Source organism: Rossellomorea oryzaecorticis, from assembly GCF_038405515.1.
Taxonomy (GTDB): domain Bacteria; phylum Bacillota; class Bacilli; order Bacillales; family Bacillaceae_B; genus Rossellomorea; species Rossellomorea oryzaecorticis_A.
The window spans coordinates 1-52964 of sequence record NZ_JBBYAF010000031.1; the positions used below are offsets into that span (position 1 = coordinate 1).

Consider the following 52964-nt stretch of genomic DNA (forward strand, 5'->3'; position numbering starts at 1 on the left):
GTAGCTTATGTGAGACCCCGCAGGAGCGAACGCGACGAGGAGGCTCACGGGCTACCCGCGGAAAGCGAAGTCTTGCACGGAAATCAATAGCGGTGATTAGAGGCTACACTTAAATGTTCGTCTTAAGGCAGTGGTTTTTTAGTTTTATCCCAAGTTCTTTTACCCTTTTAAAAGAAGTGCTTCCAGTTCCGGTTCGCCGTCAGCAAACCCCAAAGCGACAATCGTATATGCTTGATTGGCATTCAGTTTTACATTGGGTATATCCAGCACCTTATTTTTTGTTCCAGCGATTCTTGCCTCCAGGTTAACCGACATGGGGGTCAGATTTAAATACTCTGATGCCTGTTTGAAGGAGATGTCAGAAAATACGGTGTCTCCTCCTTTAACTCCAATATCGACTGCAGGGGCGTCAGGTGAAAGGTGAATGAACTTTATTTTTGCTTCTCCGCTTGGAACAGCCGGTTCATCAATGAATGGAAGCAGCTGGAGTTTTTTTGTAGTACCTACAGCTGCAAGCGTGTAAACTTTTCCTGGTTCGATGTTCACCTTTTTGCTGATCAGGGTGTTGACGCCGGTTCCGGCAGGATAAATATCGATATGATACTTGCCTGCCGGCAGTGTCAGGTAGTCACTGATATCTTTAAAGGCAACATCTCTTAATACACGATTTGCATTTAAATATACATCAACACTTGGGGCGTCAGGTACTGCGTGAAGGACTCTGACATAGGAAGGCTGGTTGGAAAGGTTCATCTCCCTCTGCTGGGCCTTGAGTGCAAAATTGATATACTTCAGATGTTTTTGATAATAATGGATATGCATGGAAGGGTGGGTGTACTTGTAATAATCAGCCAATAAATCGTATAAAGCCGCTTTATTTAAATAATCTTGTTGGTTCCTCATTTCGTTCTCCCCTTTAATCTTTCTCGCCACAATAGAATATGCAGGAGAGGATAATTGGTGAAAATACCTATTTTTATGTATACTTCTGAAAAATAGAAAATATTTCTTGTGTAATTGAATTCTTTAAGAGATAATAGACTTAACTTATTGAAAGCGGGTGATGTGATATGAAAAGACTTAAGAGCATGGTTAACCAAGAGTTGTATAAATCAAAAATAGTCTCTGCATGTCAACAAACCGCTTTATTCGGAAAATCATTTTAGAGGTCTCTTTATACCCTAGAGATAAAAATCCGTTGGCGTGCAGAGCGCAAATGGATTTTTTTATTTTAGGGAGGATTAACATTGAATACAATCAGAACACGTTTATTTAATAGCAAGCTTGAATCTTTAAGCAATGGAACCATGGAAGTAAATAAGCTTGGAAGAATCGTGACCGAGCAAAAGGGTTCCTATAGGGTTATGACTCAAACCGAAGAACTATTGTGTAAAATATCCGGAAAGTTACGCTTTGAAACCGTAAGCAGAGAAGATTTACCCGCCGTAGGAGACTGGGTGCAGATTAGTGAAGAAGGAATCATCATTGAAAAAGTGTTTCCGAGAACCAGTAAATTTTCAAGGAAAAAAGCAGGACAGGAAGCTGAAGAACAGATTATCGCTGCCAATATAGATACGATCTTCATCCTTTCCTCTTTAAATGATGAATTGAACATAAGTCGTATCGAACGCTATTTATTGCTCTGCTGGGAAAGTGGAGCAAATCCCGTAGTCATCTTGACCAAAGCAGACACTTGTATGGATGCAGTCGAGAAAAGGAAAGAAGTAGAAGGCAATTTGCATGGTGTGAAAGTTCTCACTATCAGTTCTATTACGAAAGAAGGAATCGAAGAACTAAGCCCATTTTTAGAAATGGGTAAAACAGTCGCTTTAGTCGGTTCCTCAGGGGTTGGCAAGTCGACATTAACAAATCTTCTCATTGATGCAGATGTCCAGAAAACGAAAGAAATCAGGGAAACAGATGATAAGGGGAGACATACGACGACCCATAGAGAATTATTTCTTTTAGAAAATGGGGCTTCCATTATTGATACACCCGGGATGAGGGAGATCCAGCTGTGGCAGGGGCAGGAAGGGTTGTCGACTCAATTCAATGATATTGAAGAACTTGCTTTGTCCTGCAGATTCAATGATTGCTCTCATAATGAAGAACCAGGCTGCAGAATTAAAGAAGCGATCCTTGCCGATGAACTTGACCATAATCGATTAAGTCAATACCAAAAGCTCCAAAAGGAAATCGCATATACAGAAAGAAGAGGAAACAAAAGACTTGAATCCTTAGAACGGAAAAAGTGGAAAAACATCGGAAAGCAAAGAAAACTGAAATAACGTTAAAAAGATTGATCCTTAGCCGTACAGGGTCAGTCTTTTTTATTTTCGAACTGCATTAATTTTATTTTTCCTGTTTATGAGTTAAAATCTCATACAAAGGGAAAAGTCTATATATCACTAAGAAAGGTTGATGAAGATGTCGAATGACCACACTTTTCAGAAAGCGACATTTGCCGGAGGCTGTTTTTGGTGTATGGTGAAACCGTTTGATCAACAGCCGGGTATCGAAAGTGTTACTTCAGGATATACAGGTGGCGCTACACCAAACCCATCTTATCAGGAAGTCTGTTCAGAAACGACAGGACATTATGAAGCAGTCCAGATTGTATACGATCCAGAAGTATTTCCTTACGATGAATTACTTGAAGTGTATTGGCAGCAGATTGACCCTACAGACCCCGGAGGCCAGTTTTTTGACAGGGGACATTCATATAAGACGGCTATCTTCTATCATGATGAAAAACAAAGGATACTTGCAGAACATTCAAAACAGGATCTCGAAAAATCAGGGAAATTCAATAAACCGATTGTAACAGCCATCCTGCCAGCCAAAGAATTTTATCCTGCAGAAGAATATCATCAGGAATACTACAAGAAGAATCCTGTCCATTACCAGCGCTATAGCCACGGTTCAGGTAGAGCGTCATTTATCAAAGAAAAATGGGGGGAGAATGATGAACAATAAAGAAGAGTTAAAGAAAAAACTATCGCCTGTCCAGTACGAAGTAACCCAGAATAATGGAACAGAACCTCCTTTTAGAAATGAGTATTGGGATCAGTTTAATGACGGTATATATGTAGATGTGGTATCAGGAGAACCTCTTTTCAGTTCGAAAGACAAATATGATGCCGGGTGCGGCTGGCCGAGCTTCACGAAGCCGATCGATAAAGGGGAAATAGAAGAAAAAGAGGACCGCAGCCATTTCATGGTCAGGACTGAAGTCAGGAGCAAGCATGGAGATTCTCATCTAGGACATGTGTTTAATGACGGGCCTGGACCAGAAAAATTGCGTTACTGCATCAATTCAGCCGCCCTTCGATTCATCCCTTACGATAAGCTAGAAGCGGAAGGATACGGTTCATTCAAAAAGTTATTTTAATATATTGTTTGTGTTGTGAGAAATTTCACATATGTGCTAAAATAAAGTCTCCATGTTTATTCATTTGTACATATGTGTATATACTTTATATAGGAAGGTGAAGATCTTATGCTAAAAAAACTATTTGGTAAAAAAGAAGAAGCTCCTAAAACAGTACTTGCAGCTGCACCGCTGACAGGAACAGTGAAATCGTTGGATGAGGTTCCGGACCCGGTGTTTTCTCAAAAGATGATGGGCGACGGAATCGCGATCGAACCCACTGAAGGAAAAGTGGTATCACCGGTAGATGGTGAGATCATGCAGCTTTTCCCTACAAAGCATGCTGTAGGAATTAAAGCCAAGAATGGAGCGGAAATCTTAATTCATATCGGACTCGAAACAGTGTCAATGGACGGAGAAGGCTTCGAAGCCCACGTTTCGGAAGGTTCGAAAGTAAGTAAAGGGGATGCCCTTATCACATTCGATTTGGATTTGGTTAAAGAAAAAGCTAAAAGCACGATTACGCCAATCATTTTAACCAACGGGGACAATATGTCTGAATTGGTTAAGAAAGATGCTGTTTCGGTAACAGCAGGCAAAGAGGAAATATTGGAAATATCAGCCGAATAGAGAAGAAGAAAAAGAGTATCCATAACGCTTTAATGCGATAGGGTACTCTTTTTTCATTTCTATTCTTTTTTTGAAGCCATTCCTCCTGATAAAATGAACTTCATCGCTTCCTCAGATTTTATATCAAGGATCTTGATATCCTCTTTAGGGATGAGAAAAGTGATTCCTGCTACCTGAAAAGTTTGAGGTATATATACGGCAATATGTGCGACAAGATCATTATGCAGATCACCCAAGTTTTCAGTAGTAATAAATCCAAGACATTTCATGTTGGTGCCTGGCATTTTTACCAGTGCAACCTTCGAAAAGGACTTCTTCTCACCTATGAATGAATGGATGGTGTCTTTGATTACTGAGTAAATGGTCTTTACAAATGGAATCTTGTTAAGCAGTACATCTACCAGGCTGATTACGGCACCTGTAATGAACTTTGTGGATAACCATCCCAGCAGGGTCAATAGGACGATGGTGGCCAGAAGTCCGACGCCCGGAATGTAGTGTTCGTTCAAATAAGGCTTCATTACATTTCCGAGCAGTCCATCGAGAAAGACAAACATTTTATACACAACATAAATGACCAAAGCAATTGGGACAATTGTTATTACACCATTTAATAATGACTTAATGAACCATTTCATCTTATATTTCTCCTCTTCAGTTGCCAGTTTCAAGATACATATTTTCAGTATATTAAAAAGAGTGCGTGGTGAAAAGATTTGTTTTTTGGGCAAAATGGGCAAATGCACAAACAGTGGCCGGGCAATTGACATACATTGAAGTGTAAATACAAAATGAGGAGAGATATGTATGTATAAAGGTGCTGTTGAACCAAGTTATACTCAATGCCATCCGGGATATGGATATCCGGTTGCTGGAGCTGCCTATGGCAATAATTTTGCGTTGATTGTCGTGTTGTTTATTTTGTTAATCATTATCGGAGCTGTATGTTACTGCGGTAAATAAATGTTTGGTGGAATATAAAAAGGTGCCGAAGCAAATGCTTCGGCACCTTTTTGAATGGAGCAGAGTCTATATTTTAAAACTTGATACAAGCTCCTTTAATTTTTCTGCTTGTTGTGAAAGTTCTGATGCGCTTGCCGTGACTTCTTCCATCGCAGCGGAACCTTCCTCAGAGGCAGCTGCGGTGGATTCTGTATTTGCAGCAGTAGCAGCCGCAATTTCGTTTACTTGGGCGAAAGAACTGGCTACTTCCTGACTTAGGTTGAGTGTTGCTTGAATATGATCAACCATTTCATTCACAACGACAGTCGTTTTATTCGTCTGATTTAAAATATCTTCAAGAGAAGCATTTGTTTCATTGGTGATTTCAACACCGGCGATGACTTCTTTCACACCCTCAGAGTTTTGTTTGATGATCACATTCACTTCTTCCTGAATGCTGTGAACGATTTCTGTAACACCTTTTGCCGCCTTTTGTGATTGCTCGGCAAGCTTCCTGACTTCATCGGCAACAACGGCAAAACCGCGGCCGTGTTCACCTGCCCGAGCCGCCTCGATGGCCGCATTCAGCGCTAATAGATTGGTCTGTTCAGCAATTTCTGTAATCGTACCGATGATCGTAGTGATCTGGGAAGAACGTTTTCCGAGAGCTTCGACTGTTTGACTGGTATTGGCCATGGTTTCTTCTATATTCATCATTTTAGTGGAAGAGGCTTGTACGGACTTGCCGCCTTTTTCAGCTACGCTCCTCATATCATTGGCCGTTTGCTTCACCATTTCAGCCTGATCGAATAGGAAACGGGCAGCTTCTTCCAAGCTGTTCATTCTGTCAAATGAATTGGACATTTTCATTGTTGTCTGATCGGTACCGGCAGCGATTTCACTTGAAGTTTCTGCGATGGAGTTAATTGTTCTCGATGTTTCCTCGGCAGAAGCCAATAATTGCTGAGAGCTGGCTGAAACATTTTCTGCCATTGCTGAAACTTCTTTTACAAGGACGGCTATCCCTTCGATAAGCTGGTTTGTATCAGATGCCAGACCTGCTAATTCATCTTTGGATTTAACCTTTATTCGTTTTGTCAGATCACCGCCCGCATTGGCGATTTCCAAGATGGAGTGGCTGATCTTCCTGACATTGGTTTTAATGTTCTTTGAAAGAATGAAGCCAAAGAATACAGCCAATAGTACGGCAAATGCAGATAAACTGATTGTCACGATCTTAGACAAAATGACTTGCTGATTCAATGAATCTATTCTCTCGTTAAGATCCTTCTGCTGATCAACTACAATCATATCGACATATGAGCGGATCCCGTCGAGATATTTCTTACCAGTGCCTGATTCTACGAGAGTGGCGGCTTTTTCAAGCCCGTCATCCTTCCTCGTTTCAATGACCCTATCAACAAATTGGATCCAGTATTGATACTGCTTTTCGATCTTATCAAGCTTATCAAGCTGATCACTGTCATCTTTCAACAGAATTTCTAAATCTTTAAAGTGGTTTTCAACCTGATTTTTCCCATTCCCGTATGGAGCTAAGAAGCCGGTTGCACCAGTAATGACAAATCCCTGTTCACCGATTTCAATGTCATTTAGTACCTTAGATAAGTCCTTTATCTTTGTATCCACCTGCATATCGTATTCTATTAATGTCTTAATTTCACTTTCTAACTTCATCATATTGTAGTATGAAGTAGAGGCTAGTATTAATAGGACTATGGTCAGTAAACCGAATGAAAGAACAACTTTTCCACGGATCGTACGAAAATATGTAAGGTATCCACGATTATTCTTCTTCTTTTCCCTGCTCGTTTTCTTTTTCTTGGCTATTGGCAATTTGATTGGTGACTTTAATTTCTTCTTTATCACTGCATCCCCCTCCTGGACGTGAAAAAAGTAGCATCAAAGGATGAACTTACCATTATATTACCTATATTATACTGATTAATCTAGTCAATTTGGTGACTTTGTGTCGATTTTTTTAGAATTTTATCATATTTTCATATATTCGAACGAATGTTGTAATTTTTTATATTATGTTCGTGTTTTTTGTTTTTTTTGGTTAAATAGGTTAAATAGTTTCATACTGTTAGATTAATGTTTATAAGATTTAAGCAGACCAGGGATAGAAATACTTTACTGCTTGCTCTCATCAAACACAAACATTGAACGGAGTATGGTCAATGGTTCTTGCTGTATGAGTTAGGTCTTTAGTAGTGTTTGTTTGGCTGCGGTAAAATCACTGGATCCGTTTCAGCAGTTTTTTTGAAATGCAAAGAAAGATTCCCGTTTCTAAACATATGAATGTAAGAAAGGGGATCCTTCAATTGTGAAACACAGGTTGATGATAAGTGAGAATGATATTGAGTTTTTAGGGGGGAGATTATGCCTCATTCACATTTAATTAAACCTTTAATCGGTGATCATTACCCAATGATTGACTATGGTAAAGGTGTGTATCTGTACGATAAGGAAGGCCAGGAATATCTAGATGCGTGTTCGGGTGCCGTCACTGCTAATTTGGGACATGGTATGGAAGAAATCATTCAATCGATTGTTGATCAGGGAAGCAAAGTGGCGTTTGTATATCGTTCACAATTCAGTAATCAGCCTGCAGAAGATTTAGCCGCTTTTCTGCATGAAAAGACGGGGTATCCCTGGAGTTTCTTTGTGAACAGCGGCTCTGAAGCAGTCGAAACGGCGATCAAAATTGCTCTTCAGCATTGGCAGGAAAAAGGCCGACCAGCCAAAAGAAGAATCCTGTCGAGGTGGTTAAGTTATCATGGAATAACATTTGGTGCTTTATCAGCTTCGGGTCATCCTGTCCGGAGGGAACGTTTCGATTCCGTGATAGGGGATTGGCCGACAGTCGAACCCCCGTATTGCTCAAAATGTCCTTTTGGCAAGACTTATCCTTCCTGTAATCTGGCTTGTGCAGATCAGCTGGAAATCATGATAAGAAGAATAGGTTCAGAAAATATCGCTGCGTTCATATCAGAACCGATAATCGGAGCGGCAGGCGGAGCCATCACTCCTCCCAAAGAATATTATTCTCGTATTAAAGAAATCTGCGGACGAAACAACATTTTATTCATTTCTGATGAAGTCATGACTGGATGTGGAAGAACCGGAACGTTTTTAGCTCTTGAACAATGGGGGATCGAAGCGGATATCGTGGCGGTAGGTAAAGGTATGAGTGCGGGGTATGCCCCAATAGCGGCAGCACTCATGTCCGATAAGGTGATGGATCCTATTATAAATGGGACAAGAATTATTATGAGCGGCCACACATATAGCGGTAATCCTCTTTCATCCGCAGCCGCACTGGCTGTTCTGAAGCTCATCGATTCAGAAAAAATCATCGAGGGAGTGGAAAGTAAAAGCATCTACTTAAGAAATTTATTGGATAAATTGAAGGCTGAATTTTCTTTTGTGCAGGAAGTAAGGGGAAAGGGCTTATTATTGGGATTGGAATTTGACATGAAAGGCATAGAAACAGGGGGGGCGTTTACTTCTGCTGTCGTGGCTGCAGGTGTCGATAACGGAATTCTTTTATACCCTGCGGCTGCAGGCATTGACGGCAGGAAGGGTTCAGCCATAATCATAGCACCTCCATTGAACATTACAAAAAGGGAACTGGATGAAGTATATAAAAGGTTACGTTCCACCTTTCAAACATTAGAAAAAAACTGGAAGGAGGATCATGATGATTGGACATCTAAATAAGATAAGCAGTTATGAGAGGATAAGGTCCCTGTTCTTTCATAATATGACCTTGATGTTTGGCGGTTTTGGCGGAGTAGGCTCCCCCCCGACGATCATTAAAAACATCCTGGATTGGGGGATAAGAGATCTGACGATTATCGGCAATGATACCGGCTTTCCCCATATAGGCATTGGGCAGTTGGTCGCTGATAACAGAGTGAAAAAAGTCATTGCCTCTCATATCGGATCAAATCCAATAGCCGGCAGGTTAATGAGTGAAGGAATGCTTGAAGTGGAATTTTCCCCTCAAGGCATACTGGCTGAAAGAATCAGGGCAGGAGGAGTTGGTTTGAAAGGCATCCTTTCTGAAATCGGTATAGATGATCCTTATTTAAACAAAGGGAAGAAAGTTATTGAAATAGATGGACATCCATATTTATTTGAGTCGGCCCTTGTTTCTGAAGTAGGGATCGTCTATGCCAAAAAAGCAGATCCATTTGGAAATCTGGTTTATGACAAAAGTGCAAGAAATACAAATCCGTTGGTGGCTATGGCTTCTGATATCACAATTGTAGAAGCGGAAGAAATTGTGGAGGCAGGAGACTTGGATCCTGAAGAAGTGGTGACCTCCGGAGTGTTCGTTGATCATATTGTACCTTCTGAAGGAGTCGACTGGAAATGGATATGGGAATAAAGAACAGACTGGCAAGGAGAGCTGCCCAGGAAGTAAAGGAAGGGATGGTCGTCAATCTTGGTATAGGAATCCCTTCACTCGTACCCAATCATCTTCCATCTGGGTACGGGGTTATTTTTCATTCGGAAAATGGAATTGTGGGCATAGGGGCGGCCACTCCGAATGGTACGGAGGATGAAAACCTGTGCAATGCAGGAGGATTCCCGGTTTCATTGATTAAGGGAGGGAGTTATACAGACAGCGCGGCCGCTTTCGCGATGATCCGCAGGGGGAAAATTGATTTAACCATCCTTGGTTCTTTACAGGTAAGCGAAAAAGGAGATCTGGCAAACTGGATTATACCGGGTAAAAAGGTGCCGGGTATGGGAGGTGCCACCGAGCTTGCTTCTAAAGCGAAAAAAGTGATCGTGTTGATGACCCACTTGGATAAATATCTTAATAGTAAATTAGTCAAAGAGTGTACACTGCCACTGACGGCAAAACAATGTGTGTCCATGATCATTACAGATCGCGGAGTGTTCTCAGTGAATAACGGTCAATTAACATTAATTGAAGTATTCCGTCCGTTTTCATTAGAGGAAATCAAAGAATCCACGGAAGCTGATTATATAATAAGTTCCGATTTGCATTATATCGAATAAGAAATGGGGAGGAGAGGAATCGAGTTGAATGATGTCCATCGTCTCATAAAAAGTAAGATAGAAGAAAAAAAAAGGAGCACAGTGGAACTTCTGCAAAAATTGGTTCAGGAAGACAGCACCAGAGGGAATGAATACAAGGCACAAGCGGTTATTATCGAAAGATGCAGGGAGCTGGGGATGGAGCTTGATATTTGGGAAGTACAAGAACAAGGATTGAAAGAACATCCCTTTTACCGCTGTGATCGTACGGACTTTAAAGGAAATCCCAACCTGGCAGCTTTATTAAAGGGGACAGGCGGCGGTAAGAGCCTTATATTAAATGGTCATATCGATGTCGTTCCTGAGGGAGACAGAACGGACTGGGAGTATGATCCTTATAGCGGCAAAGTTATCGATGGGAAATTATATGGCAGGGGTTCAACCGATATGAAAGGGGGAACTTCATCCCTTTTATTGGCGATAGAAGTGATCAAGGAGCTTCAGATTCCTTTGAAAGGGGACATCATCTTTCAGAGTGTAATAGAAGAAGAGAGCGGTGGAACAGGAACTCTCGCAGCATTGTTAAGGGGGTATGAGGCAGACGGCGCCATCATTCCCGAACCGACAAATATGAAGATTTTCCCCAAGCAGCAAGGTTCGATGTGGTTCAGGATTGCAGTTAAAGGAAAAGCTGCTCATGGCGGTACCAGATACGAAGGCATCAATGCGATAGAAAAAGGCTGCACTGTCATTTCGGCCTTGAATAACCTCGAGCATGAGAGAAACAAGAGAGTAAAGGATCCTTTATATGATAATGTCCCCATTCCTTTGCCAATCAATATAGGGAAAGTCGAAAGTGGAAAGTGGCCGTCCTCTGTACCCGATCTTGCCGTCATCGAGGGAAGGGTGGGAGTGGCACCATGGGAGACGATGGAGCATGTTGAACAAGAATTTGAACAATGTCTTGCAAGCCTTGGTGAAGAAGATCCCTGGTTTAAAGAACATCCTGTTGAAGTCGAGTGGTTTGGCGGCCGCTGGCAGCCTGGCGACTTATCACCCGATCATCCTATCATGAGCCAATTAAAAAACTCCTATAAACAGGTGATGACGTCAAATCCGGTCATTGAGGCTTCACCTTGGGGGACTGATGGCGGTATTCTTTCACAAGGCGGGGGCATCCCTGTGGTAGTATTCGGGCCAGGCATCACGGAAGTGGCACATGATGCCAATGAGTTCATTGAATTGAAACGAATATTTCAAACTGCAGAAATACTTACACTATTTATCATTGATTGGTGTAATAGTGAAAAGTAATCTGAAAGCTTCATAGCGAATGTCAGGAAAGTAAGCCCAGTGAACCCGGAACAACCATGGTCAAAGATTGGTTGTTCTTTTATTTAGGATGTTTGTTTCATATCCTTCTAAACACATTCATATGTTGATAAAAAAGGGTGCTTGTTATGCAGAATTATGAAGTGATTAAACAATCAAAACTCTCGGCTTCCATTTACAGGGATCGTGTAAACAAAAGGATTCGGGTGGATGATGTACGCGGGAATCTACCATCCTTACTACCTTATTTAGACACCGAAGTTCAATCTGCTCATTACGAAAAGCTTATCATCAAGGCAAGGGAGCATCAAGTGAGAACGCTGCTGGAAAAGGGCTACGTTCACGAAGCTGTGATCAACCATTATTTTAATGGAGACAGCGCCCATTTCATGTCCAAATTCATGAAGGAAGAACGCCGTACAAGCCATTATTGGTGTGATGAAGATGAGATTCTTTCTTCTGTACAAAAGCTTAGGGGATTCCCATCCATAAAGGAGGTGGAACCTGTCATCCAGTTGGCCGGAATTGAGCTTGCGGAAGAATTAGCCCATTTATACAAAGAGGTATTTCAGCTTTATCCCGTCCCGATGCATGATCCAGACTATATAAGAGATGCAATGAATAATGGGACAATCTTTGTTTGCATCCGGGAAAACGGTAAAGTGATTAGTGCTGCATCCGCAGAAATAGATTATCAATATAAAAATGCGGAACTTACAGACTGCGCAACCCTCCCTCAATACAGGAAGGGAGGTTACATGAAGAACCTGATTGCCAAGCTGGAGGAAGAATTAATGTCACGGCAAATATTTTGTGCATACACCATTGCCAGAGCTCTTTCATACGGAATGAATGCTGTATTTCATCAACGGGGTTATCGGTACAGGGGAAGACTCGCTAACAACTGTTATATTTACGACAAAATGGAAGATATGAATATATGGGAAAAGGATATGGGCAAATAAACGGAAAAGGGAATAAAACAATGCTGATTGAAAAGGCCGGTCATCCTATGGATCTTAGGGTTAAACTTTAAGAAAGATGGTGGATAAATTGAGGATGAATCTATATAAACCAAAAAGACACTGGAAAGACATTGAGCTTTGGAAAGACGTCACCGACGAACAATGGAATAACTGGCTATGGCAATTGACAAATACGATAAGAACACTGGATGACTTGAAAAAAGTGATGAATCTTACTCCCGAAGAGGAAGAGGGGGTAAGGATTTCAACAAAGACAATTCCTTTAAATATTACTCCTTATTATGCATGGTTAATGAATGAAGATGATCCCCGGTGTCCCATCAGAATGCAATCAGTACCGATCGGGAAGGAAATCAATAAAACCAAATATGACTTAGAAGATCCATTACATGAAGATGAGGACTCTCCTGTACCAGGATTAACTCACAGATATCCTGATCGTGTTCTGTTTCTTGTTACAAATCAATGCTCCATGTATTGCCGTTACTGTACTAGAAGACGATTCTCCGGTCAGATAGGCATGGGCGTCCCTAAAAAACAGTTGGATGCAGCGATTCAGTATATTCGTGAGACGCCGGTTGTCAGGGATGTATTATTATCAGGCGGAGATGGATTATTGATCAACGATCAGGTATTGGAGTATATATTAAAGAATCTGAGAGACATCCCACATGTGGAAATCATCAGGATCGGTACAAGAGCACCTGTTGTGTTTCCGCAGCGTATCACAGAAAATCTTTGCAGCATCCTTAAGAAATATCATCCTGTTTGGTTGAATACACATTTCAATACGTCGATCGAAATAACGGAAGAATCAAAAAAAGCCTGTGAAATGCTTGCAGATGCAGGAGTACCTGTAGGGAACCAGGCAGTCATCTTAGCCGGGATCAACGACAGCACCCCGATCATGAAAAAACTGATGCATGACCTTGTCAAGATACGGGTGCGTCCTTACTATATTTATCAATGTGATTTATCAGAAGGAATCGGACATTTCAGGGCGCCGGTGGCCAAGGGTCTCGAGATCATGGAAGGCTTGCGGGGACATACTTCCGGTTATGCAGTACCAACGTTCGTATTGGATGCACCAGGAGGTGGAGGTAAAATTTCGCTTCAGCCAAATTACCTTATATCCCAAAGTGCTTCTAAAGTGGTTGTGCGCAACTTTGAAGGTGTCATATCGACGTATCCTGAACCGCAAGGATATGTACCTGGAAGAGCGGATGATTATTTTAAAGAAATCTATCATGATGAAGAGATTAAAGATACAACAATCGGTATCGCCGGATTAATGAATGATACCCACGCTTCGTTGACACCGAGTGGATTAAAAAGATTAGAGCGGAGGAAAAAATACGAAGAAGATCCATCCCACCATTCACTGAAGAACTTCAGGGACAAACGTGATCAGCTTAAAGAGAAAAAACATAAAGCGATGCTCGCTAAAATGAACAAAGAAAAAAAGGAAGACTATGTTGATGGAAAATAAGCATAGATGCGAATGGTGCGGGGAAGCAGACGTAAAAGAAGGAAAAGGAAATGTGTATTGGGAACTGCCGGACGGTACGAGGGCCATTACAATAGCAGATGTCCCGGATATCAAATGCAGTGCATGTGGAATGGAATATCAGGAGGAATATGTGATTAATGAAATTGAAGATCAATTAATGTTAATCGAAACCAAAAAGCTTTCAGATGTGATTACCTATGAAGATCTCCTCAAGATTCCGAGATTCCTTAAAAAAAATTATTTTCGCTTTTGACATTTTGTATCCTTTACGGATTCTCCTCCATCCGCTATCCTTTATAAAAGACAATTCGTAAAGGATAGGTGATTGGATGAGAAAATCATTTTATCATTATTTAATGAAATACAGGCAGCCGACAGCCAAAGATAATATAACCAAGTTTGCTAATGCAGCCTACGATGATCACAGCTTCCCGAAACAATCCGAAAAGTACGATGAAATCAGTTCATACCTTGAAATGAACGGTTCCTACTTAGACAGCATGTCCATCTTCGATCAGGCGTGGGATCAGTATTCAATAGAAGAAAAAGAGTAAACGTAAAAGACTGACTGAAGTAAAGATTTTAACTGAAGTCAGTCTTTTTATTATTTGGCTATGTTAAAACTCAATATGTTTTAATTGGTTCCAGCTGTTGATTGGAGTGCAAGACGAAGACTCCTGCGGGAGAAACGAGACAGGTGTGACCTGTCCAGCTCCGGCGGCTAGAGGCTCGAGACATAAGCCATGCCATCCATAAAGGCAAAAACCGCGTTTATGGCTGCCCTGTCTTATGCTTGTCGCCTCTGGGCGAGCCGCCTCCGCTTTTCTGATAGGTATGAGTATAGATTTCAAAGGAGCGCGGAGAAACCGAATTCTTGTATCCCGTTATAGCGTTTTTTGCATATTATATAAAAAAGGCGATTAAGGGTGAGGGGAGAATGAAGAATCGAAAAGAGCCTAGATTCAGGGTAGGGGAAACAGTGGTCGTTACCATATACGGGACAGTTGGAAAAATCACGAATATTAAGAAACTGGATGGCGAGTTCCTATATGAAGTAAACGAAAGTGAAGGATTATTTAAAGAAAAGGCACTTGAACTGCTCGAATCATATGACGGATATATTTTTGAACAAGAACAAATCGATATAGAATATAAATTTCTTTTTGGTGATCTGGTCATTGTCAAAGGGTATGAAGAGGACTTATTCAAAGTAGTCGGGTTCAGGACGGAAATCTGGCGATATAAAGACGATGCATGGGAAGATGTCATATACGAATTAATGAGGATCACTGACGGGGAATGGCTGGAGGCAGACGAAGATGAAATCACTCTCGTAGCCGATGAAGAGCAGGCAGACGCGTTTATAAAAAAGTACGGCTTTGTGTTTCCGCAAAAAAAAGATGCAAAGACCAAACTCCTTAAGTCCCCCTCACATAAAACAAGCTGGGTAGACCAACTGCTTGATTACTATAATGACTATAAAGCTCTTTATCTTTTCTTTCAAGATAACACATATAAAAAGAAGATGGAGCATGTACTCGAACAATTAAAAAATCATGCGAATTCTCACTCTGCCGTCAAAGAGAAGGAATAATCCACATAATATACAAAAATAGCGGAACACTTATCAATAAGAAGGAAATTAATATTGCACGAAGAACCCATTGCATACAGGCTGCAATTTTCCCTTCCCCATTTTCTAAATCTTTAAGTGTGGATTGGCCTTTTTTAATAAACGTCAACATACAATCGCTCCTCTAATCTTAATGGTAAAGTGTATGCTTGTCCTAAATCTCTTATGAAAACTTTTTTCTACTGGCATAACTAAGCTGCCGGTGTCATAAATTGAGAATCAAAGGGGGCGATCAAATGCGGGAGATAGAAGTCTTTATCGACACTGAAGAAATTGCCGATTTCTTCATGAAAGAACTTGTGCAAAGAGGCTATGTACCTTCTGAAGATGAGTTGGAAGAACTAGCGGACATAACCTTCGAGTATCTGATTGCCAAGTGCATCATCGACGAAGAATGGGAAGAGGACGTATAAATCAAACGTAAGGTCCGTCACTCAGCACATAATAAAGTGCTGAGTGACGGACCTTTTTGTTTATTTCTAATTTTTGAAACCAAGGAAGACATCAAATCGTATATAGTGGTAGTGCCAGAAAGTTATTTTAGGCGAAGATGTATGGCCGCACGTTTGAAGATTTAATCTTTGAAGAAGGAAAAACCTATTCAGAAAAAGAATCTATAGAACTAGGCACCCGAAAACCAAGGTGATGATTCAAAAGCTGCTCAAGAATGAATCCTTTTGAAAATGCTTTGAAGATATGATGAAAATAAGATATCCATAAAAAAATAGGAGAAGCGGAGGAATTAGAATGTCATTTTTTAACAAAATTTTTGCATCAGTAGGGATTGGTGCAGCAACTGTCGATACGAAATTGGAAAAATCAAGTTATCAAGCTGGTGAAACAGCAAAAGGTGTGGTGGAAATAACAGGGGGGAGTACATCCCAGACGATCGATTCGATTTATTTAACTTTGTATACGACTTATATACGTGAATCGGATGATAAGAAATATACCGATTATGCCCCTATTCAAAAAGTTCAAATATCAGAACCATTCACTATCGGAGAAAATGAAAAGAAAGAAATTCCATTTTCCTTCACTCTGCCTTTTGAAACGCCAATTACGTATGGCAATACGAGAGTATGGGTGGCAACCGGCCTGGATATTAAAAATTCTGTAGATCCAAAGGACAAAGATTATATTGAAATACTTCCGAATAGTTTAATCAATGCGATTCTCCAATCTGTTCAAGAACTGGGCTTTAGAATACGCAAAGTTGAGTGTGAACAGGCTCCGCGACGTTTCAGAGGACGCTATCCATTCATACAGGAGTTCGAATTTGTTCCTGTGAATGGCCAGTATCAACGCTCATTGGATGAAATCGAATTGATGTTCCTTAATCAATCGGAAGATCAGACAGATTTACTGATTGAAGTGGATCGAAGAGCGAGGGGGCTTGGAGGATTTTTGGCGGAAGCACTTGAAATGGATGAATCCATGGTGAGAATAACAGTCCGTTCATCCGATCTGCCGAATTTATCATCTAAGCTGAAAGAAACCATCAGCAGGTTCGCTTGATTCTTTTCGACAAAGGTTCCTATTTTTTGATGAAGGATTCGACAAAGCCTTTGTTTAATACTATGAGTACAACTATAACCGGAGGGGTGCTCATGCTTTTACTTGAAAAAATCAAACGTCCAAGGATGCTGAGGTCCAAATATGATATTACCGTGTTTCAGACTCCCAAATATGGTGAAGAAAAGGGCTACCAGAAGGTGTATCGAATTTCGATAGAAGCGAATAACCATGATGAGGCACTTTATGAAACATTCAGGATGTTTAATGTTCCGGACCTTATGCCAGATGATTATAAAGGCCGTTATATTGCCACCCGGGATATTATTTTTATTGATGAAGGAAGAAGGGGCCATTTCTACTATCGATTACAGCCGAATGGTTGGAAAAGGGTAAATCGTATCCTTCTGCATTAAACCCTAAAATAGGAAAGACTCCGCGTACGCAGGGAATCTTTCCTTTTAATATTGATTAAATGTGGTGTCCGGGACCGTTTTTTCTATTTACAGTTGAATTTTCTTTAGCATGGGCATTGTGTTCTGCTTCGATTGCTTCTTTTGGAATATGATTATTTTTCTTTGGCGAATTGATTCTGTTTCTGTGTTTTTTACCCAAAATGATCCTCCTCGCAAAATTAAGATTTCAGCCTTTCGGTTCTTGAAGAGTTAGGTTGAGTTCTGGAACGGGTAGAAGGGTTTGTTTCATTTGCATGCTGGACTGCCTGCTGAAGTTTTTTGCTCATTTTTTCCTTCGTCATGACCATACCTCCTTCTATCTATAGTTTTACCAGTTGATGACTTCCTATCCGTGAACTTGTGTATCGTTGCATATGCTTACAAAAAGGATTACAATGGTACTTCAACAGTTTTTATTAGGAGGATTTTAAGATGAGCGTACATATCAATGCGAAAGAAAATGAAATTGCAGAAACGGTATTACTTCCTGGAGATCCGTTAAGAGCAAAATATATAGCTGAGACATTTTTAGAGAACCCTGTATGCTATAACGAAGTTCGTAATATGTTTGGATACACGGGAACATATAAAGGAAAAAGAATCAGTGTTCAGGGGACGGGGATGGGTGTACCATCCATTTCAATCTACATTAATGAATTGATGCAAAGCTATAATGTCCAGAATTTGATACGCGTAGGAACATGTGGTGCAATCCAGAAAGATGTCAAAGTACGTGATGTAATCCTTGCGATGACTTCATCAACTGATTCACAAATGAACCGTTTGACTTTTAACGGGATTGATTATGCTCCTACAGCTAACTTCGATTTATTGAAACGTGCATATGACAGTGGAGTCGAAAAAGGTCTCAGCTTGAAAGTCGGAAATGTATTCACAGCAGATATGTTCTATAACGATAATGCTGAACATGAAAAATGGGCTCAATATGGAATACTTGCAATCGAAATGGAAACTTCCGCGCTCTACACATTAGCTTCAAAATATGGACGAAATGCTCTTTCAGTTCTGACAGTCAGCGACCACATTCTCACTGGTGAGGAGACTACAGCTGAGGAGCGTCAGACGACTTTCAATGAGATGATTGAAGTAGCTCTCGAAGCAGCTATCAAAGAATAAATAATAAAGATAACGCTTACTTTAAACTGCTTGCTGACCCAGTAAGCAGTTTTATTATCGTTTAATACAGCATACAGTAGGATTATCCTGATTACACGATGCAGGTTTCGTGTTAATATGAACTGTGTAACATTATAGAGAAACTAGGTGAAAGTATGAAAAAGGTCATCCTGGTTATTGCGGGCTCCCTTATTGTTTTATCAGGGTGTCAGCAAGCACAAGAATGGTCCGAGAATTTACTAGGTAAAAAACAAACGGAAGAGACAGAGAGCAAGGAAGAAAATAACGGTCCAAGTGTATCTGAATCCCCAGAGGTTCCACCAGAGGAAGACACCAACGAACAAGTTCCCCCAGAAGAATCTGTGCCTCCCGAACTTCAATTGGAATCGAAATTCTTTAATCAGGTGAAGGCTGTGGATGGCAAGCAGGTGATCCAGAATCCTGCCAATATCCTTGCGCTGGTGAATAAAGAATTTGCGCTTGGTGAGTATAAACCGGAAGACTTGGTACGTCCGAAGGTTCCTTTCGTATTCGGGAATCAGGAAATTGAGAAAGCCTATATCCGTGAAGAAGCTGCAAGGGCATTGGAGCAGATGTTTGATGCAGCAAAGTCACAGCAGATCTTTCTCACAGCTATCTCAGGTTACCGCTCATACGAATATCAAGAAATGCTCTTAAATCGTGAAATTGAACAGTTTGGCAAAGAAAAAGCCGTCATGGCAGTTGCACCTCCAGGACAAAGTGAACATCAGTCAGGGCTTGCAATCGACATTTCAAGTAAGAGCAATGACTTTCAGGTCAATATTGAATTCGGTCAAACAAAAGAAGGAAAATGGCTTGCTGAAAATGCTTATAAATATGGTTTTATCCTCAGATATCCTGAGGATAAAGTGGATATTACCAAGTATCAATATGAGCCTTGGCACTTCAGATACGTTGGACCTGAAGCCGCCAAAGTTATTTACGAAAATGACTGGACCTTGGAAGAATATTTCCAGAATGTAAAAAAAATCTAATGATAGAAGGCAGGAAGCATATTTGAGCTTCCTGCTTTTTTTTATTTGAGCATGTTAAGTGTATTCTTGATTCTAAGGTATACTTTCAATTTATTATAATTTAATTATGTAAACTTAAAAGAAGGAGTGAATATTTGGAAGTAAACTGCAGACATTATACTAAAGACCAGGCTAAGGGGGGATAAAGGAATGTCTCCAATCAAAATCATACCAAAGAAGAAAAAAAACCCTAAGTATAAAAGGGAAGAGCCGATTGCAGTCGATGATTATATAAGCGATGAGAAAAATGAATTCATCAATCGGGATCTTGAGAGGAATGTCACTTATTTACGGAGTAAACTGGGTGATAGTGGAGATGTGATCATCAGGCACATCCAGCCCCATCCCCAACTCAAAATGGTTATTGTCTATATTGATGGGTTATCTGGTGCTCTGCAAATACAGGAAAGTGTTATTAAGTCAGTGATGGAATGGTCTGAAAAGTATATGGAAGAAGAGCATGGAAGTCACTTTATTGCAACAATGGGCGACTCAATCATGACGGTCGGGGATATCGGTTATTGTGAACATTATAGTGAAGTGTTTTCTGCAATTCTCTCGGGAGATTCAGTCATTCTAGTAGATGGCTATACTCGTGCAGTCATAGCCAAGACCAAAGATCCAAATAAAAGAGATGTAACCGAGCCGAAAACGCAAAGTGTGGTTCGGGGCCCGCAGGAAGGATTTACGGAAGATATCAGGACGAATACAAGTCTTGTCAGAAGAAAGATCAGGAGTGTGGATTTAAGGCTTGAATGCAACTTGGTCGGGAGATATACACAGACTGATGTAAGCATTATGTATATAAAAGGAATTGCAAATGATGAAATCCTGAATGAAGTGAGAAGTAGAATAAAAAAAATCGATATCGATGGAATTCTGGAAAGTGCATATATCGAAGAACTTGTACAGGACAGCACGCTTTCTCCTTTTCCTACTATATTTAATTCAGAACGGCCTGATGTCATTGCTGCCGGTTTACTTGAAGGCAGGATTGCGATATTAGTGGACGGAACTCCATTTGTGTTATTGGTTCCGGTTGTGTTCCCGCAATTTTTCCAGGCAGCTGAGGATTACTATCAGCGTTCCGATTTTGGTCTTATGAGGATGCTGCGCTATGTTGCCTTTTTCTTCGCATTATTGAGTCCATCCTTATTCATTGCCATAAAAACGTATCATCAGGAATTAATTCCTACACCTTTGATGATTACGTTGGCGGCACAACGTGAAGGGGTACCGTTTCCAGCCTTTGTAGAAGCATTGATTATGGAAATTACATTTGAAATTCTCAGGGAGGCGGGCATCCGCATGCCAAAGGCAGTTGGTCAGGCGATTTCTATCGTTGGGGCTCTAGTCATTGGACAGGCAGCTGTTGAAGCAGGGTTTGTCACTCCAGCCATGGTCATAGTTGTAGCTATAACCGCTATTTCGACTTTCGTCTTTCCTGCATACAACCTTGCCATTGCAGTTCGTGGTCTTCGATTTGCGTTTATGGTATTGGCTGCAACGTTTGGATTATTCGGGGTGACGGTTGGCTTATTCATGCTTGTCATTCATTTATGCAGCCTGCGGTCTTTCGGAGTTCCCTATATGTTTCCGATAGCTCCTTATAATTCTACAGACCAAAGGGACTCCATCTTTCATTTGCCTTTAAAATGGTTGCAGACGAGGCCTAGGCTCATCAATCAGACAAATTTGACAAGACAGCAATCAGTAAAAAAGTCTCCTGAAGAATAGGAATCCAGCGAGGTGAAAAATGAAGATACTCAAAGTTTCCATTATCCTATTATTAGTCTTAAGTCTTGTGTCAGGTTGTTGGAATAGGCGGGAGCTTAGTGAATTGGTCATCGCCTTAGCCATTGGGCTGGATAAAACGGACGATGGCTTTAGATTTACAGTCCAGTTGATCAACCCTACAGTTTCTTCAGAAGCCACTAAAAAGGGAGCGGTCGGATCCACGGTTCGTACCATTTCCGCAGAAGGGCAAACTCTATTTTCAGCCTGGAGGAAATTAACAAAGAAATCCCCGAGGAAAACCTATTTTGCACATGTACAGCTATTGGTCCTTCAAGAAAAGCTGGTGAAAGAGGATATTTCCAAGTTTTTAGATCCTTTGATAAGGGATCATGATTTCAGGACGGACTTTTATGTCCTGGTTTCCAAAGAAAATAACGCTAAGGAAATCTTGACGACTCTCACATTTCTGGAACCTATACCTGCCTTGTCATTAAAGTCCATGCTGGCAGCCTCTAACGAAAATCTCGGAACTGCTACGGTATATGAATTTGACGAAGTCCTTGAAGATTTGAAAACCAAAGGTAAAGAGCTGGTCATTTCAGGTGTCAGGGTGAAAGGGGATCCTGAAGAAGGCTCCATGGTACCATCTACTGAAACTTCAAATCCCAAATCCTACTTAATGCTTGAAGATCTGGCTGTATTTAAAGAAAGCAAAATAATTGGATGGTTTAACGAAGATCAAAGTAAGGGGTATAACTACTCCCAGGGGAGGATGAAAAGTACTGCCGAGGTGTTGTCATGCCCGATGAATAAAGAAGGAAAGCTTACCGTTGAAATCATTCGGTCAAATGCCAGCATGGATGCCAAACTTATCAAGGGTGTTCCGAAATTGACAATTGATGTGGAGGCAGAAGGTAACATTGTGGATGTAGAATGTAAATTGGATCCTTCTGATTTAAAGATTTTAAAAGAAATTGAAAAGGATTTAACAAAGAAGATTAAATCTGAGATCAAGGAAACGATACAGGTGTCTCAAGAAGAATTCCAATCAGATACTCTTGGCTTCGGAAGTGTCGTTCATCGAAAGGAGCCTGCATATTGGCGGAAAAACAAAGATAGATGGGCAGATTTGTTTCCTGAGATCCAATACGATATAAAGGTATCTGCAAAGGTAAGAAATACAGGTTCACTGGGGCAATCGCTTAGTGAAAAGGGGGGCTGATCTTGGTTAACTTACTCATCATCCTCGGTATATCGATACTGATGTTTTTCATTGATTTCAGGGAATTAAAGAAAAGCCGGAAAGAATTGATCGTCTATTCAGGCTTTCTTGCGTTCGGCATTGCCCTTTTTGCTGCTGATGCGCTTGGCTTGGAGATCCCCAATCCATTGAATGCTGTCATCTTTCTATTCAAACCGATGACACAATGGATAAACAGCTTGTTTAAATAGGACTAGGAGAGATAATATGGATCGTAATATTGAAAAGATATCGCCTCAACAGTTCAGACTTTTAGTCTTATTCTTTTCCATTGGCAGTTCCATTCTCTTAGTACCACCGGGTTTGATCCAGGCGAGTCAGCATGATGGATGGATATCTGGGCTCATAGGGGTGGCTTTTGGGGCTGGAGTCATGCTGATGTATATCAGCATGATTAAAGCTTACCCTGATGAGTCGCTGTTCTCGATTTTCGAGAAAGCATACGGAAAGGTCTTGGGAAAGGCGGTTTCTTTCTTCTATTCTTTCTTCATTTTCTTTTTAACATGTGAAGTGGTTAGTAATATGGGAGATTTTATGACGACTCAAATCATGATCGAAACACCTAAGATGTATATTCATTTATTATTTCTGGTACCGATCCTTTACGGGGTTTCAAAAGGTCTTGAAGTGATTGGAAGGTCTGCACAAGTGATGTTTCCCACCTTTCTGATATTGTTGACATTTTTGATCCTTTTCTTGATTCCGGAAGGGCAGCTAAGAAACATAGAGCCTGTACTGGGGGAAGGGATAAAGCCTGTATTGAATGGTTCTTTTTCGATATTGACTGTTCCATATCTGGAATTGTTCATCCTTATGATGATCGCCCCGCATATAAATGAGAAAAAGGAAGTAGGAAAGTCCTTTTTTATAGGAGGTTTAGTCGGCGGCTTAATTCTGGTATTCATGACATTCCTGATCCTTATCGTACTGGGGTATTCGTTTTCTTCCCTGATGCAATTCCCGACTTACGTACTTGCAAAGAAGATAAATATTGGTGACTTTTTACAGAGGGTGGAAGTGGTAGCTGCAGCCGTTTGGATCATCAGTCTTTTCTTTAAGGTGGCCATCTGCTTTTATGCTTCAATTACTGGTCTGAGTGAAGTATTCGGCATGCAAAATAAAAAGATCCTCCTTTATCCGGTGGGGGTAAGTGTGTTGTATTTTTCAGTCTACATCTATCCCAATACTGCATTTTTTTCAATGTTTGTCACGGAGGTAATCCTCTCATATTCTCTGCTATTTGGATTAGTCATTCCTTTGTGTACGCTTATGATGATCATTTTAAAGAAAAAAAAGCCTGCAAGGAAAGGGGCTGAAGGAAATGCAAGCTGAGAAACAATTCATTTCATCAAGACAACTTCAGATCCTTGTCATCATGTTTACGTGCGGCAGCTCCATTTTGTTAATTCCTCCTGCTTTACTTCAGGCAAAGAATGATGGCTGGATTTCAGGTCTCATCGGCTTGACGCTTGGTATCTTAATCATATTACTGTACATAAAAATGTCGAAGGTCTTCATAAACAAAACTATCTATGAAGCAAATGAACAGGTATTCACGACATGGATAGGGAAATTCGTAAATATTCTTTACTTTCTATATTTCTTTTTCCTTAGTGCACAAGTCCTTAGTAATATGGGAGATTTCGTTACACAATCAATCATGATTGAAACCCCGAAAGAATATATTCATCTGCTTTTTCTTCTCCCGATAGTTTATGGGGTGAAGCAGGGGCTGGAAGTAATCTCACGATTGGCGGAAACTGTTTATCCTACCTTTATAATATTGTTTATACTGTTTGTTTTATTATTAATCCCTGATATTGAACTCCCCCATTTTGAACCAGTCGGTGAAGCGGGTATCAAGAACATCCTGCACTTTTCGCTGCCATTTGTTTCTTTGCCATTTTTAGAATTTATTGTATTTCTCTTTATCATTCCTTATGTTAATACTAAAGTAAATGTAACCAAGGCGATGTTTAAAGGTTCGTTATTAGGAGGCGGATCATTAGTAGTATTGACTTTCCTGGTTATTGGCGTGTTGGGGGACGAGGTCGCTGCCATGTATGACTATCCTACATTTCTATTGGCAAAACAAATTAATATAGCCGATTTTATGCAGAGAGTGGAGGTAATTATAGCAGCCATATGGATAATCAGCTTGTTTGTTAAACTGCTTATTACGTATTACGTAAGCTGTGAAGCTATCTGTTATATTTTTTCGATTAAAAATGTTCATATAATTGCCGTCCCCCTCGGAATTGTTTTGTGGTTTTTAGGGAACATTGTCTATCCAAGCAATGCTTTCTTTGCTGAATTTATCAAAATATCGGTATCCTATAAAATAATATTCGGAATCGGATTTCCAATATTGACTCTTTTGGTTGAAAGGCTCAGAAGAAAGAAGATGAGATGAGTCCTCTGGTTAAAATAGTAAGACTTTTTCATCACCTCCCCTCATAAACAATAATAGTAGAGGCTGTCCTAAATGTTCTTATTGGGGGAAGATCGATGTTCAAGCGATTTATTATTCTGGTGATAGGAAGTATTCTGATAGGTATCGGGATCAATCTGTATTTTGTTCCGTATCATTTTCTTGATGGAGGCATGATCGGTATCGGATTGATCTTTCATTACTGGTTCGGGTTCAAGCCCGGACTTACAATCATCCTGTTGAGCATCCCCCTGTATGTGATCGCCTTTTTCAAAGATCGAAACCTCTTTTATAACAGTATTCACGGGTTGTGGCTGTCATCTTTCATGATCGACTTTTTTATTCAATGGTATGATTTTTACAATCTTCCACCTTTATTCAGCGCACTAGTTGGCGGCACATTGGTTGGAGTGGGGATCGGCCTGATGCTGAGAAGTGATTCAGCGACAGGAGGTACCGATTTGCTCGCACAGTTGATCAGTAAAGGCTTCGGCTTAAATGCGGGCAAGTTGATTTTCGCGATTGACAGCATGGTTTTGCTGGTCGGCTGGCCCATTATCGGAATGGAATCTTTTTTATATTCATTGTTTGCAATCAGTACTATAGGATTTTTTACGACGGTTTTGACGCATCATAAGGGTAGTGATGGATATTCCTTTCGCTAAGTGGTAAAAGCTGATAGAATAAAGTAGTTATCTGATTGCCCATAGTGGATATTCATGATATTCTTAACGAAAATTCTTTAGATACATAGCAATGAAAGTGGTGGAAGCCTTGGAACAGGATAAATCAACAGAACAATCAGTGACCGAAGAAGAAAATCAATCAAGTTATCTGAAAATAAAAAAATTCAAATTTGTGATGCTCCTCTTTTTTCTTGTATTTGCTACCGCTGGAATTACGACCTTCGCCTTGGCTTTTGGGGATGAGAAAGCAGTGAATGTCGGCGTCACCGAGCGATCAGAATTCAATAAACTTTATGAAGCATACGATAAACTAAATGAAAAATATTATAAAGATCTTGATGAGGAAAAACTGGTCAATGGAGCGATCAATGGTTTGCTTGAGAGCGTGGGAGACCCTTACTCAGATTATATGAATCAAGATGAAGCCAAGAAATTTCAGGAAAGTATTTCTTCATCGTTTGAAGGAATCGGTGCCGAGATTCAAGAGAAAGATGGATATATCTCGATTGTTTCCCCTATCAAGGGATCTCCTGCTGAAAAAGCAGGTTTACAGCCAAACGATAAAATCCTGAAAGTGGATGGGGAAAGTATACAAGGTATGTCGGTAACGGACGCAGTTCTTTTGATTCGCGGTGAGAAAGGAACAAAGGTTACCCTGACGATTCAGCGACCAGGTCAAGAGAAAACAACGGAAGTTACGATCACTAGAGATGAGATTCCGATTGAAACGGTTTATGCTGAAATGAAGGATAACGGAGTCGCTGAAATCCAGATTACAAGTTTCTCCGAAAATACGTATAAAGAATTGGTTAATGCTATAAATGAGATGCAGGATAAGGGCATGAAAAAACTCGTCCTGGACTTAAGACAGAACCCGGGAGGGCTTCTGGACCAGGCAATCAAGATTTCCAACCTTTTTGTACCTGAAGGGGAAGTACTCTTCCAGGTTGAAGACCATAATGGAAAAGTGGAGAAGTATGTGTCTGAAGGCGGCCAAAAGGTGAATGTACCAACAGCTATTCTAGTCGATGAAGGCAGTGCAAGTGCATCTGAAATTTTAGCCGCTGCTGTAAGCGAATCTAATAATATCCCGCTGGTTGGAACGAAAACCTTTGGAAAAGGGACTGTCCAGACTGCTGAGGAGTTTGAAGATGGTTCCAATATGAAGTTTACAACTGCCAAATGGCTGACACCAAATGGAAATTGGATTCATGAAAAAGGAATTACCCCGGATTATGAAGTGAAGATGCCTGACTACGCTCAGCTTCCTTACATCAACCCAGACAAAGAGTTAAAGGAAAGTGATATGTCTGATGCTGTGAAGACTGCAGAACAGATGTTGAATGCTCTGGAGTTGAATCCTGGAAATGTGGACGGATACTACGATGAAGATACCAAGAGTGCCGTAAAGCAATTCCAGGAAAAGAATAAGTTTGAAGCTACAGGCATACTAAAAGGCGAAACAACAGTAAAATTAATGGATCAGCTCCGTCAAAAACTAAAAGAAAACGACCCTCAATTCAAAAAAGCTGTTGAGGTACTAAAATAATAGGTGAATGAATCAAAAGATCCCAGGGATGCATCCCTGGGATCTTTTTGATTTCCCTTTTACTTACTTGTATATAAGAAATCCATATGACCAACAATGATAATAAAGTTTGAGGTGATAGTTGATGTTTAGAAAATGGACAGCAATTCCGTTGATATTGGTCATAACCTTCTCAATATATGCATTGAAGAATAACCCCTCCACACCTTCGGAAATGACAGAGATGACTGAAGCTACAGAGGTGAAAAGCACAGATGGGAGCCAAGAAAGAACCGATTCCATCTTTCCGTTAGGTAATAAAGAAAAAGACAAGCCCATCAATGTACTTATAATTGGTTCAGATCAGCGGAAGAATGAAGCAGAAAGAGCAGACGTATTAATGATTGCCCAGTATAAACCCGATCAGACCAAGTTAAAACTCATCTCCATCATGAGGGACACATACGTGGATATTCCAGGTTTCGGGAAAAGTAAAATAAATCATGCCTATTCCTGGGGGAGCAATGAACTAGTAAAGAAAACGTTGCACAAAAATTTCGGCCTTGAGATAAATCATACCGTGAACCTTAACTTTCAAGACTTTATTAATATGATGGGAATTATTTTTCCTGAAGGTGTCCAGGTCACAATCTCCGAAGGGATGATCAATCATTGGAAATGGACTAAAGAGCCTGGAAAGCAATTGCTCAAGGGAGAAGAAATCTTGCAGTATGTCCGTTTTAGGGGTGACATAACGAGTGATTTCGGCAGGGTGGACAGGCAGCAGGAAATCATCGCTTTAGCTGAAAAAAATATCATGGAACAAATAAAATCAGGTAAAGGGATGTCAACAGCAATTCAACTGATGCGTGAAAGTTTTAGGAACGTCGAAACAACTTTCTCGATTGATCAGGTAATGAAACACGGCCTATCTTTCATGTTTCACCCAATCGATACGGTTGAAACAATGCGAATACCTGTTGAAGGAAGTTATCAAAGTGTCACAAAACCAGGTTCAGGTGAGGTGTTGGAAATGGATGAACATACAAACCTCAATGCACTAAAAGAGTTTATACATTAACGTAAGCAGTTGTTTAGAACAAAGATTAAGTAGGGAAAAACTCTGATGTGTCCAGGTCCAGATAGTTTTCAATGCGCTTCATCTTCCTTAGTATCAAATGATATAAATACTTTTTGTATTTATCGTCTTCGGAATGATCATATTCATATTGAAGTATTTTCAGGTGTTCCAGGTGTTCCTGAAGAGTCCGTTCATCACTGTCGGACCCGCCTGATTGAACTTTCCTCAAGATCACATCTACCAGCTTTTCATTTGTCGCTTCGATTGTTTTAGTCCCTTGTCTGACATAAATGGCTCCATATCGAAGCTCTCCTCTTGTCACAATAGAGGTATAGGGAACATATCTGGGATCATAATCGATAATCAGCACTTGAAATGTTTTCATGCTTAAAAGGGGATGGATATTTTCCGTGAAGATAAAATCCTCAGTTCTATAACGTAAATACTTAGGGAGGAGATGCTGAAGTTTATTATCAACATCAGCTTTATCCAAGAATTCTTCATCAGATAATCCTTTTAAATCAACAGTCCCATCGTCGTTTTGCATAACACCGATAATGATACAGCCTCCGCCTGAATTGGAAATGGCAAGTACATGTTTGGCGAGCTTGGAAACTTCGATCCAATCTGATTTGAAATCGACGTAATCGGTTTCCCCTGTATTATGTAATAATAATTCCTTTAGTGTTTCATGCGAAGGATTTTTTAGAAAATCACGTAGTTTCAATGGCACAATATTTTCATAAAACAAAGGAAATCCCCGCCCCTCATTTGTGAAATCTACTCATTTAACTTCGTCGCCGCTGCTTTTGCTTGAATACCATCCGACAACAGGTTTCTACTATTATATAACGTTCCGGTCCAGCCTTAGAACAATCAATGAAGGTTTGTATGTCATTGTATTTACTTTGGATTTTATATAGAATGAAGAGACGAAGATTGAAGTAAAGAGAGGAAAAAAACAGATGAAGAAAGAAGTCTTTATTTTATCCGGTTTTCTTGGAAGTGGTAAAACCACATTATTAAAGGAAGTATTACAGGCATTAAAAAACGAAAATAAGAAACCTGCAGTTTTGATGAATGAACTGGGCAGCGTGTCGATTGACAGTGATGCAGTGGAAGAAGATACTGCCCTGAGGGAACTGCTTGACGGCTGTATCTGCTGTACGATTTCAGAAAAACTGGAGTCCCAGTTACAAGAGCTCCTCGTTAACGAACAATTTGATGTACTCATCATTGAAACAACTGGGGCTGCCCACCCTGTAGAAGTAGTGGATTCGATCCTTTCCCCGTTGTTTGCAGATAAATTTGAATTCAAAGGAATCATAACTGTAGTGGATGGAAAGCAATGGAACGAACGCTCACACTATAGTCCGTCAGTATTGCATTTGATGAGAGAACAAATCAAGCATGCTCAATTTATCATCGCGAATAAAATGGATCTGATGAATGAAATGGAACAGGGTATGTTCGTTTATGAATTACAACAGCTGAACCCAGATGCTAAAGTGTATTTAACGAATTATTCGAAAGTATCGATGGAAGATATTTTCTCAGCAGGACCAATAAGAGAAATAGATGAATACGACAAGGCATCAATTGGCCAGCACCTTTCTCTTCAAGCAGTGGTATATACGTTCACCGGCGAGGTTGAAGGTGAAGAGTTCGAAGAATGGGTTAGACAACAGCCCGAAACGATTTACAGAATGAAAGGGTACATCCCGCTCAGAGGCAAAAAGTATCCGACAATGTTTCAATATTCTTATGGAATGCCGCTATTCATGCCGGCTGATATGAAATATAAGACTAACTTTGTCATAATCGGAGAAGGGATACATAAAACAGATATTATACAATCGCTTGAAGAAATCGACCATTCATAAAAGAGCGGGGATCAAAGGATGGAGTATTGTTTAATTCTCACATGAGTTGATCCAGGTGATTTTAAGCGTATAACTTATTCGCATACCCTGCAGTCATAAAGGAGGGCTGACCATTAAATGGTCAACCCTTTTACTGTTATCGAGTACTTTCCCCGAACTTTTTGAAAGTCATTTCATCTTCTACCAGTCCGCATGCAGCGCATTGTACTTTAAGCTCGGGACCATTATAGGCGAGATGAAAGGGATCTAGATTCCCTTCCTCATACTGCTGGACGACTTGTCCTGACTGAGGATCCATTTTCACACTCTGCGGTACTTGTTGGATGATGTTAAACCTGGTTCGATTCGTTCTGCAATTAGGACAACGATAGGGTGTAGTCATAACAATCACCTTTCTTTGTTTTTTACTAGTTTGTTCGGGCTGAATGAAAATTATGTAAAGGAGTATCACTATGGGTGCCAATACTTATCAATTTCTCCTTGAGAAATATCGGACTATTTGGAAAAACAGAGTTTTGCATGCTGAAAATAAGTCTGAGGAAGAAATTCTAAAGGAAGCCATAAAGCGTGATCTGTTGGACGAAAACAGTCATCCGCGTGCCAGAAAGCCAATCCACCACAAATATGTGTCAGCCACAAAGCGTATTGCGGAGTCCGACTTAACTTCTCAATGTAAAATTGAATTGATACGGATACATATCGATCTGCTTGAGCAATTGAAAGAAAATTAGTAAATAGTCCGAAATTTTTGGTGTGAGACTTTTCCCTTTTCTTTATACCCATGAAGGTATATAATACTACGTAGATTATTGAAAAGGGTGATACAGTGTGCTGATTTTAACGTTAATCACTTTTAGTGTACTTTCATATATGATGTATTATCGATACGCACCGGTTCGTGTCAGAAAGTTAAGTGACAAGGAATTGGATGAATCTCATATTGTTGTGGATGTCCGGGATTACCAGGACTCATATAAATCAAACTGCGTTCAATCCCTGGCCATTCCATGTGGTTACTTGAAACGCTATTCCCATGAAATCCCTAAAGGTCGTATAGTTGTGATAGGCAGTTCTACAGTGGAGTGCAATGTAGGCATAAGGCAGTTAAAAGGTTTAGGATTCAATGTGGTGGGTTATATAAGTGTGGTAAGAGATGAACCATGCAAAGAAAGCTTTTCCATGGGATGAAATACCCCTTAATTATGATACCGTTTTGTAATATCCGTTACAAAAAGACTACCTTTTAAAGAGTGTCAAGAACCCTTTAACGGTAAATTTTAGTGTCTTGAGTCAAAATATTCTTTTGACGGAAATGTAAGTTAAACGTGCGAGTCCTTCATTTATCTGAGATTGCAAGCTTGCTAGATAAATTGTTTTTCAAAACTGAACAATTCTTGGTCAGTTACCATTTCCTCCCGTAAATGTAACAAAAAAAGGGTGTTATGATGAATGTGCAGCAAGAAACAACACATTCACTAAGGAGGAATTCATCTTTATGAACAAGAAAAAAATGTTATCAGCAGCAACAGCATTAACATTACTGGCATCACCACTCGCAGCAGGCAGTGCTGACGCTGCAAGTCCAGACCAAGTAAAAACAAAGGTTCAAACTCTTCAATTAAATGGTAATCATGAAGATTTAAATAAATATATTCAGGATATTCTATCAAACTATGGAGTGAATGGTCAGAATATCAATTTACAAGAATTATTGAAAGGCCAAGCACCCCAACCTCAGGAAGCACCAAAAGCTGAGACTCCTGCTCCTGAACAAGAAGCGCCAAAAGCTGAAACACCTGCTCCTGCACCTCAACAAGAGGCACCTAAAGCAGAAGCACCTGCTCCGGCACAGCCTCAGGCACAGGAAAAACAAGCACAGCCTCAAGCTCAAGAGCAGCAAGCAAAGCCTGCAGCTGAGACTGGTGATTTAAGCCAATATGAACAAAAAGTCGTTGAGCTTACAAACCAAGAGCGTGCTAAACAAGGATTGCCGGCTCTTGAAGTGGATGCCGAGTTAAGTAAAGTTGCAAAAGAAAAATCACGTGACATGCAGGCAAATAACTACTTCTCTCATGACAGCCCGACATACGGTTCACCATTTGATATGATGAAGCAATTCGGAGTTGAATATTCTGCAGCAGGTGAAAACATCGCAATGGGTCAGCCTACTCCAGAAGAAGTCGTACAAGCTTGGATGAACAGTGACGGTCACCGTAAGAACATCTTAAGCTCTAACTACACTCACATCGGTGTTGGTTATGTAGAAGATGGTCACTATTGGACACAACAATTCATTTCAAAATAAGATATGATTAGAAATCGAGCAGTCTCTGCAAAAGGGGCTGCTTTTTCTTATGAAGAGAAAGAGCCTTAGAATAAGAGGCTGGGGCAGAAGTGTTTGAATCTAAGGAAAAACTAAGAATATTTCTTGATATTTTATTTAGAATACCAATATGTCCGTGATTTTAAAATTTTCTAGTGAAAGCGTGGCTGCTGTTCTTAATTTGTTCCAGCTATTGATTGGAGTGCAAGACGAAGACTCCTGCGGGAGAAGCGTGTTAGGTGAGACCCCGCAGGAGCATCGCGACGAGGAGGCTCACCAACCGCCCGCGGAAAGCGAAGTCTTGCACGGAAATCAATAGCGGTGTATTAACCGTTTCTTGTCAACTTCAATAAACATACAGCTTATATTTGCAATTCACTGAAATGATTCATAGTATGGATATATAAAGATTTTCTGGAGTGGATTTTGGTGAACAAAGACAAATCAGTTCTGATAACTGGCGGCACGAAAGGAATAGGCAGCCGCACAGCGATTGAATTTTCGAAGAACGGATATAAAGTATTCATTAACTATAGAAGTGATGAAAGACGTGCCCAACATTTCGTTCAGCAATTGCGTAAAGAGTACCGGAATGAAGTTTATGCAGTCAAGGGGGACATTTCAATTCCTGATGACTGTGAAAGTATGGCGGCCGAAATAAGAGGGAATTGTGATGGGATTGATATTTTAATCCACAATGCGGGACCCTATGTCAAAGAAAGAAAAACATTCGATAAATATTCACCTGAAGAATGGAATTACATAGTAAACGGTAACCTGAACAGTGTATTTTATCTAACACGTTTAATGATTCCAAATATGAGGGAAAAGAAGTGGGGGAGAATTATCACTTTTGGATATGACCGCGTGGAAACCTCTCCTGGTTGGATATACCGTTCCGCTTTTGCAGCTGCAAAAGCTGGGCTTGCTTCATTTACGAAATCGATTGCCATCGAGGAAGCGGAAAATGGTATCACTGCCAACATGGTCTGTCCCGGTGATATCGTTGGAGAATGGAAGGAAAATGAAATTCATTATGCTCAAAGCAGCTGCGACCATTCAACTCCTGTAGGGCGTCCCGGTACTGGTGAAGACTTGGCAAGAGTCATCGAATTTCTCTGCCGGGAAGAATCGGACTTTATTACAGGAGCAGTCATACCGATTACAGGAGGCAAGGATGTCCTGGGGAAAATATTTCACAAATGATACGAAAAAAGATTCGCTCAGGTTAGAGCGAATCTTTTTTGTCATGCTTTCATTTCTTTCATATATTCTTTTCTGTATTTCTTTTGAATATGAAGCAGTCTTCCTGAAAGAGTAAGAGCGCCTGCTGTCAGTCCTGAAGTAAGACCGAGCCAGTAGCCATATGGACCGAATTCCGTAAAATTTGCCAATAGATAGCCTAATGGAAGTCCGATCACCCAATAAGAAATCAGCGCCATGACAAAGGTGATATTCACATCTTTATATCCTCTGAGGGCTCCCTGGACAGGAGCCTGGATTGCATCGGATAGTTGAAAGAATACCGCATACAATAGGAAATGGCCAATTAGTTCAAGCACATATAAATCATCCGTATAAAGATATGCAATTTCATTCCGGAAAAGGTATAAGATTATCCCATATAGTACGGCCAAAATTAGAGCGATGCTCACGCCCATCCAGCTGTAAACTTTTGCATCTTTAAGCCTTTTCGCTCCTACTTCGAAACCTACGACAATCGTCAGTGCCATTGAAATGCTTAAAGGAATCATATATAAGAAAGATGCAAAATTGAGCGCTGCCTGATGAGCTGCGATGACCGCAGTTTTGTATCCACTCATCAGCAATGTAACGGCTGAAAAGATACTCACTTCGAAAAAGATGGATAAGCCGATGGGTACACCGATCTTAAAGATTTCTTTCCATTTACGGATACGTGGCTTCTGCATCGTTTTAAAGATAGTGAATTCCTGAAATGGACTTTTCGTATGAATCACCCAGAATGCAATGCCCATGATGGCCCAATATGAAATGGCAGAAGCGTAGCCTGCCCCCACACCACCGAGAGCTGGGACCCCCAGCTTGCCAAAAATAAAAATATAATTGAAAAAAACATTTATCGGGAGGGATAATAATGTGATGAACATTGTCACTCTTGTTAAACCCAAGGCATCAATAAAAGAACGCAAAACATTATAGATGAACAAGGGGATCATCCCTATTGATAAAGCAATCAAATACTCTTTTGCCACCCGGTGCACTTCCTCCTCAAGTTTCATGCCATTTAGGATGGGATCAAGTACGATTATGCCAATGAAGATGACGATCATTGACAGAAAGATGGCGGCATACACTCCCTGAAAAACGGTATGGGGCACTTCTTTCTTTTTCCCGCCACCGATTAGATGGGCGACGATCGGGGTCACGGCAAGAAGAATGCCGCTTAGACCAGTAAAGACCGGTACCCACAGCGAAGACCCGATCGCAACTCCTGCAAGATCAGTTGGTGAGAATTGGCCCGACATGATCGTATCAAAGAAATTCATGGCAAACATGCCAAGTTGAGTGACCAGTATAGGAACTAAAATGATCGAAAGCTGTCCCAGCTTTTCTTTAATACTATATGTTTGTTTCATAGGTCTGTCTCCTTATTACGTTACGTTCAATTTATTATTAAACTCTGTTAAACTAATTGTTGTTCTTAACAGGTTCTAGCTGTTGATTGGAGTGCAAAACGAAGACTCCTGCGGGAAAAGTGGCCAATTAGAAAAGCGGAAGGGCTTTGCTCAGAGGCGGGTGGCATAAGACGAATCGGCCTGGGAGGCGCATTTTGCCTTCTTGGTCGGTTTGGCTTATGACATGTGCCTCTAAGCCCTGCAGCTAGACAAGTGAGACCCCGGAGGCTCACGGGTCACCCGCGGAAAGCGAAGTCTTGCACGAAAATCAACAGCGGTGATAGCATGGTGCAAACATTATTATGAACGGACGAGATATCTTTAAATACACTACCATACTGTACCATAATAATTAGAAAGTAAGTAACGTAAAATTTCCTGGTGTAAAGACGATTTAATAGGGGAATAGGTGGAAAGAACAATTCATTGTTCTATCTCATGCACATTTTTGATAAAGTGTATATGGATAGTTTATATTGGTACCGATAATGACGAGAGATAGGAGTACATATACATGAACAAACATATTTTATTTACAGGCGGCGGATCTGCCGGACACGTTACGGTGAACACAGCATTGATCCCTCATTTTGAAAAAGAAGGCTGGAAAGTGACTTACATAGGGTCGGAAAAAGGGATAGAGAAAGAAATCATAACGGATCAATTCCCTCACATCCCTTACGAAAGTATATCGAGCGGTAAGCTGCGCCGTTATTTCTCTTGGAAGAATTTCACTGATCCTTTCAGAGTGATGAAAGGAGTAATGGATGCCTTATCCGTTATCCGTAAAACAAAGCCGGATATCATTTTTTCCAAAGGCGGATTTGTGTCTGTGCCTGTAGTGATGGCTGCGAAAATGGCGAAAGTGCCTGTTGCCATCCATGAGTCTGATGTCACACCAGGGCTGGCCAATAAATTAGCAGTTCCATTTGCTACAAAGATATTTACCACCTTTCCTGAAACAGTCAAGTCCCTTCCCCAGGATAAATCTTTATGTGCAGGTGCAATCATTCGTGAGGAGTTATTCAAAGGTGATACTGCAGAAGGAAAAAGACTTTCAGGGTTTTATGAAGAGAAGCCGGTCCTTATGATCATGGGCGGCAGTTTAGGTGCAAGAAAAATCAACGAAGCGGTAAGAGGGAACCTTGCTGATCTTCTTACACAATTTCAAATCATCCATATTTGCGGTAAAGGCAATATTGAGGAGCAATATTCACAAAAAGGATATAAGCAATATGAATTTATTAAAGCGGATCTTCCTCATTACTTAGCAATGACCGATTATGTTATTTCACGTGCTGGTTCGAATTCCATTTTTGAATTTTTGGCATTGAAGAAGCCAATGCTTCTCATCCCGCTTTCGAGAGAGGCAAGCAGGGGTGATCAGATCTTAAATGCCAACTCATTTGTAGGACATGGGTATGCGGTGAAACTTGAAGAAGAAGAGTTGACGAATGAAAGCTTTATGAATAAAATCAATAAACTGAAAGAAAGTCAAGAGTCGATTCTTTCAAGCATGAAAAGTGGTCAAAAGGCATACACGATAAAGGATATGTATCAGGAACTTGCAGACATGTCAAAATAATATCTTAATACCCCCTTTCACGCATATAGTATATAAAGTGGTGAAGGGGAGAGGATGGTATGAGTTATCAATACTCTAAGGGATGGTATATAAAAGAGCTTAAAAAGATGGGCATCAATTATCATCCTGTAGATAAACGTAAGCTTGAAAGCTACAAAACCTTTGTTGTAAGAAATCTTTACTTTGAAAAACTGGAGAAAATGAAATAATGAAAGTGCCTGCTTCTATGTTTCTGAGTGAACATAGAAGCAGGCATTTTGTTGGTCTTGAATTCTTTTTCGAAAGCGTATTGGATTCATAACACCGATGAATGGAAAATCGACTGCCGATAATGACAGTCGATTGATAGGCTTATCTCATTTAAATCTATATTAAGCTTCCATAGCCTGATCTTCCTGTTCTTCGGAAGTCTGATACAAGTGAAGAGTATACAAATCTTTAGGGATCTCATAAAGATCATATACTTCTTCTGCTGCATTCAACTGGTCATAAAGTGCTTTTCTCGTTTCATTAGCACATACGACATAAGGCAATTTTTCCGCTGCTTTAAGTGAACGTGTGTTGACTTTACGAATTCGCATAAAGATGGTTTCCATTCCTAATTCATAAAAAAGTTCATGGAAAAATGCATCTTTAGCAGGCTTGTTATACCCTTTGCCATGAAAAGGTTTGCCGATCCAGGTGCCAAGAAATCCGGCGCTTTCCTGGATATCAAATAGATTGATGGTACCGATGGCGCTGCCCCACTCATCAATGATGGTACGGGAGATCAGTTCGCCCCGTTCTTCTGACTCCATCGTTTGCTTTGTTAAAAAGAGAAACTCTTCATAAGAATTAGCTTTTTGACGCACAAAAGGGAAGACATCCGGGTGCACCATCAGGTCATAAAGAGTATGACACTCATGTAAATCACGTTTCTTGATCATAGTAGACCCTCCTTGAGGGCAGTCTACTTGCGTACGATCCCACCCTCGAAATTTTTAAAAGTTAACTAAAAAATTTCGGGGTGGGAATCGAACCCACTAAGACCAGTCAAGAAACTGGTGGCGCACCTTTTGCCTTCCCTCCATTACAATCGCTCTATTATAAATAGATCGTGTTCAGAACAATGTAATCGGAATTATATATCCTTCTGTATCATATATGAATTTATTAAAAAAGGGAATAGGAAAAAAGATTAATTTCGCTAAAAATTTTTATCAAATTTCTACAAATTCTGATATGCGATTTCTCCATTCACCATAGTGAAAACGGGCTTTGCCATGAAGTGGAAAGGATGGTGGCTCCACACCACCAAATCCGCGTCCTTGCCAGCTTCAAGAGAGCCGATTCGATTATCCACACCAAGGTTTATAGCAGGGGAAATCGTGATTCCTTCCAATGCTTTCTGTTCGTCCAAACCTTCCCGGACAGCAATCGCTGCACACATGTTCAGGTATTGAATCGGCGTGTATGGATGATCAGTTGTAATCGATACCTCTACACCGGCATCGGTCAATTTTTGATACGTAATCCAGCTTTTGTTTTTCAGTTCTACTTTGGAGCGGCGTGTAAATGTCGGTCCCACGGATACCTTCAAATTTTTCCCTTTCAATTCATTGGCAATAAGATGCCCTTCTGTACAGTGCTCGATTCGCAAATCCAAATTGAACTCTTCTGCAAAGCGGATGGCTGAAAGGATATCATCTGCCCGGTGAGCATGAATCCTTACTGGGATTTCCCTCTTCAAAGCTGAAACCAATGGTGCGATTCTTAATTCTTCAGGCTGGTCACAGTATTTGGCTGAGAAGAATGCTTCCCGAAGCATTCCCATGATACCCATTCTTGTAATCGAGTCATTATTTCCATTGCTGTGAATCCGCTTTGGGTTTTCTCCCAAGGCGAGTTTTAACCCCGAGGTTTCTTTAATCAGCATGGAGCGAATGGACGATCCATGTGTTTTTATGACGGAAGTTGTCCCTCCAATCACGTTTGCACTTCCCGGCATTACATTTACTGCGGTAACCCCGTATTTAAGCGCGTCCTGAAAACCTGGATCAAGCGGGTAAACCCCGTCGAAGGCACGGATATGGGGGGTCATTGGTTCAATTGTTTCATTCGCATCATTGCCTGCCCAGCCTGTCCCTTCATCGTATAATCCCAAGTGAGTATGAGAATCGATTAATCCAGGGAAAAGATACATTCCACGGCAATCAATCACGCGAATGTTGGGTGGGACATCGACGTTGTGTTGATAAATTTGCTTGATTTTCCCGTCTGAAATAAAAACGGAACCGTTTGGGATGGGGGGTGAAGTGACCGGATAGATGGCTGCATTTGTTAAAAGTATCGAATTCATATTAAATCCTTTCATTTGTCCCTTGGTATATTACTCCTATTTTAATCAATTTTTTGTAAAAAGGCTATGTTAATTCCTTTAATGTTTGACTAACAAAGAGCTGTTTGGACAGGAATTCTACAGTCCAGTTAAAGGAAGCAGTAAAGAAAGTCATGCTTTCTTTTTATGTCGATAATAGGAGAACAACAAATACATACATGTTGCACTTATGGCTATCATGCTTAAAGGTTTAATGTATTTGATGCCGATCACCTCGATATGTTCCCAATGAATTCCAAGCTCCATCCCAATGACCAAGAATAATAGCGTCCAGGGAAGCATGGCTGCAAACGTATATAGTGTGAAAGCAGTCAGGGACATCCGGCTGATTCCGGCTGGAATACTGATTGCATGACGAACGACCGGAATAAATCGTGCAGTGAAAATGACGATGGTACCATACCGCTCAAACCATGATTCCGCTGATTCGATATGCTTTTCGGAAATAAATAGGTACTTCCCATACTTGATAAAAAAAGGTCTTCCCCCATAATACCCAAGCCAGTAAAGAAAGAGCTGGGCGGCAGTGCCCCCGATTACACCTCCAAGAAAGGCACCGACAAAGGAAAGCTTACCGGAACTGACCATGAACCCTGCATAGCTTAACACTAGTTCACTGGGAATGACCTCGATCATCAGTGCGAGGGCAATTCCTATATAACCCCAATCTGTTAATGTTGTTAAAATAGTGACTAACCATTCATGATTCATTTGACTCCTCCTACATTACACCTGAATATTGAAGGATGAGGATCAGTATCCCCAGCGCCCAAACATAATAAGAAAATAGTTTCAAAGAGTGTTTCTTTAAGAAATTAACCATTGAAACAATAGCCAGGTAGCCAAAGACAGCTGCAGTAACGGTCCCGACTGCCATACTGGAAAAAGAGATCGCTTCAACATGACCGCTCATCATTTCTTTGCCTTGAAAGACTATCCCCCCGATAATCGCAGGTGTAGAGAGAAGAAAGGAGAAATACGCAGCTGTTTCTCTATCGAGCTTTCTAAAAAGACCGGCTGCGATGGTGAGACCTGATCGCGAGAGTGCAGGGAAAATAGCGGCAGCTTGAAAGCTTCCTATAAAAAGAGCATCGGTGTAATTGATATCCTCCAATTTCTTATGTCCATCTTTAACGCCATCAGCCAAGAACATGATCAATCCGGTAGCAAGAAACTCCCATCCTATTGTAGATCCGCTTTTGGAAATTGCATCAAAGAAATCCTCAAATAACAAACCGATGATAACTGCAGGAATTGTACCAATGACAAGTATCCATGATAGTTTGCTAAATGGATGTTTAATCATGTGGAGAAGTTCTTTTTGGTAAAAGACGATCACGGCAACGAGTGTACCGATATGGAGCATTGTATCGAGAAATAATCCCGCTTCTTGAAGGCCAAAAGCAAATCGTCCCAGAAATAAGTGACCTGTGCTTGATATAGGAAGGAACTCTGTCAAACCCTGAATGATCCCCAGAATAAATGCTTCAAATTTATCCACTATACATCGAACCTTTCTTTATGAAATACTTCGGACAAACCTCCTCACTTAACGTATATTCATCCTTGCTGTGTTTCATGAAAAAGGAATTTATTTTTAAGGATGACGAAACTTTATTGTCTGTAAAACGTAATATTAGAAGAGGTGCATAAAAAAAGTTTGTATGAAGGGGGAAGAAGATGCCGACAAAAGATGAAAGATTGATGGCTGCACTAATTTATGTTTTAAGCTTTTTTACCGTTTTTATCGGTCCGATCATCATTTGGCTTTGGAAAAGAGATGAATCTGAATTCGTAGATTATCATGGAAAAGAGTATCTTAACTTTTTGATTTCATATACCATTTACGGAATCATCAGCTCCATCCTGGTTATCGTACTTATCGGATTGGTCATTGCTCCAATCGTTGGGCTCCTGGCCTTGATCTTTACAATTTTAGCTGCCATAAAAGCCTACGAAGGAGAGCAATACCGTATCCCTACTGTTATTCACTTCTTTAAGTAAGAAGGAGAGCTCATGGCTGATCAAAGCCATGAGCTCTTACTCATTTATTGGAATGAAGTTGACAATTACAGCTTAAACTTGATAATTTATATTAAAATAACTTCTCAAATACATAAACTTATAGATGCCCAGGAGAGAGGAAGAGGGGAAGAATAAATGATCAGGATTGATAATAAAGAAAGACTGCTTAGATTAATGACCATCTTCACTCAAGAAACGGACGAGGATCATGAACTGAGTCTGGACGAAATCATACTTCGTTTTAAACAGATTTACGGACCTGACGTAAAATTAAATAAAAATTCCTTGAAAGATGATATCAATCATCTGATCAATCATTCTTTTGACGTAACCATCAACCAGGAAAAGGATGGGCTTCCTAAATATTACAGTCATCAATACCGACTGTTTGAATTGCACGAACTCCGCATGTTGATCGATGCAGTTGTATCAGCAAAGTTCATTACAAAGCAAGAAACGCGTCAGTTAATTGACAAAATCAGAAAACTGACGAGCGCCCATCAAGGAAAAAAGCTTCAAAATGAAATTCAAGTAGATTCATCTATAAAAAGTGAAAGCCCTTTTATCCGATTAGCGATCCACGACCTCCATCAAGCCATATCCGAACGCCGGATCATTGAGTTTCAATATGGACGTTATGATATTGATAAGAAGTTCAATCTCAGCCATGAGGGCAGTCTGTATAAAGTGAAGCCTTATGCCCTTACTTGGGCAAATGATTTCTATTATTTGATTGCCTACTATTACGACGCTGGTGAAATCCGCCATTACCGGGTTGACCGTTTGCGGAATGTAGAAGTGATGAATGAGTCTTTCCCATATGAAGCTTTTGATGTTTCCAAATATGTTCAATCGACCTTCCATATGTTTGCCGGAGACGAAGAATGGATCAAAATTAAGCTCCATAATCAATTGATCAATGTAATCATCGACAAATTTGGTAAGAATGTAGATATTAAAAAGCAAGACGAGGACCATTTCATCTTATCTACCAAAGCACGGATCAGCGGAGGATTGGTCAATTGGATCCTCAGTTTTGGATCCAAGGCAAAAGTAATATCACCCGTTTCATTATCGGAAACCGTCAAACAAGAAATCGCCAATATGAACAAACTTTATCAATCATAAAGAAGAGGCTGGGACTAAACTATAAAACGACTGTCTAAAGACGAACATTTTAGAGTAGTCTCTAAACACCGCTAATGATTTCCGTGCAAGACTTCGCTTTCCGCGGGTAGCCCGTGAGCCTCCTCGGTCATACCTCCCTGTGGGGTTCTCACATTAGCTACTCTTCCCGCAGGAGTCTTCGTCTTGCACTTCAATCAACCGCTGGAAAGAGCTGCACCTAAATATACATTTTAACTAAAAACCCGAACTGATTTGCCAGCTAGAAGGCAAATCAGTTCGGGTTTTACATATGCTGAAACAATTTTGTCCCAGCCTTTTTAATTTTTAACATTTTTTTTAGGGGAATTTGAACGAATTTTAATCATCTGCGTCTTATCTATAGAAAATCAAAGGAGGAAAACACCATGCAGGAATTACAAGAAGCGTTACAAACGATAAACTGGGGGCTGATCGCTCCGCTGATCCTTATTCAATTGATTCTCGTACTGGCAGCTGTCATCGATCTGATAAAAATCAAACAGACGAATGGACCAAAGTGGGTTTGGTTGTTGGTTGTTTTACTAATCAATCTAATTGGGCCGATCCTTTACTTCATTTTCGGAAGGAGACAAAATGGATGAATGTCTTGGAAGTTACATCGCTGGAAAAGAAATATAAAGAAAAACATGCAGTCAAAGGAGTTACATTTGATTTGAAAAAAGGAAATTGCACGGCCTTGATCGGTCCGAACGGCGCAGGTAAAACGACCACACTGAATATGCTTGCGGGTTTGATTACACCGACATCCGGCAGGTTCAATACACTTGAAAATACCCGGGATATACGTTCGATTATTGGATATCTCCCTCAATACCCTTCATTCTTTGAGTGGATGACTGGAATGGAATATTTGACTTTTTCAGGTGAGATTACCGGTTTATCAAGGAAAGAATCAAAACGAAGAAGTGAAGAACTAATTAACCTTGTCAACTTATCAGAAGGGGAAAACAGGAGAATCTCACACTACTCAGGCGGGATGAAGCAAAGACTGGGGATAGCACAGTCCTTGATCCATCAGCCTGAACTTGTCATCCTGGATGAACCTGTTTCTGCACTGGATCCTTTTGGACGCAGAGAGGTACTGGATCTCCTGAATGACTTGAAAGAACAAACAACCATCCTTTTTTCCACTCATATATTGAATGATGCAGAACAAGTCTGTGATGATGTTCTGTTTCTCTATAACGGCGAACTGATTGAGCAAGGTCCATTGAATGACATTAAGAAAAGGCATCACACTTCCTCATTAAAACTGTCTTTCGATGATAATGCTTCACGCTATAGAGAAGTTTTGCGGGAAATACCCTGGATAAAACAGGTGAAAGAAAAGGGTGAGTCGCTGATTATTGAAGTGGAAGAGTTGAAGAGGGATAGAATGCGGTTATTCACGCTCATTTCAGAAGGCGGCTGGCCAGTGACGAAATTTGAAAGCAGGGAACAAAGCTTAGAGGACCTATTTATGAAGGTGATGAGATAGATGAAACTAGTCTGGGTATTATTTAAAAAAGAATTAATGGAATCTGCACGTAATTTCAAGTGGCTTTGGGTGCCGATCGTCTTTATAGTGCTGGGCTTAACAGAACCTTTGACGGCATATTATTTACCGGATATCCTGAATTCTGTAGGAGATTTACCAGAAGGGGCAGTGATCGAGATCCCGCCTCCATCCGCTGGAGAAGTGTTTATGTCGACGATCAGTCAGTTCAATATGATTGGAGTACTGGTGATTGTTCTTGGATTCATGGGGATCATTTCAGGTGAGAGGAAAAGCGGTACTGCAGCGATGGTACTTGTTAAACCAGTTTCATACAACGCCTATATCTTATCGAAATGGGGAGGAAGTCTTCTTCTTATATGGGTTTCATATATTTTAGGTATGCTTTCAAGCTGGTATTATATAAATTTATTATTTGAGAATATACCAGCATCAACCTTCTTTCAAACATTGTTCATTTTTGGAATGTGGCTGACATTCATTATGACGATGCTGTTGTTTTTCAGTTCGCTTGTAAAAGCATCCGGGATAGCTGCTTTTGCTACCATCACCGTTTCAATCATCCTTAGTTTTTTATCCAGTTCACTCCCGGAGAAGTTGAAATGGTCGCCTTCACGACTTTCATCTTACGTCGTGGAAATTGTAAACGGTGAAGGATGGAGCGGCGACATTACTGCTGCCATGATGGTCGCGGGGGTATTATGTCTGCTTTTATTGTTACTGACACCATTTCTGTTTAAAAATAAAGAACTCTCATAAACGAAAGGGTAAATGACAGGATATGTCGAATTAGTCAGTGATATAAGGGGGAGTGAGCGGTGAATGCATTTCGGTTAACAGAGAAAGTTAGACAATTGATCGTGGAGGCAGAACAGATTTCTGAAAGGAAAAACCAATCTTCTTTACAGAGTGTGGATTTTTTCCTTGGCGCAGCCAACGTAAAGGAAGGGACCCTCTTGGAAATGTTCAACTTAATGGACGGCCGTATAGAGGAGTTCGTTAATCTGGAAAGAACGGAAGAGGTGGTCTATGGAGATGCTATTTGGCCATTCCGTTTACCACTGTCTGTACAATCCTTTGAGATTTGGCAGGAAGCCATAGCCATCATGAAGAGATACAACCAGACTTATCTGAATGAAGGCCATATATTGAAGGCCTTTTTCCAATTTGCGGAGAAAGACGCTGTATTAAGTTCAAGGCTGTACACATTGCCTTATGAACAACTATATAAGACGGTGACTTCTGCCAGGGACCTTTCAGTTTACCTGATGGATCATGATTGGGATGTAGATGATTTACCTTCAGTTGTGACCAGGCAGGCTGATATGGACGATCGTGAAATGGTGGTCACTTTTGTTATAGATAAATTTGGTGACGAATGGGGCAGGACAATTGGAAATGGCTTTCATCCAGTGCATGAGGGGGTCCCGATTTTTATTGCCGAGCAGGATGATCAACTGGTTGGCTTTGCGGCGTTTGACGTATATAGACAAAAGAAAGCCATTTATGGTCCCATGGGGGTCATTCCGGGTGTCCGTGAAACGGGGATTGGGAAGAACCTCCTGTTTTCAGCATTGAACGAAATGAAGAAACGGGGATACATGTATGTGATTCTTAAGGAAGCGGGTCCGATCGAATTTTATGAGAAAGCTTGCAGTGCGAAATTGATTCCGCTCTAGTGTGATGGGATGTGAATTAGAGCAAGGTGTCCACTATTAGATACTGCTCAGCTGGCAAGGCAGTTTACGAAAGATCCTGTCAAAAAGGGTCTTTTTTTTATCTGCCAAACATAGATATGATAATGATTCGTGGAAAGGACGAGCATTTCATGAACCTTTATCATATCTATAGAAACGAACAACATACATTGCTTTATCACGGTATCATGTATTTCCTGATGGGGGTAGGGATGCTGCTGGTTGTGAAGCCACTCTATTACTTCCCACTCCTTTTGTTTATTCCAGCTATGACGAACCTCTACCTTAGCCATAGCATCAAAAAAGAAATCAGGAAGGCAACACGCTTATATTATGAAAAAATTCCAGTATCCAGTCATTCGTTGATTGGTATCAAGACAAAAGAAGGATATTTTTACTTAAAAACAAATGGCTGGTCCAGTTATTCGCTTCTGAGGACTTCTTTGATCAATAATCCCAAGCAATATGTCTTTCATCGCAAAGACAAAATACGGCTCACATTATGTAAGTGGAGCAGAAGGATCGTCATTGCACATGAAAAAAGAAAATTTGAATTTAAACTGAAATACCATAGTACGACTGCCATTGAATGGAGTAATGAAGATAACGGTGAAACGGTCCTTCTTTATAAAGGGAATAAACGCTGGGTATTAAATTATAAGGGAGTCAACCGGATTTCCTTGCAAAAGGGGTTCCTCCCTCATAGTTTTCAAAATCTGTTCGATAGTCATCACAGCCATATTACTTTTTTTGAAGCCTATTCAGAGGCAGATGACTGGCTGCTCATCTTTTTGTGGCTTGTCGACTCTGATTATTTTCTTACATCCTAATCATCCTTTTAAGGGGAGAGGGAACCCTAAGAAGGTATTGGAGGTGAGGAAATGAATGCGTCTTATAAACAATGTCTAAGTGCATTGGAAAAGTGCCTGGAAGCATGTAATATCTGCTACCATGCATCACTAAAAGAAGAACAGCGTATGATGAAATGTATAGAACTTGACCGCGAGTGTGCAGACATCTGCTCGTATGCCATCAGTTCCATCCAGAGGAGCAGTAAGTTTGTTCCCGATGTTTTAACTTTGTGTGCCAGGATTTGTGAAGCTTGCGGTACAGAATGTAAATCACATGATCATCGGCATTGTCAGGATTGTGCAGAAGCATGTTTCCGATGTGCGGAGGAATGCAGAAAGTTAATATGAACAAGGGGAATGCTTCTTATAGAGAGGCATTCTTTTTTGGGGTTGATCTTCTTGTTTAAGGCTCTTTGTTGCGCCCATCGGGATATAATTCTTCAAAGTACCGAGTATTTTTCGTGATGTATGGAAGGAAACTATGATAGAATAATAATAATCGAATAGGTTTCCTTCGGGGCAGGGTGAAATTCCCTACCGGCGGTGATGAGCATGATGCTCTTAGTCCGTGACCCGGCTGATTAAAGTTCAGGCGGTGGATTTGGTGAAACTCCAAAGCCGACAGTGAAAGTCTGGATGGGAGAAGGAACGGCAGTATTTCATGATTAACAGATAAGAAACTCTCATTAGAGTTGAGTTTTCTGAATAGTATCATTAAATACGTTTATTTGTCATGCCAATCTCCCCAAGTCAAGTTGCTTGGGGTTTTATTTTTGATAAAGAGAGGAGGCAAAAATGTTGAAACACTCAGATTATATGGAGCTGGCACTGAATATGGCAAAAGCCACACAAGGACAGACATCTCCAAACCCGGCAGTCGGTGCTGTTGTGGTAAAGGATGGAGACATTGTCGGTTTGGGCGCACATCTAAAAGCCGGAGAGGGACATGCAGAGGTTCATGCCATCAGAGCAGCAGGCGAGAAAGCGGAGGGTGCAGATATCTATGTTACTCTTGAGCCCTGTTCTCACTATGGAAAGACACCACCCTGTTCACAACTCATTATCTCCAGTGGGATAAAGAGCGTATTCATTGCAAGTACAGATCCCAATCCACTGGTATCCGGTAAAGGAATACAACAACTGCGTGACGCAGGAATACAAGTACATGTAGGTGAGTGTCAATCTGAAGCGTTGGAACTCAATAAACACTTCTTTCATTTCATAAAACATAAGACACCATATGTAACGTTGAAAACCGCCATTACTTTAGATGGTAAAACGGCAGCTCCTTCAGGAGACAGTAAATGGATTACATCTGAAGAATCAAGACTCGATGTCCACTATGATCGTCACCGGCATGACGCGATATTAGTTGGAGTAAATACCATCATCCGCGACAATCCGCACCTTACCACCCGTTTGCCCCAAGGTGGAAAAAACCCCATTCGAATTATAGTAGATAATCATTTAAGAACACCGTTAGACGCTAACGTTGTGACAGATAATGAGAGCAAGACAATCATAGTAACAAATGAATCTGTAAAAGAAGAAGATAAAATTCCTTTTATGGAAGCAGGTTGCGAAGTCATTTCACTCTCTTTAAGCAGAATCGATCTTCATCATTTATTAAGAGAGTTAGGAAGCAGATCCATTCAGTCCCTGTATGTAGAAGGCGGCTCTGCCGTACACGGTTCTTTTCTCGAAGAAAGAGCTTTTCAGGAATTTATCATGTATATGGCTCCAAAGCTCATAGGAGGCAGAGATGCATTCACCAGCTTTGGAGGCAGCGGAGTTGCTGCTATTACAGAAGGTCTTGAAATGAATATAGTATCCATTGAGTCCATTGGAGAAGATATTAAAATAGTGGCTGTCCCTAAAAAGCACTCCAGCAAGAAAGAAGGTTGATGATTTGTTTACAGGAATAATAGAGGAAATCGGGAAAATAGACAAAATTAAAAAGTCTGCAACATCCATGGTCCTTTCCATTGCAGCAAAAGATATTCTCAAAGATGTCCGTGTGGGAGACAGCATCAGCGTGAACGGGGTATGCTTGACTGTAACAACCTTTACGGAGAGTCGTTTTCAAGTTGACGTTATGCCGGAAACATTTGAAGCTACCACCCTTAGAAATTTATCGGCAGGCTCAACTGTGAACTTGGAAAGAGCCATGGCTGCTGGCGGCCGATTTGGCGGACATTTTGTAAATGGTCATGTAGACGGGATAGGAACGATTACGAAACTGGAGCAAGTCGAAAATGCTGTTTATGTTGAAATTTCAACTCCTAAAGAACTTTCACCTTACTTTATTATGAAAGGTTCCGTTGCGATAGATGGCACGTCACTAACAGTATTCGGACTCAGCGATGAATCTATCACAGTTTCTCTCATTCCCCAAACGAGAGGAGATACGGTTCTTGGTCAGAAGAAGACGGGGGACAAGGTCAACTTGGAATGTGATGTGATGGCCAAGTATTTCCACCGCTTTTATGAACAGGCACAGCTGAAGAAAAGCAGCAAAAGTAAAATCAGCTATGAATATTTGAATCAACACGGTTTCGCTGACTAATGGAGGAGGAATTGAATGTGTTTCATACGATCGAAGAAGCAATAGAGGATCTCAAAAAAGGCAAGGTTGTAATTGTAGTCGATGATGAAAATCGTGAAAATGAAGGTGACTTTGTAGCTCTTGCCGAAAATGCCACGCCCGAAGTCATAAATTTTATGGCTAAAGAAGGAAGAGGCTTAATTTGTGCTCCGATAACAGAGGAGTTATCCAATCGATTAAAGCTTTCACCGATGACTGATGAAAATACAGATCCCCATGGAACCGCATTTACAATCAGCATCGACCATCGTTCTTCCACGACAGGAATAAGTGCATTTGAACGGTCGGCTACCATTCAGAAGCTACTGAATCGCTCGTCCCTTCCGGAGGACTTCAAACGTCCAGGGCATGTATTCCCGCTGGTTGCGAAAAAGGGTGGGGTATTGAAGCGGGCCGGTCATACAGAAGCTGCCGTGGACCTTGCTGCCCTTGCAGGTAAAAATCCGGCAGGTGTCATTTGTGAAATCATGAATGAAAATGGAACAATGGCAAGAGTCCCTGAACTAATGAAAATTGCTGAGAAATGGGACCTGAAAATCATTACTATAGAAGAGTTGATTCGATACCGCCGGAAAAAGGAAATACTTGTTACCCGTGAAGTTGAAATCGAATTACCAACTGAATTTGGTCAATTCAAAGCAGTTGCATATACGGAGAATCTAACTGGTAAAGAACATATTGCCCTGGTAAAGGGGGAATGGAAAGAAGACGAGGAAGTCCTGGTCAGGGTCCACTCGGAGTGCCTGACTGGCGATGTCTTTGGTTCGAACCGCTGTGATTGCGGACCTCAGCTTGCCACTGCACTGACACAGATAGAAGAAGCAGGGCAAGGGGTTCTCCTATATATGAGGCAAGAGGGAAGAGGCATCGGCTTAATCAATAAATTGAAAGCTTACAAGCTTCAGGAGGAAGGTCTTGATACAGTCGAGGCCAATCACAAGCTCGGGTTCGGAGCGGATCTGAGGGAATACGGTATTGGTGCACAAATCCTAAGGGATTTGAATATAAAGCATATTCGTCTATTGACCAATAATCCCCGCAAAATTGCAGGTATTAACGGGTATGGACTAGAGATAGCAGATCGTGTGCCTATTCAAATACCGACAAAGCTGGAAAATGAAAAGTACTTAAGAACAAAGCATTCAAAGTTAGGTCATTTATTGAAGTTCTAGGACCGGATGCAACATTATTAAAAACGATCAAATGGAGGAATGAATTATGAAAACAATTTATGAAGGTAATTTAGTCGGGACAGGTCTGAAAGTGGCCATCGTCGTTTCAAGATTTAATGAATTCATCACATCAAAGCTGCTTGGTGGAGCTGAAGATGCACTTAAGAGACATGGAATTGAGGAAAGTGACATCTCGGTTACTTGGGTACCTGGAGCATTTGAAATCCCGATGATTGCTAAAAAGCTTGCACGTTCAGGAAAATATGATGCCGTCATCACTCTTGGAACGGTTATCCGAGGTGCTACTGCACACTTTGAATATGTGAGCGGAGAAGTCGCTAAGGGAGTGGCAGGTCTTGCTTTACAGGAAGACATTCCAGTGATCTTCGGTGTCCTTACAACGGATACGATTGAGCAGGCAATCGAGCGAGCAGGCACGAAAGCAGGAAACAAAGGATGGGAAGCGGCCGTCTCAGCTATTGAAATGGCTAATCTTGTGCGGGAAATTGATAAATAACAGTAGTTAATGAGTAAAGCCGACTCCGCATTGGAGTCGGCTTTACTGTTTTAGTGAGGTGAGGGACGGGCCTTGGGGAGTGAAAATTCGGTCAGGGGATTTCTTTTATATCAGATACCTGCAAAAAGAGCATGATTGTAGAGCAATGTACATTTTGGGACGCTAATTAATTAAAATCATTCTTAAAAGATCATATATTTCTAAACAGGCTCGTATTTTTTAAAACAGGATCATAAAATCCGGAACAGGATTGTATTTTTTCAAACAGGACCATAAATCCTGAATAAGGATCAAAAAACGTTTGCATCTCAGTCAGATCCGGGCAAGTCCCTCTAGTTGTCTCAACCAGCAGGGGACTATTTGAATAAAGAGTTCATCTATACACATTTGTAGCGTAAAAAAAGCCTGCTTTTATTAAACTATGGAGAAATTCCAGAGAGATTTTGCCACAGCCTGCATTTTCACGCAGGATTTGCCTGGTACCTTGTGATCCACGCCGATAAACACTGCAATTCAGTATGTGTGACAAATCCTCACCACAACAGTTGGAACAACAGAACCAAACATCCTATAATTCTTATTGGCAAACCCTCTCCTTTTTGCTAGAATAGTATCTTGTGGCTCACCCTTTTTAGGGATTGAGCGGGTAGGGAGAGGGCAGTTTTATAGGAAGATTATATGAAGGAACGTAAAGGTATTTTTCAGTTAAAGGATCATGGTACCTCGTTCAAGCAGGAGATAATGGCCGGTTCAATCGGATATTTTACGATTGTGTACATTATCGCTGTTAATGCACTCATTCTTTCTGAAGCTGGAATTCCATTTGAAGGAGCAGTAATGGCCACCATACTGGCTTCTTTCGTTGGATGTTTGGTCATGGCCTTCTGGGCGAATGCACCAATTCTTCTGGTTCCGGGAATGGGTATTAATGCGATGTTTACATTTACTCTGGTGAAGTCTTCAGGTTTGACGTGGGAGGAAGCTTTGGCGGTTGTAGTTGTTTCCGGGATATTGTTTATGATCATTGCGTTTACAAAGCTTTCTAAAGTATTATCGGAAGCCATTCCTAAAACATTAAAAGAGGCGATTACGGTCGGCCTGGGAATGTTTTTGATGTTCATCGGTCTGGAAAAAGGCGGCCTGATCCAAAGAGGAGACAGTGCGCTGATTACGATCGGTGACTTCGGTGAATTAAAGGTGCTGGCAACGGTGCTGACCTTTTTGGTAACGATATTTCTTTTTATCCGCAATGTGAAAGGGCAATTCCTTTGGAGCATCGCTTTTGGGACACTACTTGGTTTCTTTTTTGGAATTGAACCATCCATATCAGGAGACTCCTTTCATTGGAGTGAATATGGTCAGGTATTTGGACAAATTTCATTTGATTCCATTTTGAAAATCCCATTTTGGATCGCGGTATTTTCAGTAACGATGGTGCTCGTATTTGAGAACATCGGCTTGATTCACGGACATGTGGACATGATCGATCAGCCTCACAAATATCCAAAAGCCTTTCAAGCAAATGCTTTTTCTGCATTCACATCGGGGTTTTTTGGAACGAGTCCGACTGTCTCTACAGTTGAAAGTGCAGCAGCTATGACAGCAGGAGGAAGAACAGGTTTAACTTCGCTTACGACAGGGGTATTATTCCTTGGATCTGTTTTGTTCATTCCGTATTTAAAGTGGATTCCGGACCATGCAATCGCTCCGATTCTCATAGTCATCGGCGGTTTGATGATACAAAACATCCGTCATATGGATCTTAGAGATCTGACCGAGGCATTTCCGGCCATCTTCATCATTGCGATGATTCCTTTTACTTATAGCATTGCAGACGGTATAGCGATTGGATTCATCATGTATCCAATCTTGAAAATGGCTACCGGTAAAGCAAGGGAAGTCTCCATTCCGCTATACATCATTGCCGGATTATTCTTAATGAACTTCTTTGTTCATTCAATTCATTAATAAGTAATCCGTTAGAAGAGATTGGGACAAAATGTTTCAATCTAAATAAACCCGAACTAATTTGCCTTTCAGGAAGCAAATTAGATCGGGTTTTTAATTTGTTCAAATGTACATTTAGGTTTAGCTCTTTCTAGCGGTTGATTGGAGTGCAAGACGAAGACTCCTGCGGGAAGAGTAGCTTATGTGAGACCTGTCCAGCTCCAGGTCTTAGAGGCACATGACATAAGTCAAACCGTCCAAGAAGGCAAAGAACGCCTTCGTGGCCGATTCGCCTTATGTCACCCGCCTCTGAACAAAGCCCCTCCGCTTTTCTTCC

General features: G+C 40.8%; 59 protein-coding genes and 1 riboswitch. Of the genes, 47 read left to right on the top strand and 12 right to left on the bottom strand.

The features are described 5' to 3' along the window. Positions 1-159: 159 nt before the first annotated feature. Entirely contained in the window at positions 160-903 is a 744-nt protein-coding gene (locus tag AAEO50_RS14870; RefSeq protein WP_341985078.1) for a DUF4397 domain-containing protein, read from the bottom strand. Between the two features lie 344 nt (positions 904-1247). Between AAEO50_RS14870 and rsgA the strand changes: the two genes are divergently transcribed. The 4 genes from rsgA (at position 1248) to AAEO50_RS14890 (ending at position 4000) form a co-directional block, all read left to right on the top strand. Beyond that, complete coding sequence (rsgA, locus tag AAEO50_RS14875; protein ID WP_341985079.1) at positions 1248-2288, top strand: ribosome small subunit-dependent GTPase A; 1041 nt, start codon at positions 1248-1250, stop codon at positions 2286-2288. A 133-nt stretch (positions 2289-2421) separates the two neighbouring features. Next, positions 2422-2976: a peptide-methionine (S)-S-oxide reductase MsrA gene (gene msrA / locus AAEO50_RS14880; protein ID WP_425383204.1), complete on the top strand. Its 555-nt coding sequence runs from the start codon at positions 2422-2424 to the stop codon at positions 2974-2976. Then, positions 2963-3391, top strand: coding sequence for a peptide-methionine (R)-S-oxide reductase MsrB (gene msrB, locus AAEO50_RS14885; protein WP_341985080.1), 429 nt, complete (start codon positions 2963-2965; stop codon positions 3389-3391). The genes msrA and msrB overlap by 14 nt, the downstream gene beginning before the upstream one ends. A gap of 108 nt (positions 3392-3499) precedes the next feature. Next, positions 3500-4000: a PTS glucose transporter subunit IIA gene (locus AAEO50_RS14890; protein WP_341985081.1), complete on the top strand. Its 501-nt coding sequence runs from the start codon at positions 3500-3502 to the stop codon at positions 3998-4000. Positions 4001-4059: 59 nt separating this feature from the next. Here the strand turns inward: AAEO50_RS14890 and AAEO50_RS14895 are convergent, their stop codons facing one another. Next, complete coding sequence (locus AAEO50_RS14895) at positions 4060-4638, bottom strand: DUF502 domain-containing protein (RefSeq protein WP_341985082.1); 579 nt, start codon at positions 4636-4638, stop codon at positions 4060-4062. A gap of 169 nt (positions 4639-4807) precedes the next feature. Here AAEO50_RS14895 and AAEO50_RS14900 point away from each other — a divergent pair, with 169 nt between their 5' ends. Then, positions 4808-4963 carry a YjcZ family sporulation protein gene (locus tag AAEO50_RS14900; protein WP_341985083.1) on the top strand — a complete coding sequence of 52 codons (156 nt, stop codon included), beginning with the start codon at positions 4808-4810 and terminating at the stop codon, positions 4961-4963. 66 nt (positions 4964-5029) lie between these two features. Here the strand turns inward: AAEO50_RS14900 and AAEO50_RS14905 are convergent, their stop codons facing one another. Continuing rightward, the gene (locus AAEO50_RS14905; protein ID WP_341985084.1) at positions 5030-6829 is read right to left on the bottom strand and encodes a HAMP domain-containing methyl-accepting chemotaxis protein; all 1800 of its coding nucleotides are present in this window, start codon (positions 6827-6829) and stop codon (positions 5030-5032) included. A gap of 516 nt (positions 6830-7345) precedes the next feature. Between AAEO50_RS14905 and AAEO50_RS14910 the strand changes: the two genes are divergently transcribed. From AAEO50_RS14910 to AAEO50_RS14965, 12 genes are all read left to right on the top strand, one after another. Further along, the gene (locus AAEO50_RS14910) at positions 7346-8686 is read left to right on the top strand and encodes an aspartate aminotransferase family protein (protein ID WP_341985085.1); all 1341 of its coding nucleotides are present in this window, start codon (positions 7346-7348) and stop codon (positions 8684-8686) included. Further along, positions 8667-9359 carry a CoA transferase subunit A gene (locus tag AAEO50_RS14915; RefSeq protein WP_341985086.1) on the top strand — a complete coding sequence of 231 codons (693 nt, stop codon included), beginning with the start codon at positions 8667-8669 and terminating at the stop codon, positions 9357-9359. The genes AAEO50_RS14910 and AAEO50_RS14915 overlap by 20 nt, the downstream gene beginning before the upstream one ends. Then, on the top strand, positions 9338-10000 hold the full coding sequence (locus AAEO50_RS14920; protein ID WP_341985133.1) for a 3-oxoacid CoA-transferase subunit B: 663 nt from the start codon (positions 9338-9340) through the stop codon (positions 9998-10000). Before AAEO50_RS14915 ends, AAEO50_RS14920 begins: the two co-directional genes overlap by 22 nt. A 3-nt stretch (positions 10001-10003) precedes the next feature. Further along, complete coding sequence (locus AAEO50_RS14925) at positions 10004-11293, top strand: peptidase (RefSeq protein ID WP_341985087.1); 1290 nt, start codon at positions 10004-10006, stop codon at positions 11291-11293. Positions 11294-11439: 146 nt separating this feature from the next. Beyond that, positions 11440-12276, top strand: coding sequence for a putative beta-lysine N-acetyltransferase (gene ablB / locus AAEO50_RS14930; protein WP_341985088.1), 837 nt, complete (start codon positions 11440-11442; stop codon positions 12274-12276). 94 nt (positions 12277-12370) lie between these two features. Further along, positions 12371-13786: a lysine 2,3-aminomutase gene (ablA, locus tag AAEO50_RS14935; protein WP_425383205.1), complete on the top strand. Its 1416-nt coding sequence runs from the start codon at positions 12371-12373 to the stop codon at positions 13784-13786. Beyond that, on the top strand, positions 13776-14060 hold the full coding sequence (locus tag AAEO50_RS14940) for a YokU family protein (protein WP_341985090.1): 285 nt from the start codon (positions 13776-13778) through the stop codon (positions 14058-14060). Before ablA ends, AAEO50_RS14940 begins: the two co-directional genes overlap by 11 nt. A 76-nt stretch (positions 14061-14136) precedes the next feature. Beyond that, positions 14137-14361 carry a YozE family protein gene (locus AAEO50_RS14945; protein WP_341985091.1) on the top strand — a complete coding sequence of 75 codons (225 nt, stop codon included), beginning with the start codon at positions 14137-14139 and terminating at the stop codon, positions 14359-14361. Positions 14362-14744: 383 nt separating this feature from the next. Next, the gene (locus AAEO50_RS14950) at positions 14745-15401 is read left to right on the top strand and encodes a hypothetical protein (RefSeq protein WP_341985092.1); all 657 of its coding nucleotides are present in this window, start codon (positions 14745-14747) and stop codon (positions 15399-15401) included. A 275-nt stretch (positions 15402-15676) separates the two neighbouring features. Continuing rightward, positions 15677-15853 carry a YozD family protein gene (locus tag AAEO50_RS14955; protein ID WP_334218773.1) on the top strand — a complete coding sequence of 59 codons (177 nt, stop codon included), beginning with the start codon at positions 15677-15679 and terminating at the stop codon, positions 15851-15853. 334 nt (positions 15854-16187) lie between these two features. Continuing rightward, positions 16188-16958 carry a sporulation protein gene (locus tag AAEO50_RS14960; RefSeq protein WP_341985094.1) on the top strand — a complete coding sequence of 257 codons (771 nt, stop codon included), beginning with the start codon at positions 16188-16190 and terminating at the stop codon, positions 16956-16958. Between the two features lie 92 nt (positions 16959-17050). After that, positions 17051-17371 (top strand): YodL domain-containing protein, encoded by a 321-nt coding sequence (locus tag AAEO50_RS14965; protein WP_341985134.1) that lies wholly within the window; start codon positions 17051-17053, stop codon positions 17369-17371. Positions 17372-17426: 55 nt separating this feature from the next. Here the strand turns inward: AAEO50_RS14965 and AAEO50_RS14970 are convergent, their stop codons facing one another. Together AAEO50_RS14970 and AAEO50_RS14975 are read right to left on the bottom strand one after the other, a co-directional pair. Continuing rightward, the gene (locus tag AAEO50_RS14970; protein WP_341985095.1) at positions 17427-17570 is read right to left on the bottom strand and encodes a hypothetical protein; all 144 of its coding nucleotides are present in this window, start codon (positions 17568-17570) and stop codon (positions 17427-17429) included. Positions 17571-17589: 19 nt separating this feature from the next. Next, the gene (locus AAEO50_RS14975) at positions 17590-17712 is read right to left on the bottom strand and encodes a hypothetical protein (RefSeq protein WP_303049510.1); all 123 of its coding nucleotides are present in this window, start codon (positions 17710-17712) and stop codon (positions 17590-17592) included. A 130-nt stretch (positions 17713-17842) separates the two neighbouring features. Between AAEO50_RS14975 and deoD the strand changes: the two genes are divergently transcribed. The 10 genes from deoD (at position 17843) to AAEO50_RS15025 (ending at position 28326) form a co-directional block, all read left to right on the top strand. After that, the gene (gene deoD / locus AAEO50_RS14980) at positions 17843-18547 is read left to right on the top strand and encodes a purine-nucleoside phosphorylase (RefSeq protein WP_341985096.1); all 705 of its coding nucleotides are present in this window, start codon (positions 17843-17845) and stop codon (positions 18545-18547) included. 155 nt (positions 18548-18702) lie between these two features. Continuing rightward, positions 18703-19563 (top strand): M15 family metallopeptidase, encoded by an 861-nt coding sequence (locus tag AAEO50_RS14985; protein WP_341985097.1) that lies wholly within the window; start codon positions 18703-18705, stop codon positions 19561-19563. Between the two features lie 189 nt (positions 19564-19752). Further along, entirely contained in the window at positions 19753-21339 is a 1587-nt protein-coding gene (locus AAEO50_RS14990; RefSeq protein WP_341985098.1) for a spore germination protein, read from the top strand. 19 nt (positions 21340-21358) lie between these two features. Continuing rightward, positions 21359-22561 (top strand): Ger(x)C family spore germination protein, encoded by a 1203-nt coding sequence (locus tag AAEO50_RS14995; RefSeq protein ID WP_341985099.1) that lies wholly within the window; start codon positions 21359-21361, stop codon positions 22559-22561. Positions 22562-22563: 2 nt separating this feature from the next. Next, a complete protein-coding gene (locus AAEO50_RS15000) occupies positions 22564-22791 on the top strand; it encodes a hypothetical protein (protein WP_341985100.1) in 228 nt (75 codons plus the stop codon). A gap of 16 nt (positions 22792-22807) precedes the next feature. Next, positions 22808-23932, top strand: a complete 1125-nt coding sequence (locus AAEO50_RS15005; RefSeq protein ID WP_341985101.1) for an endospore germination permease — start codon at positions 22808-22810, stop codon at positions 23930-23932. Next, a complete protein-coding gene (locus AAEO50_RS15010) occupies positions 23922-25013 on the top strand; it encodes an endospore germination permease (protein ID WP_341985102.1) in 1092 nt (363 codons plus the stop codon). Before AAEO50_RS15005 ends, AAEO50_RS15010 begins: the two co-directional genes overlap by 11 nt. A gap of 95 nt (positions 25014-25108) precedes the next feature. Continuing rightward, a complete protein-coding gene (locus AAEO50_RS15015; RefSeq protein ID WP_341985103.1) occupies positions 25109-25696 on the top strand; it encodes a YitT family protein in 588 nt (195 codons plus the stop codon). 91 nt (positions 25697-25787) lie between these two features. After that, entirely contained in the window at positions 25788-27266 is a 1479-nt protein-coding gene (locus tag AAEO50_RS15020) for a S41 family peptidase (protein ID WP_341985104.1), read from the top strand. 124 nt (positions 27267-27390) lie between these two features. Beyond that, positions 27391-28326: an LCP family protein gene (locus tag AAEO50_RS15025; RefSeq protein ID WP_341985105.1), complete on the top strand. Its 936-nt coding sequence runs from the start codon at positions 27391-27393 to the stop codon at positions 28324-28326. Between the two features lie 25 nt (positions 28327-28351). Here AAEO50_RS15025 and AAEO50_RS15030 read toward each other — a convergent pair whose 3' ends face one another. Next, complete coding sequence (locus AAEO50_RS15030; protein ID WP_341985106.1) at positions 28352-29059, bottom strand: ATP-binding protein; 708 nt, start codon at positions 29057-29059, stop codon at positions 28352-28354. A 232-nt stretch (positions 29060-29291) separates the two neighbouring features. On the opposite strand from AAEO50_RS15030, the gene AAEO50_RS15035 reads away from it, so the two are divergent. Then, on the top strand, positions 29292-30209 hold the full coding sequence (locus tag AAEO50_RS15035) for a CobW family GTP-binding protein (RefSeq protein ID WP_341985107.1): 918 nt from the start codon (positions 29292-29294) through the stop codon (positions 30207-30209). Positions 30210-30345: 136 nt separating this feature from the next. Here AAEO50_RS15035 and AAEO50_RS15040 read toward each other — a convergent pair whose 3' ends face one another. Next, positions 30346-30591, bottom strand: a complete 246-nt coding sequence (locus tag AAEO50_RS15040) for a DNA alkylation repair protein (RefSeq protein ID WP_341985108.1) — start codon at positions 30589-30591, stop codon at positions 30346-30348. Positions 30592-30661: 70 nt separating this feature from the next. Between AAEO50_RS15040 and AAEO50_RS15045 the strand changes: the two genes are divergently transcribed. The 4 genes from AAEO50_RS15045 (at position 30662) to AAEO50_RS15060 (ending at position 33738) form a co-directional block, all read left to right on the top strand. Next, positions 30662-30940 carry a hypothetical protein gene (locus AAEO50_RS15045; RefSeq protein ID WP_341985109.1) on the top strand — a complete coding sequence of 93 codons (279 nt, stop codon included), beginning with the start codon at positions 30662-30664 and terminating at the stop codon, positions 30938-30940. Positions 30941-31037: 97 nt separating this feature from the next. Continuing rightward, on the top strand, positions 31038-31397 hold the full coding sequence (locus AAEO50_RS15050; protein WP_341985110.1) for a hypothetical protein: 360 nt from the start codon (positions 31038-31040) through the stop codon (positions 31395-31397). A gap of 307 nt (positions 31398-31704) precedes the next feature. Beyond that, on the top strand, positions 31705-32514 hold the full coding sequence (locus AAEO50_RS15055; RefSeq protein ID WP_341985111.1) for a CAP domain-containing protein: 810 nt from the start codon (positions 31705-31707) through the stop codon (positions 32512-32514). A 447-nt stretch (positions 32515-32961) separates the two neighbouring features. Continuing rightward, a complete protein-coding gene (locus AAEO50_RS15060; RefSeq protein WP_341985112.1) occupies positions 32962-33738 on the top strand; it encodes an SDR family oxidoreductase in 777 nt (258 codons plus the stop codon). 41 nt (positions 33739-33779) lie between these two features. On the opposite strand, the gene AAEO50_RS15065 is transcribed toward AAEO50_RS15060, so the two are convergent. Continuing rightward, positions 33780-35150 carry an MATE family efflux transporter gene (locus tag AAEO50_RS15065; protein WP_341985113.1) on the bottom strand — a complete coding sequence of 457 codons (1371 nt, stop codon included), beginning with the start codon at positions 35148-35150 and terminating at the stop codon, positions 33780-33782. 553 nt (positions 35151-35703) lie between these two features. Here AAEO50_RS15065 and AAEO50_RS15070 point away from each other — a divergent pair. Then, on the top strand, positions 35704-36774 hold the full coding sequence (locus AAEO50_RS15070; protein ID WP_341985114.1) for an undecaprenyldiphospho-muramoylpentapeptide beta-N-acetylglucosaminyltransferase: 1071 nt from the start codon (positions 35704-35706) through the stop codon (positions 36772-36774). Positions 36775-36833: 59 nt separating this feature from the next. Then, positions 36834-36983 (top strand): YflJ family protein, encoded by a 150-nt coding sequence (locus AAEO50_RS15075; RefSeq protein WP_341985115.1) that lies wholly within the window; start codon positions 36834-36836, stop codon positions 36981-36983. 162 nt (positions 36984-37145) lie between these two features. On the opposite strand, the gene AAEO50_RS15080 is transcribed toward AAEO50_RS15075, so the two are convergent. The 4 genes from AAEO50_RS15080 to AAEO50_RS15095 form a co-directional block, all read right to left on the bottom strand. Further along, on the bottom strand, positions 37146-37700 hold the full coding sequence (locus tag AAEO50_RS15080) for a GNAT family N-acetyltransferase (protein WP_341985116.1): 555 nt from the start codon (positions 37698-37700) through the stop codon (positions 37146-37148). Positions 37701-37981: 281 nt separating this feature from the next. Continuing rightward, a complete protein-coding gene (locus AAEO50_RS15085; RefSeq protein WP_341985117.1) occupies positions 37982-39112 on the bottom strand; it encodes an amidohydrolase in 1131 nt (376 codons plus the stop codon). 150 nt (positions 39113-39262) lie between these two features. Next, a complete protein-coding gene (locus AAEO50_RS15090) occupies positions 39263-39862 on the bottom strand; it encodes a DedA family protein (protein WP_341985118.1) in 600 nt (199 codons plus the stop codon). Positions 39863-39872: 10 nt separating this feature from the next. Beyond that, a complete protein-coding gene (locus AAEO50_RS15095) occupies positions 39873-40652 on the bottom strand; it encodes an undecaprenyl-diphosphate phosphatase (RefSeq protein WP_341985119.1) in 780 nt (259 codons plus the stop codon). A gap of 179 nt (positions 40653-40831) precedes the next feature. On the opposite strand from AAEO50_RS15095, the gene AAEO50_RS15100 reads away from it, so the two are divergent. The 13 genes from AAEO50_RS15100 (at position 40832) to AAEO50_RS15160 (ending at position 52648) form a co-directional block, all read left to right on the top strand. Beyond that, the gene (locus tag AAEO50_RS15100; RefSeq protein ID WP_341985120.1) at positions 40832-41155 is read left to right on the top strand and encodes a DUF4870 domain-containing protein; all 324 of its coding nucleotides are present in this window, start codon (positions 40832-40834) and stop codon (positions 41153-41155) included. A gap of 156 nt (positions 41156-41311) precedes the next feature. Next, on the top strand, positions 41312-42304 hold the full coding sequence (locus AAEO50_RS15105; RefSeq protein ID WP_341985121.1) for a WYL domain-containing protein: 993 nt from the start codon (positions 41312-41314) through the stop codon (positions 42302-42304). Between the two features lie 404 nt (positions 42305-42708). Further along, positions 42709-42924, top strand: a complete 216-nt coding sequence (locus AAEO50_RS15110) for a PLDc N-terminal domain-containing protein (RefSeq protein ID WP_341985122.1) — start codon at positions 42709-42711, stop codon at positions 42922-42924. Continuing rightward, positions 42921-43820, top strand: coding sequence for an ABC transporter ATP-binding protein (locus tag AAEO50_RS15115; protein ID WP_341985123.1), 900 nt, complete (start codon positions 42921-42923; stop codon positions 43818-43820). Before AAEO50_RS15110 ends, AAEO50_RS15115 begins: the two co-directional genes overlap by 4 nt. Next, the gene (locus tag AAEO50_RS15120) at positions 43821-44597 is read left to right on the top strand and encodes an ABC transporter permease (protein ID WP_341985124.1); all 777 of its coding nucleotides are present in this window, start codon (positions 43821-43823) and stop codon (positions 44595-44597) included. It abuts the gene before it with no gap. Between the two features lie 59 nt (positions 44598-44656). Continuing rightward, the gene (locus AAEO50_RS15125; protein ID WP_341985125.1) at positions 44657-45517 is read left to right on the top strand and encodes a GNAT family N-acetyltransferase; all 861 of its coding nucleotides are present in this window, start codon (positions 44657-44659) and stop codon (positions 45515-45517) included. A 122-nt stretch (positions 45518-45639) separates the two neighbouring features. After that, positions 45640-46365: a hypothetical protein gene (locus AAEO50_RS15130; RefSeq protein WP_341985126.1), complete on the top strand. Its 726-nt coding sequence runs from the start codon at positions 45640-45642 to the stop codon at positions 46363-46365. A gap of 150 nt (positions 46366-46515) precedes the next feature. Beyond that, positions 46516-46734, top strand: coding sequence for a four-helix bundle copper-binding protein (locus AAEO50_RS15135; RefSeq protein WP_341985135.1), 219 nt, complete (start codon positions 46516-46518; stop codon positions 46732-46734). 158 nt (positions 46735-46892) lie between these two features. Next, positions 46893-47038, top strand: a riboswitch (FMN riboswitch). 143 nt (positions 47039-47181) lie between these two features. Further along, the gene (ribD, locus tag AAEO50_RS15140; protein ID WP_341985127.1) at positions 47182-48291 is read left to right on the top strand and encodes a bifunctional diaminohydroxyphosphoribosylaminopyrimidine deaminase/5-amino-6-(5-phosphoribosylamino)uracil reductase RibD; all 1110 of its coding nucleotides are present in this window, start codon (positions 47182-47184) and stop codon (positions 48289-48291) included. A gap of 4 nt (positions 48292-48295) precedes the next feature. Next, positions 48296-48952, top strand: coding sequence for a riboflavin synthase (gene ribE / locus AAEO50_RS15145; RefSeq protein WP_341985128.1), 657 nt, complete (start codon positions 48296-48298; stop codon positions 48950-48952). A gap of 17 nt (positions 48953-48969) precedes the next feature. Next, complete coding sequence (locus AAEO50_RS15150; RefSeq protein WP_341985129.1) at positions 48970-50163, top strand: bifunctional 3,4-dihydroxy-2-butanone-4-phosphate synthase/GTP cyclohydrolase II; 1194 nt, start codon at positions 48970-48972, stop codon at positions 50161-50163. A 46-nt stretch (positions 50164-50209) separates the two neighbouring features. Next, a complete protein-coding gene (ribH, locus tag AAEO50_RS15155; protein ID WP_341985130.1) occupies positions 50210-50680 on the top strand; it encodes a 6,7-dimethyl-8-ribityllumazine synthase in 471 nt (156 codons plus the stop codon). Between the two features lie 678 nt (positions 50681-51358). Continuing rightward, positions 51359-52648 (top strand): NCS2 family permease, encoded by a 1290-nt coding sequence (locus tag AAEO50_RS15160; protein ID WP_341985131.1) that lies wholly within the window; start codon positions 51359-51361, stop codon positions 52646-52648. Positions 52649-52964 lie beyond the last annotated feature (316 nt).

Excerpts from the sequence above, each read along its gene's own strand:
- AAEO50_RS14870 (WP_341985078.1), bottom strand. The coding sequence starts at position 903 with ATGAGGAACCAACAAGATTATTTAAATAAAGCGGCTTTATACGATTTA.
- msrA (WP_425383204.1), top strand. The coding sequence starts at position 2,422 with ATGAAGATGTCGAATGACCACACTTTTCAGAAAGCGACATTTGCCGGA.
- msrB (WP_341985080.1), top strand. The coding sequence starts at position 2,963 with ATGATGAACAATAAAGAAGAGTTAAAGAAAAAACTATCGCCTGTCCAG.
- AAEO50_RS14890 (WP_341985081.1), top strand. The coding sequence starts at position 3,500 with ATGCTAAAAAAACTATTTGGTAAAAAAGAAGAAGCTCCTAAAACAGTA.
- AAEO50_RS14895 (WP_341985082.1), bottom strand. The coding sequence starts at position 4,638 with ATGAAATGGTTCATTAAGTCATTATTAAATGGTGTAATAACAATTGTC.
- AAEO50_RS14900 (WP_341985083.1), top strand. The coding sequence starts at position 4,808 with ATGTATAAAGGTGCTGTTGAACCAAGTTATACTCAATGCCATCCGGGA.
- AAEO50_RS14910 (WP_341985085.1), top strand. The coding sequence starts at position 7,346 with ATGCCTCATTCACATTTAATTAAACCTTTAATCGGTGATCATTACCCA.
- AAEO50_RS14915 (WP_341985086.1), top strand. The coding sequence starts at position 8,667 with ATGATTGGACATCTAAATAAGATAAGCAGTTATGAGAGGATAAGGTCC.
- AAEO50_RS14925 (WP_341985087.1), top strand. The coding sequence starts at position 10,004 with ATGGGGAGGAGAGGAATCGAGTTGAATGATGTCCATCGTCTCATAAAA.
- ablB (WP_341985088.1), top strand. The coding sequence starts at position 11,440 with ATGCAGAATTATGAAGTGATTAAACAATCAAAACTCTCGGCTTCCATT.
- ablA (WP_425383205.1), top strand. The coding sequence starts at position 12,371 with ATGAATCTATATAAACCAAAAAGACACTGGAAAGACATTGAGCTTTGG.
- AAEO50_RS14940 (WP_341985090.1), top strand. The coding sequence starts at position 13,776 with ATGGAAAATAAGCATAGATGCGAATGGTGCGGGGAAGCAGACGTAAAA.
- AAEO50_RS14945 (WP_341985091.1), top strand. The coding sequence starts at position 14,137 with ATGAGAAAATCATTTTATCATTATTTAATGAAATACAGGCAGCCGACA.
- AAEO50_RS14950 (WP_341985092.1), top strand. The coding sequence starts at position 14,745 with ATGAAGAATCGAAAAGAGCCTAGATTCAGGGTAGGGGAAACAGTGGTC.
- AAEO50_RS14955 (WP_334218773.1), top strand. The coding sequence starts at position 15,677 with ATGCGGGAGATAGAAGTCTTTATCGACACTGAAGAAATTGCCGATTTC.
- AAEO50_RS14960 (WP_341985094.1), top strand. The coding sequence starts at position 16,188 with ATGTCATTTTTTAACAAAATTTTTGCATCAGTAGGGATTGGTGCAGCA.
- AAEO50_RS14965 (WP_341985134.1), top strand. The coding sequence starts at position 17,051 with ATGCTTTTACTTGAAAAAATCAAACGTCCAAGGATGCTGAGGTCCAAA.
- AAEO50_RS14975 (WP_303049510.1), bottom strand. The coding sequence starts at position 17,712 with ATGACGAAGGAAAAAATGAGCAAAAAACTTCAGCAGGCAGTCCAGCAT.
- deoD (WP_341985096.1), top strand. The coding sequence starts at position 17,843 with ATGAGCGTACATATCAATGCGAAAGAAAATGAAATTGCAGAAACGGTA.
- AAEO50_RS14985 (WP_341985097.1), top strand. The coding sequence starts at position 18,703 with ATGAAAAAGGTCATCCTGGTTATTGCGGGCTCCCTTATTGTTTTATCA.
- AAEO50_RS14990 (WP_341985098.1), top strand. The coding sequence starts at position 19,753 with ATGTCTCCAATCAAAATCATACCAAAGAAGAAAAAAAACCCTAAGTAT.
- AAEO50_RS14995 (WP_341985099.1), top strand. The coding sequence starts at position 21,359 with ATGAAGATACTCAAAGTTTCCATTATCCTATTATTAGTCTTAAGTCTT.
- AAEO50_RS15005 (WP_341985101.1), top strand. The coding sequence starts at position 22,808 with ATGGATCGTAATATTGAAAAGATATCGCCTCAACAGTTCAGACTTTTA.
- AAEO50_RS15010 (WP_341985102.1), top strand. The coding sequence starts at position 23,922 with ATGCAAGCTGAGAAACAATTCATTTCATCAAGACAACTTCAGATCCTT.
- AAEO50_RS15015 (WP_341985103.1), top strand. The coding sequence starts at position 25,109 with ATGTTCAAGCGATTTATTATTCTGGTGATAGGAAGTATTCTGATAGGT.
- AAEO50_RS15020 (WP_341985104.1), top strand. The coding sequence starts at position 25,788 with ATGAAAGTGGTGGAAGCCTTGGAACAGGATAAATCAACAGAACAATCA.
- AAEO50_RS15025 (WP_341985105.1), top strand. The coding sequence starts at position 27,391 with ATGTTTAGAAAATGGACAGCAATTCCGTTGATATTGGTCATAACCTTC.
- AAEO50_RS15035 (WP_341985107.1), top strand. The coding sequence starts at position 29,292 with ATGAAGAAAGAAGTCTTTATTTTATCCGGTTTTCTTGGAAGTGGTAAA.
- AAEO50_RS15040 (WP_341985108.1), bottom strand. The coding sequence starts at position 30,591 with ATGACTACACCCTATCGTTGTCCTAATTGCAGAACGAATCGAACCAGG.
- AAEO50_RS15045 (WP_341985109.1), top strand. The coding sequence starts at position 30,662 with ATGGGTGCCAATACTTATCAATTTCTCCTTGAGAAATATCGGACTATT.
- AAEO50_RS15055 (WP_341985111.1), top strand. The coding sequence starts at position 31,705 with ATGAACAAGAAAAAAATGTTATCAGCAGCAACAGCATTAACATTACTG.
- AAEO50_RS15065 (WP_341985113.1), bottom strand. The coding sequence starts at position 35,150 with ATGAAACAAACATATAGTATTAAAGAAAAGCTGGGACAGCTTTCGATC.
- AAEO50_RS15070 (WP_341985114.1), top strand. The coding sequence starts at position 35,704 with ATGAACAAACATATTTTATTTACAGGCGGCGGATCTGCCGGACACGTT.
- AAEO50_RS15075 (WP_341985115.1), top strand. The coding sequence starts at position 36,834 with ATGAGTTATCAATACTCTAAGGGATGGTATATAAAAGAGCTTAAAAAG.
- AAEO50_RS15080 (WP_341985116.1), bottom strand. The coding sequence starts at position 37,700 with ATGATCAAGAAACGTGATTTACATGAGTGTCATACTCTTTATGACCTG.
- AAEO50_RS15085 (WP_341985117.1), bottom strand. The coding sequence starts at position 39,112 with ATGAATTCGATACTTTTAACAAATGCAGCCATCTATCCGGTCACTTCA.
- AAEO50_RS15090 (WP_341985118.1), bottom strand. The coding sequence starts at position 39,862 with ATGAATCATGAATGGTTAGTCACTATTTTAACAACATTAACAGATTGG.
- AAEO50_RS15100 (WP_341985120.1), top strand. The coding sequence starts at position 40,832 with ATGCCGACAAAAGATGAAAGATTGATGGCTGCACTAATTTATGTTTTA.
- AAEO50_RS15105 (WP_341985121.1), top strand. The coding sequence starts at position 41,312 with ATGATCAGGATTGATAATAAAGAAAGACTGCTTAGATTAATGACCATC.
- AAEO50_RS15110 (WP_341985122.1), top strand. The coding sequence starts at position 42,709 with ATGCAGGAATTACAAGAAGCGTTACAAACGATAAACTGGGGGCTGATC.
- AAEO50_RS15115 (WP_341985123.1), top strand. The coding sequence starts at position 42,921 with ATGAATGTCTTGGAAGTTACATCGCTGGAAAAGAAATATAAAGAAAAA.
- AAEO50_RS15120 (WP_341985124.1), top strand. The coding sequence starts at position 43,821 with ATGAAACTAGTCTGGGTATTATTTAAAAAAGAATTAATGGAATCTGCA.
- AAEO50_RS15130 (WP_341985126.1), top strand. The coding sequence starts at position 45,640 with ATGATTCGTGGAAAGGACGAGCATTTCATGAACCTTTATCATATCTAT.
- AAEO50_RS15135 (WP_341985135.1), top strand. The coding sequence starts at position 46,516 with ATGAAATGTATAGAACTTGACCGCGAGTGTGCAGACATCTGCTCGTAT.
- ribD (WP_341985127.1), top strand. The coding sequence starts at position 47,182 with ATGTTGAAACACTCAGATTATATGGAGCTGGCACTGAATATGGCAAAA.
- ribH (WP_341985130.1), top strand. The coding sequence starts at position 50,210 with ATGAAAACAATTTATGAAGGTAATTTAGTCGGGACAGGTCTGAAAGTG.
- AAEO50_RS15160 (WP_341985131.1), top strand. The coding sequence starts at position 51,359 with ATGAAGGAACGTAAAGGTATTTTTCAGTTAAAGGATCATGGTACCTCG.